This is a genomic window from Nocardia sp. NPDC004718 (assembly GCF_053601535.1).
The window spans coordinates 1-54,441 of the sequence record NZ_JBSGCA010000012.1 but is presented as its reverse complement, the minus strand read 5'-3'; the positions used below and the strand labels follow the sequence as shown (position 1 = coordinate 54,441).

Sequence of the window (54,441 nt, the reverse complement as noted above, 5' to 3'; positions counted from 1 at the left end):
CAGCTGCATCCCGGCCTGACCGCCGTCGTCGACGACGTCGTGCACTGGACCTGGGACGAGCAGGTCGGCATCGGCGGCGGGGCGTTCGCCTACCTGGCGCCGGGACAGCACGCGCGCTACCTCGCGGAAATCGGAGCCCCGCATCCGCATCCGGCGCCGCGGGTGTTCTTCGCCGGCGAGCATCTCTCGGTCGCGCACGCCTGGATCCAAGGCGCGCTGCAATCGGCGCTGGAGTCGGTGCGCCACGTGCTGGACCAGGTGAGCGTGCCGCGTGCGGCTTGATCGCGCGACCTGGGTGCTCGCCTCGGTGAGCACCGTGTGGGGCGCCAGCTACACGGTCACCGGCTGGGGTCTGCGCGAACTGGACGTGGTGACCTTCAACGCGATCCGCTTCGCCGCGGCCGCGCCACTGCTGCTGGTCCTCGCGTGCGCCGTGGAGGGCAGGCCCGCCATCGCGCGCCGGTGGTGGCCGCGGCTGGCGCTGTCGGCCGCGATCGGCATCGTGGCGTATCAGCTGGCCTTCAGCGCCGCGGTGGCGCTCACCACGGTCACCGAGTCCGCCATCCTGATCGCGTTGTCGCCGTTGTGGACCGCGCTGCTCGCGCGGCTGAGCGGTGAGCCCGTCCGCGCCGCCGTGCTGATCGGCGCGTGCGTGGCGATGGCAGGTGTGGTCCTGGTCGTCCTCGGCCGCGAGGCGGGCCACGCGGCGCCGAACCGCGCGCTCGGGAATCTGGCCGCTTTGGCCGCGTCCGCGCTGTGGGGCGCCTACCCGGTCGTCACCCGTCCCCTGCTGGTCGACCACAGCCCCCTGCGGGTGACGGCGTGGGCCTCGGTGATCGGCGCCGCGGTACTGCTACCCGCGGCATCCGCACTGGCACCGCCGCGGGACTTGCCGAGGCTTTCCGGAACCACCCTCGTCTCACTGGCCTTTTCCGTGCTGGCGGTGACCATTTACGGCCTCGTGGCGTGGTACTGGGGCGTGCGGCGGGTGGGGTCGGCGCAAACGATGGTCTTCATGTTCGCCGTGCCGGTGGTGGCGGCGGTGTTCGCCGTCGCGGCCGGTACAGAACGCGTCACCTGGCCGCAGGTCGCCGGTGCTGGGCTCGTACTCGCGGCATTGACCTGTAGCCAACGCAATCCGAAAGTCCTCGACACAGGAGTAGGAAATGACGGTCACCACGACCTCGATCACGCTGGAACGCGCGACGCTCATCGTTAGCGAGGCGCTGGCCTACGGCGCCGCGCACGGGTTCGACCCGCTCACGGTGGCGGTTCTGGATCCCGGCGGCCACCTCGTCGCGTTACAACGCCAGGACGGCTCCGGCATCCTGCGACCACAGATCGCGATCGCCAAGGCCTGGGGCGTGCTCGGCCTCGGCGTCTCCAACCGCGAGATCGCCCGCCGCGCGGCGGCCGCGCCGACCTTCTTCACGTCGGTGGCCACGCTCGCCGAAGGGCGCATCCTCGACGTCCCCGGCGGTGTCTTCATCCGGGACACGGCGGGCGGAATCCTCGGCGCGGTCGGTTCGACAGGGGCCGCGACCTCCTTGGAGGACGAACGCGCCGCCGTGGCGGGTATCGAGGCCGCCGGTCTATCCGCCGATACAGGAGAGGTGTAGACCGACGATGCCGCACCCGAAACCCGCGCAGCGTTGCACCTCCGCCGCGGCGGTACGAAGGGTACAGACCTCGACCGCCGCGGGCCGGGCCCCGATCGGCTGCCCGAGCAGCGACAATCAGCAAGCCGATCGAAAACGCCGTAGTCGCCCGCGATTTCGCTAGCACGGCGGCCGCGGCGGGCCGTACCCCGAGCAGTAGCCGCACACCGACCATCCGTATCCCGCACAGCCGACCGGCGTGGAGCGCAGTTGTGAGCGGGATAGGGCTTCCCCCACCGGGCCGGATCCGGTCGGCGCCAACCGTGCGCGCTCCCCCGCACGACCGCGCATGGCTTCGGCGGCGGTGACCAGTGCCCATTCCGGTGAGGTTGGTACCGTCGACGAACTCCCACCAACTCGCGCGGTTGGACTGCCGCCGGTATACGACAACACCTCGAACTGGTGGAGCACGGCTCCCGATCGCCGGGAGCCGCATGGGCGAGTTCAGTCGATGGTCTCATCGAGGTCGCCCGCCAGCCCCTGATCGGCCAGTTCGGCCTTGACCACCCGATACGCCGTGGACTGACCGTAGCCACGACGGGCGAGCATGCCGACGAGGCGGCGAATCATCTTGTCCCGGTCCAGATCTCGCGGCAGGGAGCGCAATTTGCGGCGGACCAGCTCGGCGGCGCGGGTTTCCTCGTCGTCGGTGGTGATGGCGTCGAGGGCGGCCACGGCATCCGATTGCGCGACGCCCTTGCGCCGAAGTTCTTGCGCGAGAGCCTGCTTGCCTTTACCGGAGAAGGTATGCCGGGAGTGCACCCATTGCTCGGCGAAGGCTGCGTCGTCGACGAGACCCACTTCGCCGAGGCGATCGAGCGCCCGTTCGCTCACTTCGGCCGTGTACCCCTTGGCGGCCAGACGCTGAGCCAGCTCGGCACGGCTGCGGGCGCGAACGGCGAGCAAGCGGAGACACGCCTCCTTCGCCTGTTCGACCGTTCCGGCTTCGGATCCGGCCGCTCCCGGATCGGCCGTTTCTCCTTCGGCAAGACCGGAGTCGGCCGAGGGCGAGCCGATACGCGCCCGCGCACCCTGGGGACCACGACGGGACCCAGCCGGGCGCGCCCGCTGCGGATCGGACGCGCCCGGCCGAGTTCCCATGGTGTCCGGCGCAACCGAACCACCTTCGGCCCTCCGGACGAGCTCGGCGTCCTGTCCGCGGGACCGGGCACCGTCTGGCGGACCGGAAACGGACAAGAGTTCTTCCAGCCGACGTCGCATCTCCTGCACCGCGTCGGCCCGTGGCCGCCCGGAATCGGCCGGAGTCGTTCCGGGCGAGCGACGGCTGTGCGTCGGCTCAGAAATCGGCGGGCACCTCCGCGGCCGCATCGGCCGTCACGTCGGCGCCGATGCCGAGCTTCTCCTTGATCTTCTTCTCGATCTCGTCGCGGACGTCGACGTTCTCCAGCAGGAACTTGCGGGCGTTCTCCTTGCCCTGGCCGAGTTGATCGCCCTCGTAGGTGTACCAGGAGCCGGACTTGCGGATGAAGCCATGCTCGACACCCATGTCGATGAGCGAGCCCTCCTTGGAGATGCCGTGCCCGTAGAGGATGTCGAACTCGGCCTGCTTGAACGGCGGGGAGACCTTGTTCTTCACGACCTTCACGCGGGTGCGGTTGCCCACCGCGTCGCTGCCGTCCTTGAGCGTCTCGATGCGGCGCACGTCCAGGCGCACCGACGCGTAGAACTTAAGCGCCTTGCCGCCGGTGGTGGTCTCCGGCGAGCCGAACATCACGCCGATCTTCTCGCGCAGCTGGTTGATGAAGATCGCGGTGGTGCCGGAATTGTTCAGCGCGCTGGTCATCTTGCGCAGCGCCTGGCTCATCAGGCGGGCCTGCAGACCGACGTGGCTGTCGCCCATCTCGCCCTCGATCTCGGCGCGCGGCACCAGCGCGGCCACCGAGTCGATGACGATGATGTCGATGGCGCCGGAGCGCACCAGCATGTCGGCGATCTCCAGCGCCTGCTCACCCGTGTCGGGCTGGGAGACCAGCAGCGCGTCGGTGTCGACGCCCAGCTTGCGGGCGTAGTCCGGATCGAGCGCGTGCTCGGCGTCGATGAACGCCGCCACGCCGCCCGCGGCCTGCGCGTTGGCCACCGCGTGCAGCGCCACGGTGGTCTTACCCGAGGATTCCGGGCCGTAGATCTCGACGATGCGGCCGCGCGGCAGGCCGCCGATGCCCAGCGCCACGTCGAGCGCGATCGAGCCGGTGGGGATCACCGAGATCGGCTGGCGCGCCTCCTCGCCGAGGCGCATGACGGCACCCTTGCCGAAGCTCTTCTCCACCTGGGCCAGCGCGAGTTCGAGCGCCTTGTCCCGGTCGTACGCCTGTGGTGCCATGGTCTTGATCCCCTTTTCGACGGGTAAGTCTCGTTCTGTGGTTGGCGCCTACAGTAGAGCGCGGCACCGACAAGTTCTGGCGACCAGCCTAGACGAACAGGTGTTCGAGTCAAGCGACGCGCCCGGCGCGCATCGCACCGCTCCCGCCCGCTCCGGCGAACGCCGCGCGATCAGCGCACCAGGGCGATCCGGTCGGTGTCCAGCAGCGTCTGCGCCTGTTTGAGCACGCGCAGGGAAGGCGTCACTTCCACATCGGTGATCCCGTCCAGCGCGCCGAGCCGCTCGGTCACGTAGCGGTAGAGATCCGCGGTGTCGCGGCAGATGATCGAAGCGAACACATTGGACGGCCCGGTGGTGGCGGCGACGAACACGATCTCCGGGTGCGTCGCCAGCGCGCGCCCCACCGCGTCCAGATCGGCGGGCCGCACGCGCAGCCAGAGCGCGCCGCGCACGCCGTAGCCCATCCGCTCGATGGCGAAATCGACGTCGAAGTACAGCACGCCCGCCGCGGTCAGCTCGGCCATGCGCCGCGCGACTCGCGGCGCTGTCCACCCGGTTTCGGCCGCGAGCTGGGCGTATGGAGCGCGCCCGTCCCGGCCGAGCAGCGTGAGCATCGCCTCGTCGGCCGCCGAAAGGTTCACCGGTGCGTCCGGTCCCGCGTCCGCGGTCCGGGGCCGGGCGGGGCCGAGTGCGTCGAGCTGGGCGGCGGTGAGCAGGTGCCGATAGCGCGGCCACTCCTCGTCGAGCGGAAAACGATGGATGACCTCGTACGCGGTCAGCGCCAGCACTTGCGGGGCGCGCGGCAGGATCTGCAACAGCAGCGCGTCGCGCCGCTCGATCGAGCGCGGCCTGCCCACGCAGGTCACCTCGGAGCCGGTGGACAGCAGGGTCACCCAGCTCAGATCCGGGAACCGGGACAGGGATTCGGCCAGCCGCAGCGCTTTGTCCGGTGTCGATTTCAAGCGCAGCACCCAGCGCGCGTGACCGAGCGGCGCCGCGTTCACCTGTCCGGCCACGTGCAGGATGCCGCACTGCCGCAGCGCGCGGTAACGCCGCGCCACCGTTTGCTCGGAGACGCCGAGAGCGCCGCCCAGCCGGGCGAATGGCATCCGGGCGTCGTGAACCAGCGCGTGCACGATCTGTTTGTCCAGGACATCCAGATCGGAAGATTCTCTCGGACCACCATCGCGCACAGGAGGAATCTAACGCAGTTGTCGCTGCGGCTAGGGGGATCCATCCGATTGCCGCACGCTTGGCGTCGAAATCATTCGAATCCGCCGTGGAGGCTCCCGTGAGGAAATGGCTCCCCTTGTTCGCCGCGTGCCTCGGCACGCTGATGCTGCTCATCGACGTCACCATCGTGAACGTCGCCCTGCCGGACATCGCCGCCGATCTGGACACCGGATTGTCCGGCTTGCAGTGGGTGGTGGACGGCTACGCCTTGGCGCTGGCGGCGCTGCTGCTGGTGCTCGGCTCGCTCGCCGACCGGGTCGGCGCGAAGCACGCGTACCTGGCCGGATTGGTCGTCTTCGCGATCGCGTCGCTCGGCTGCGGCGTCGCCGAGAACGCGGCGGCCCTCGTCGCGGCGCGGGCGCTGCAAGGCGTCGGCGGCGCGGCCATGTTCGCCACCACGCTGTCGCTGCTGCACGCCACCTACACCGGCCGTGACCGCGGCGTCGCCTTCGGCGTCTGGGGCGCGGTGTCCGGTGCGGCGGCGGGCATCGGAGTGGTGCTCGGCGGCGTGCTCACCGAGGCGCTGTCGTGGCGCTGGATCTTCTTCGTCAATCTGCCCATCGCCGTGCTGGCGATCGGGCTGACCGCCACCGTGTTCCCGCCCGTCCGGCGGCGCGTGGGCCGGGTGGTGGACGTGCCGGGCATGCTGGCCTTCGCGACCGCGGCGATGGCGGTCACCTACGGCGTCATCCGCGGCGGTGAGCACGGCTGGACGGACGCGGCCGCCGTGACGGCGTTCACGCTGGGCGCCGCCGCGACCGCGATCTTCGGCTGGGTCGAAGCGCGCGGCGCCGCACCGATGCTCCCCTTGGCACTGCTGCGCAACCGCGATTTCGGCGCGACCCTGTTCGGCGCGTCCGGACAGACGTTCGCCGCGTTCGCGAGCACTCCCCTGATCTCGCTGTGGCTGCAACAGCAACTGCGCATGTCGCCCCTGCACGCGGGTCTGGCGATGCTCCCGATGGCCGCGACCGCGTTCGTGGTGGCGGGCGCTTTCGGTCGGCTGCTGCACGATGTCGCGCCGAAATGGACCATCGGCGCGGGGTTGGTTGTGGTCGGCCTGGGCAGTTGGCTGCTGATGATCGTCGGCGCCGAGTCCTCCTGGGTCGCGCTGATCCCGGGATTCGTGGTGATCGGCATCGGGATCGGCGTCAACGCGCCCGCGCTGGTCTCGGTCGGCATGGGGGCGGTCGCCCCGGAGCAAGCGGGCACCGCCGCGGGTGCGGTGAACACTGCCCGGCAACTGGGCCTCGCGCTCGGCGTCGCGGTGCTCGGCACCGTCTTCCGCGGGGTGGCCGACGCCACGCAGCCGATGACGTTGCCGCACTTCGTCGCCGGGCTCGACGCGGCGTTCGGCATCGCGGCGGCGGTGGGCATCGGATTCGGACTGGTCGCGTTCGGACTGTTCCACCGGAAGCGCGCGGACGCCGGATCGCCCGAAGCCGAGCGGCAGGCCGTCGCCGCCTGATCGCGATTCGGCACGAAGAGACGGCGGCGTCCCGGACGGGCCCGCCGTTTCCCGTGCCCCTGCGGCCCTAACGCTGCGGCAGCACCGATTCGTCACCAGGCTCGCGTGGCCCGAAGATGCGCCGCTCGGATTCCCCGATCGGGACATCGTTGATGCTGGCCTCACGCCGGGACATCAGCCCGTCCGGTGCGAACTCCCATTGCTCGTTGCCGTAACTGCGGAACCACCGGCCGGACTCGTCGTGCCATTCGTACTGGAACCGCACGGCGATGCGGTTGCCGTGGAAGGCCCATAGATCCTTGCGCAGCGCGTAGCCGTTCTCGATGGACCACTTCCTGGTGAGGAAATCGACGATGGCGTCACGGCCGGTGAAGAACTCGTCGCGATTGCGCCACACCGAATCTTCGGTGTACGCGGCGGCGACCCGTTCGGGATCGCGCGTGTTCCAGGCGTTTTCGGCTGCCCGTACCTTGGCTTCGGCGGATTCCGCGTCGAACGGGGGAAGAGGAGGTCGCATGGGACAACTCCTTCTCTCGAAGTTTCAGGGATTCACGGGAGAAAGTTCGGCAGGGCCCCATCGCAGCGCTCCCGTGGATCGCTCGACCACCTCTTCGATGGTGAAATCGAGGGAGCACTGCGCGCCCGCCGTGAAGGTCTCGGGCGCCCAGACCAACTCGGCCGTGCCGGTGAGCTGCAACGTGGCGCCCGTGGACCAGTCCGGGATCAGGATCCCGCAGCGGGGGTTGACCGCGAGGTTGCCGAGCGTCATGAACATCGAATTGCCCCGATAGTCCGGCCAGCGCAGCCGCGTAGGCGAGAGCACTTGCAGGAAGCCGGGATTGCCGCCGCGGTGCGAGGCGTCGGCGTTGCCTTCCTCGTCCGCGGTCGCGACGAAGAACGTGTCGGCCGAGGCGATCGCGGACCGCTGCTCGGCATCCAATTCGGCACCGCGACGCACCCCGGACGTCGTAGCGCCGGGCGTGTAACTCGCGACGTCCCGCCGCGAGATGTACTTGGGACAATTCGAGTACACCTGATCTGTGACGATGCGCAAGCCCGCGTCCTCCGGCGCGGACCTCCCATTGACGCGCATCCGCCTGCGCCGCTGCGGTTGCAGGGCGATCATGCCGACGCGAGACCGGCGGGTCAGCGCTTCGTGCAGCGGGTCGGCGGCAGCGGGCATGGTGCCGATCGAAATGGTCCGGTCGTCCACCGCCCGGACGAATCCCGGCTGCCCGACCAGCTCACTCGCCCACAGCCTGCCCGCCGCGTCGGCGGCGGCGAGCACCACCATCCGCTGTTCGGCCAGGAAATCGGCCGCGACCGTAGGGATATCGGGGCGGATCATGCGACCGACCCGTCCGGCGATGTCCGCCTGCCCCATCCGGCGCTGCACGTCGACCTCCCCGCGGTGGAACGCCTCCATCGCGATACTCCCTTCGCTACGCGGCCGGATCAGAAGAAGCCGCAGGTCGGTGCCGCACCGCTGGGCGCGGGAGCGGATTCCGCGCCACTGGGCGCGTACACCTCCAGCCGGATCCCGTCGGGATCGGTGAAGAAGATCCCACCGGAGGCGACGCCCTCGCCGTGCGCCACCACGCCGTCGTGGGCGAAGGCGACCGAGAGCTCACGCAGCACCCGTTCCACCGCGCGCACCTCATCGATGCTGTCGACCTGGAACGAAAGATGATGCAGCCCCGGCGTTTCGGTGGAGAACGTACCGCCGCTCTGCTGCCACAGCGTGATGACCAGCTTGCCGTCGCGACCGAGGAAGGCCCAGCGGCGCTGCTCGTCGGCGCTCGCGGCGAGCTGTTCGAAACCAAGGGCCCGGCGGTAGAAGTCCACCGAGCGATCCAGATCCGAGACATTCAGGCCGATGTGCCCGGTGCTGAGCTGAGGTGCGGCGACCGCGGTCATGAGTTCCTCCTCGGAAGATTCAACCGCATTATGCGGTTTCACTGGTTAGAACGTACCGACCCGGGAACAATGGTGTCAACCGTCTAAATTATTTTCAGCGGTTAGAAGGAGGTGACGGCCGTGGACAACGGCGTCCACTCGGTACCCTCGGGCATGCCCGATCCACGCCCCCACCTCGGTGAACCCCTGGCGCTCGATCTGCTGAACACGAGATGGATCGAGCACGGACCACAGGACCTGCTCACCGATGTCACCGGCCTGCGCACCTGGCTGGCGTCGGCGGGCCTCACCGATCGCGCGACCGCCGACGAAGCCACCTTGAACGCGGTGCTGACCGCCCGGACCGCCATCTACGACGTGGTGGTGCACGCTTCCCCCGCCGGACTCAACGACGTGCTGGAACACGGCCGCGTCCGCCGCGCGCTCACCGCGTCCGGGCCAGCCGACCTGGTGGACGTCCCGGAGCGAGCTTGGTTGCCCGGCTGGCTGGCTGCCGACAATCTGCTGGAGCTGCTGCGCACCGCACCCGATCGGATCCGCCAATGCGCGCATCCGGAGTGCGTGCTGTTCTTCTACGACACCTCGAAGAACGGAACCCGCCGCTGGCACTCCATGGCCACCTGCGGCAACCGCACCAAAGCGGCGCGGCACTACGCGCGAAAGCCCTGAGGCTCAGAACAACTCGTCGAGCAGCCGGTAATACGTCAAGCGGCTCTCGTCCGGCTCGGCCAGTCCGTAGGCCGCGAAGAAGGCCGTCACCTCCGCTTCGCCGAAATCCGCGCGCAGGTCGCGGACGGCGAGCGCCAGATCGCGGTAACAGTCGGAAACACCGAGCCCGCCGACATCGAGGAGGACGCCGTTCGCCAGCACGTTCGGCGGGGTGAAATCACCGTGCGCCACCACCAGATCCTCACGCTCCGGCCGCTGTGCCAACAGCCGCTCGAGGATCTCCGCGGGGGTGGACCCGGCGTTGTCGTCGTCGAAATCGTCCGCGTCCACGAGACCTTCGACCACGTTGCGGCGCGCCCGCGCCAGCACGACGTCCAGGCGTCCGTCGAACGGGCACTCGGTGACCGGAATGCTGTGCAGCCGGCGCAACAGGGCGCCCAGCACGGGGCCGATCGAGGCCGCGTGGGCGCCGCCGGAGCCCGCCGACAAGCTGGGCGCGCCTACGTCCGCGAGCACCAGCACGTCGTCCTCGAACGCCGCCACCTCCGGCACGGCGATCCCGCGCTCACGCAGCCAGGTGAGCCGCTGATACTCGGCGACGGCCTTCGGACCGCGTTTGAGCCAGTAGGCGCCGTCGACGCGCACCACACCGCCGCTCATGCCCTCGTGCTCGTCCGACCAGCTCGGCGCCTCGCCCAACAGCGCCGCGACGGTGGGCGGCAACGGAATCGGCAGCTCGGCCAGCGTGTCCAGCGCGGTGCGGGTGGCTTCGATCTCCTCGGGATCGCCCTCGGCCACGCGCAGCCGCATCGCCTCGGCCAGCAGTTCGCGCGCCTCGGCCAGGTGGTTCCGTTCGGCGAGCGCCTTGCCCAGGTGCTGCACGGCGAACGAGAGCACCTCCGGCGCGGCTACCCGCGCGTGTTCCACGGCGCGGCGGTACAACGTCTCCGCGGTGCCCGCGTCGCCGCGATAGCGGTAGACGTCGCCCAAGTTGATCCACACGGTGATCCGGCGCCGCTCCGTGTCCACCAGTTCGAGCGCGCGATCGAGGTGGTCGAGCGCCTCGTCGTAGCGGCCGAGCAGCATCAACTCGATGCCGGTCTGCCGGTAGCTCGCGAAGTCGTCGGGGCGTGCCTGCGCCACCCGGACCGCCAACCGTTCCGGGTCGTGCGGGATCATCCGCTGCCGCTCGTCGAACCGGTACAGCGGCTCGTCGCGCTCCACCTGCCCGGGGACGCTCACCAGCGCGTCCTCGGCACGTCGAATTCGGCGCACAGGGCGCGCCAGACGTCGCGGGGATCGGTTCCGGCCTCGATGGCGGCGGCGCCGGTGCGCCCGCCCAACGCCGGGATCACGTGGTCGGACAGCAGGGCGTCGCCGCGGGCCACACCGAACTCGGTGTGCAACAGTTCCTGAAACTCGGTCAACCGCACCGTCCCGAACTTACTCCCGTCCCGCGCGTTCGCTGGTCAGGGGCACGCCCGGCACCCGCTCCGGTCAGGGGTGGACGGCGTAACAGACCTGGTGGCACAGGGCGACAGGGTCCGGGAAATCGCGCGTGGCGGCGGCCTCCCTCGCCGCTCGAGTGTAACGCGGGTCGGCGAGGATCGCACCGACCGCGGCACGGACGGCCTCGGGTGAAAGCGGCCGGACGACGATCGAACTACCTTGTCGCGCCACGCGATTGGCCAGCTCCCACTGGTCGCCGCCGCCGGGAACGGTGACGATCGGGACGCCGGCGGACAGCGTTTTGGCGAGCAGGCCGTGACCGCCGCCGCCGACGACGACGGAGGCGTGGGTCAGCAGTTCGTCTTGCCGCCCCAACCCCGCCGTGGCCCATGGCGGAAGATCGGCGGGCGGCGCGTCCAGCATCGAAATGGCCACGCGCACACCGGTTCCCTCCAACGCCCGCAGAACCGTCTCGGCCATGCCCGCCACACCGGTGTGCGCGGTCGAGGGGGCGACCACGACCAGCGGCGCGTCCCCGGGCGGCAGGTCCAGGATCGCGTCGGTCGGCTCCCACAGCAGTGGGCCGATCACGTGGGCGGATTCCGGCCAGTCGGGGCGGGGTACCTCGAGCGCGGGCAGGGTGGCGATCAGGCGCGCGGCGGGCCCGGGATCGACCGCGGGGAGGCCGACGCTCTCCCGCGCCCGCTCCCGCTGGCGACGCCCGTTCCGCAGGGCGCGTGCGGTCATGCCGCGCAGTACGCCGTCGCGCACCCGACCACGCAGACCCGAACCGGGCGCGAGCCCGCTCCCGATGGGCGGCAACCCTTTCGACGGCAGGTACAGCGGATGCGGGGACAGCTCCACCCATGGGACGCCGAGCCGTTCCGCGGCCATGCCGCCGCCCGCGGTCAGCACGTCGGAGATCACCAGTTCGGGCAGCATGGCGCTCAATTCGGGCAGGATCTCGGTAGAGATGTGCGCGGCCCGCTCGTGGATGCGCTGCCCGGCGTCGGCGTCGTCGTCCACCGGTCGCGGCGCCAGGCCTTTCAGTCTGCGCACCCCGATTCCGGCGGCGAGCGCGGCGTCGAACCACCGCGGACCGGTGAACAGGACCGGCTCGTCACCGGCCGCCAGGAATCTCGAGCACAGCGCGATAGCGGGGAACGCGTGACCGGGATCGGGCCCTGCGACGACGGCTACTCGCATCCGCCTAGCCTGCCACACCCCCTTCGGGGCCGATCACACCCGCATCGCGGCACTCGCCCGCTACAGCTTGCTCACCGTCGACTTGTCCGAGCCCGAGACCGCCTTGTACAGCAGGTACAGCCCGAACACGATGGCGCTGATCACCAGGATCGGGAACAGGCCTTTGATCAGCGCGCCGATGACGGCCAGCGCGATCCAGACGACCGCGACGATGCCAATGATCTTCCACAACATTTCGATGCCTCCAAGGAGTCGGTTTCCGCTTCGAGCATGGCACCTGAATCAGCGGAAATCACCAGGTGAGGAGGCATTTCGGGGTGTAAATCAGGGTTCCCCCTTAGGCCGGCGCCCCGCTTGTCGCGCGGCGATCGGGGTTTCGCCGCCGACCGAAGGTCTCCCGTCCCGAATACGCCACGATGGTGTGCGCGTCGCAGGACGCGCACACCATCGTCGAGGACGAGCCGATCAGCGGGGCTCGGCGTCCGGCAACTCGCCGGCCAGAGGATCGTCGTGCGGCATGCCATCCGGTTCCCGCATACCGAGATCGGCGGTGTCGACCGCGTAGGGGTCGACCATCGGATCCAGGCCCATGCGCGACCGATCGCCGGAAGCCGGCATCCGCAACGTCTCCTCGTCCGGACCCGGATTGTTCCGCATACGCGCCGTCGCGACGCCTCCCGGCTCCCCGGTCCGCCGCTCCGGCGGGCGGGTCATCGCGGGGCGGGTGCGCGGCGGCTGCGGCACCGGCTGCCTGCCGTAGACATCCCAGGCGGACTGATCCGGATCGATCTGGTAATGGTCGAACAGTTCCTGCTCGGCCTGTGGGCTGATCTGCCCGTTGTGGTCCAGCTGCGGCGAGGCCTTGACCGCATCCTTACCGACTCGCACCTGCAACACGGCCGCCTCGGGGCGATGCTCGGCGCCCGCCAGCGGGACCAACGCGTCGGCGCTGAACAGACCGGTGGATACCGCGATCCAGGTGGGCGATCCGGAATTGTTGTCGACGTAGACCCGTTTGACCTTGCCGATCTTCTCGCCTTCGGGGCCGTACACCGAGCTGCCGATGAGCGTTTCCAGCATTTCAGTCATGGGGTTCCTCCGCAGTTCGTCCGTGCGATGCGCAGCTCGACAGAACGCGGCTGTCCACCGCGCGTGCTGGGAAAAGCAGTTCAATCGCTGGTGGGTCGATCGGTGACGTCGGGGCTCGCGGCGACGCGCTGCGTTCTGCGCGACAGCCGCACCGGGTCCTCGGCGCTGTCACACGTCAGATACCGGCTGACGTCCAGCCGCTGCGTGTCCTGGTCGAGCAGCGATCGACGGTAGGAAACATCGAGCATGACGTGCTCCTGCCAGTAGTGCATGTGCCCGGCCCCAGACGAGACCGGAAATGATCAGCTACATGTTGGCAACTACCCGTGCATCCCTCGACCAAACCAGGCTCAGCATCCAATTCGCCGACACGCCGCGACAAAAGCGATGACACAGCTATCTGATAGCTATTCGTTATCCATTTCGCTGCGAGCTCCCCGCGCGCCCACGCTTGATCAGCATCAGCGCCGACGGTCCGCTGGTGAATCGGAAGTCCTTGCCGCGATGGTCGACCTCGCCATCGGTGGCCAGCGACACCGCCTCCTCGGCGACCCGCACATCCACGCGGGAAACCCTGCGGTGCCGATAAGTGGGCGAGTACCCCAGCGTGCCGGTGAACGTCGCGAACACCAGCCGCAGCCGCGAGAACGGGACATCGGCGCGCAGGTAGCGGACATCGAGGGTGCCGCCGCGCAACTCCGGACGCGACATGGGGATCTGGTCGGCCGGGTGGTAGGTGCCGTTGCCCACGAACAGCATCCACAGCGCGGTGTGGGCGCCATCGACGGTGACGTGCAGCGGCTGGGCGCGGAACAGCACGCGCACCATGGCGATTCCCGCCGCGGGCCATTTGCCGATCCGCCGTTCCCAGCGCTCGCGAACACGGACGAAATCGGGATAACCGCCGAGACTGGCGGTGTTCACGAAGGTGCGCTGCTCGGCGCCGTCCAAACAGACACCAGCCACGTCGACCCGCACCGCTTCGCCCGCTTCCAGCCCGGCGACGGTCACGTCGGTCCGCTCCACTCCGGCGTCCCTGGCGAAGTGGTTCAGCGTGCCACCCGCGAAGACCGCCAGCGGCAACCGGTGACGGACCGCATACTCCGCGACGGCCGACACCGTTCCGTCCCCGCCGACGACGCCGAGTGCGCGCAGATCGTCGCGCCGCACCAGTTCGTCGACCCGCTCCTCGAAATCGTCGCCGCCTAGTTCCAGCACCTCGGCGGCGGGCAGTCGCGCACGCAGGTCGGCGAGCGCGTCGTCGCCATCGCCCGATCCCGCGTGCGGATTGCCGATCAGCAGCAATCCGGCGCCCTTCGGCAGCGGGTCGATGTGTTCGACCGGACCGAGAGCGGCGGGTTCGTCGTCGCGCACCGCCCACCACCGCCGAGTGACCAGTGCGACGGCGCTACCGAACAGCGCGCCCGCGACCACATCGGAGGGCCAGTGCACGCCGATGTGCACACGCGAATATCCCACCGCGGCGGCGATCGGGGCCACCGCGACGGCCGCCGCGGGCGATTCCAGCGCCACGCCCGTCGCGAAGGCCGCGGCGGAGGCCGCGTGCCCGGAGGGGAACGACGACGAGACCGGCGGCGCGACCAGCCTGCGCACGAACGGAACGGATTCGTCCGGCGGACGGCGGCGCGGGAACAGCGGCTTGGCCACACCGTTGGCCACGCCGCTGGCGATGCTCAGCGCGAGCAGCCCGCGCACCGCGCCGCGCCGGGCCGGGCCGGGCGATCTCCGGCGACGAACAAGATCGCCCCGAGCCCCATCCACAAGCGACTCTTGTCGGCGGCGGTGCTCAACGCCTTCAACGCCCGGTCCGCCGGAGTCGCCCGCACGCGCGCACTGCGGCCGACCAGCCAGCGATCCAGGCTGCTCGTCATTCCGATCACCCCGCCGTCGCGTTCGCGAGTCGAGAGAAACCGCATCGCCGCAGCCTACCGATCGCTCGAGCGCCGCGCCCACACGACCACTCGGTGCGGACTCGAGCGCTCGGGCGTGCGCGGGGGATCCCCCGGCGCGGTCGAGACCGATGCGACTTCAGTGCACGGATGTACTCTGATCTTCAACGCCAAACGGCGCTGCGCGACACCAGGGAAGGGATGATCCAATGACGCAGACACCCCAATCAGCACACAGTCATGCACTGAATCTCCTCTGACGGCCGGGACCCCGATGGAACAGACGAACGAGCTGGCACAGGAACTCGCGGCCGCGGCCCGGCGGCACGGTTCGGCGATCGCGGGAATCGTCGGATCGGCCGCCCGCAAAGCGTCGTGGGAAGTGCTCGACCTCATGGCCGAAAGCCGCGAACTCGTCGGCGCGGCGTTTCGGGCCAGGGCCGAAGAACTTCGCCGCCGGGACCGGCCGAGCTGACCGGCCCGGATCAGATCGGTGGCCGCGGCGACGCGGGCACCGATTTGTCGGCCACCTCGATGAGGGCCTGCGCCCACCCGTCCAGCCGGTCGGAGGCGTGGCGCAGATCCGCCACGATGGTGTCGAAGTTGTGCCGCACCACGGTGGTCTCCGGCACCGCGAGAATCCGGCCCGCCGCGACCACCACCTGCTCGTACTCCGTGACGCCCGCGTCGAGCCTGGCCAGGATCAGCCGCAGGTTCTCGGTGAGCGCCACCGCCGCGGGCGAATTCGCGCTTCCGATGGCCCCGAGCCCCTGTTCCATCGCCGTGATGTCGGCAGCCAGCGCATGGAGCGCCGCCGCGCCCGAGGCGGCGGTCTCGAGCATGTCGGCCAGTTCGTCCGGAGGCAGCCGACGCGAGCGGGCGATCTGAACGCCCAAGCCGTGCAAGGCCTTCTCCGCGCGCACCAGACGCGCGATCGACGGCCGGGCGTTCGACCATACCGGTGGCTGCTTGCGCGGGAAGAACGCCGCATGTGGCAGCGGCGCTCCCCGCAGTCGCAGATAGCGACGAGTGCTCAGCGCCGCACCGGTGACCAGTGCCACCGCGCCGCCGCCGACCACGACCACGGCCCATACCGGCGCCGAAAGGGCGACGAGGCCAACGGTTCCCACTGTGGTGAGGCCGGACACCGTGCCCAGCTGGAAGCTGCGGCGGCGGGCCCTGCGGCGGCGGCGCAACTCCCGCTCCCGTGGATCGGCCCAGCGCCGCACGGCGACGAGCGCGTTCTCACCGACTTCGCGAAGATTGTCCGGCAGGCTGCCCGGCTGTGGCGCGAGCGCGGCTTGGGCCCGGATCATCGCCGTCCCGCGCAGGCGCCGCGTTTCGGGCCGACGCTCGCGAAATGCACTGCCGCTCATACCTTCTCTCCCACCGGTTGCACACATCGGACAGACCGGGACCCGACTCGGCCGACGGCCGGCCGGTCGGGTCCCCACGCCTTGTCCTCCAGTGAACCAGCCCCCACCGACACGTGTTCGCCGAACACCAGGAGGCGGCTACTGCTGCGCGGCCTGTCCCTTGTTCATCTGCGGCTGCGCCGAACCGGCCTGTGCCGGATTGATGGCGGGCTGGGCGCCACCGGCGGGCAGCTGGTCCCCGCGCATGGACGCGCGGATCTGCTCCAGTTTGCTGTGCCCGGCCATCTGGATGCTGGCCTGCTGCACCTCGAGCATGCGGCCCTGCACCGAATTCTGCGCGAGTTCCGCGGCGCCCAGCGCGTTGGCGTAGCGGCGCTCGATCTTCTCGCGCACCGCGTCCAGGCTCGGCGTGCTGCCGGGCGTCGACAGCGTCGAATCCATCTGCTGCAGCGAGGCGGAGACCTGTTCCTGCATCTTGGCCTGCTCCAGCTGGCTGAGCAGCTTGGTGCGCTCGGCGACCTTCTGCTGCAACAGCATCGCGTTCTGCTCCACGGCCTTCTTCGCCTGGGCGGCCGCCTGCAGCGACTGGTCGTGCAGGACCTTCAGGTCCTCGACGGACTGCTCGGCGGTGACCAGTTGCGCGGCGAACGCCTCGGCGGCGTTGGTGTACTGGATCGCCTTCTCGGTGTCGCCCGCAGCGGTGGCCTGATCGGCCAGCAGGACGGCCTGGCGTGCGTTGGCGTTGAGCTTCTCGACCTCGTCCAGCTGCCGGTTCAGCTTCATCTCCAGCTGACGCTGGTTGCCGATGACCGAGGCGGCCTGCTGCGAAAGGGCCTGGTGCTGCCGCTGGGCTTCCTCGATAGCCTGCTGAATCTGGACCTTCGGATCCGCGTGCTCCTCGATCTTCGCGTCGAAGAGGGCCATCAGGTATTTCCAGGCCTTGACGAACGGATTAGCCATCGATTGATCCCGCCTCCATCTGACATGCCGCGCTCCGGCGCGACTCCAGTGCGCGACCGTCACGCACCCGATATGTGCCTATCCTCCACCATGTGGCACCAGGGCCGGGCGAACCCGGCCCAACCGACGCCTACGGAGAATCTATCCGCTTTCCGCACCGGCCCGCAGCGTTGCCGCCGTGGCCGCATCTCGTCGCCGGTCACGCACCTTTCACCAGGACCAACATGTCCGATCGCGGAGCCGGGATGACGATCCGGGTGTCCTCCGCCAGCGGCAGCGGCCGCGCCGCGGCGTCGGCCGACATGGTTGCCGCCGCGGACGCGGACTCGGCTTGCGCGGCGGGCTCGGCCGCCGACCGCTCCGGCTCGGCCGCGGCGGCCGCGGCCTCGTCCGCGGGCGCGCCGGCCGTCGCCGCGTCGACACCGGCCATGATCGTGCTCACATCCCACAGCACCCGCGACAGCGGGACGTCCAAGGCTTCGCAGATGGCGGCAAGCAGTTCGCTGGAGGCCTCCTTGCGACCCCGCTCGACTTCGGAGAGATAGCCGAGACTCACTCGCGCCGATGTCGACACCTCGCGCAAGGTCCGGCTCTGGGCGAGACGCGCACGCCGCAGACTGTCCCCGATCGCCTCTCGCAGCAGCGTCATCTCGTTCTCCTTCGCTCCCGGTCGCGGGGCCGACGCGATCGCCGACCCCACGCATGCCGTTCTTTCTGGCACAACGTCGGAACCGGGGCGGATGGTTCCCGCCGGAAGCACCTCAGCCGCTCCGCCCGACGCGGTCGGCCGGATCCGTACCCGCCTCCCGCACACACCGCAGCAATTCCGCCACCGCCGTGCGCGTCGCACCGATTCTGATCGTCCACCGGTCGCCGGGGAGTTTCAACCGCATCACTTCGGTGTGCCCGGGACCGGCCAGTCCCAGGAAGACCGTGCCGACCGGGTGCCCGTCCTGGGAATCGGGGCCCGCCACGCCGGTCAGCCCCACACCCCAGTCCGCGCCGCAGCGCGTGCGCGCGCCAACGGCCAGCTGTTCGGCGGTGCTCGCCGCCACCGGGCCCTCGGCCGCGAGGACCTCCGCGTCGACGCCCGCGAGGCTGTGCTTGAGGTCAGTGGCGTAGACCACCAACCCGCCGCGCAGCACGGCACTGGCGCCCGGTACCCCGGCGATGGTCGCGGCGAGCAGACCCGCGGTCAGCGATTCCGCGGTGGCTACCGTTTGCCGCACAGTCACCAGCGCACGAACGAGATCGATGGCGGGCACGTCGGCGACCAGCGGATCGCTCATGCGCCGCGGTTCCGCCCCGGGCCGCCCGCGAACCACACCCGGGCCGCCTGACCGACGTAGTCGAGCCCGGTGGCCACGGTCAGCGCCACCGCCACATACATCAGCAGCATGCCGATACCGGCGACCCAGCCCGACAGCGGCAGCAGGAGCATGGCGATGGCCACCGACTGGACCAGTGTTTTGAGCTTTCCCCCGCGCCCTGCGGGAATGACCCCGCGCCGCACGACGATCAGACGCAGCAGTGTGACGCCGATCTCCCGGCCGCAGATCACCAAGGTGATCCACCAGGCCAGGTCGCCGAGCACGGACAAGCCGATCACCGCGGACCCGATCAGCGCCTTGTCCGCGATGGGATCGGCCAATTTGCCGAAATCGGTCACCAACCCGTATTTGCGAGCCAATTGCCCGTCGAACCGGTCGGTGATCGCGGCGAGGCCGAACAGCGCCGCGGCGGCGATCCGCCAACCGGTCTGGTGACCATCTCCGGCGAACAGCGCGACGACGAACAGCGGCACGATCGCGATGCGCAACATGGTGAGCACGTTCGCGATGTTCAGCAGCGGCGGGCCGCTCTCGGCCTGCGCGGGCGCGAAGCCGGGACGGATCGGGGCGGGCGCGCTCCAGGGGCGGTCCGTCTCGTCGGGTTGCACGCTCATGCCGTCGCCTCGCCGGCGATCGACTCGCTCACGGCCGCCTCGTCGGACCGCCGCGCCGCCCGGCGCGATGCGGTGAGTTGGACGGTTGGATCTGCGGCACACGTTCAGACTATCGGTAGCCGAGCCGACTACTGTGCACCCCATGACCTCTCGGGGACCACTAGGTGGTTCGACCAGCGACGCGTATCCGGGCGCGGCTTCGGCCGCGCAGAGCTCCCTCCCGGTCGTCCGACGCGCGCGAACCTCCGACGTGCCCGAGATCAAGCGCCTCGTCGACGTCTACGCCGGCCGCATCCTGCTGGAGAAGAACCTGGTCACCCTCTACGAGGCGGTACAGGAATTCTGGGTCGCCGAACTCGACGGCCGCGTGGTCGGCTGCGGCGCGCTGCACGTGCTGTGGGCCGATCTCGGGGAGGTGCGCACGGTCGCGGTGCATCCCGACGTCAAGGGCAGCGGTGTGGGCAAGCTCATCGTGCAACGTCTCGTCGCGGTGGCGCGCGAACTCGAGCTGGAACGGGTGTTCGTGCTGACCTTCGAGGTGGAGTTCTTCGGCAGGCACGGCTTCGTCGAGATCGACGGCACGCCGGTCACCGCCGAGGTGTACGCCGAGATGTGCCGCTCCTACGACACCGGTGTGGCCGAGTTCCTCGATTTGAGCTATGTGAAGCCGAACACTCTCGGCAATACTCGGATGCTGCTGACACTCTGAGCCCCTCCCCACAGGAAGCGATACCCGTGCCGATCTTCGCCGTCCACTACGCCTATTCCGAGGCCACCGCCGCAGACCGCGACGTCCACCGACCCGAGCACCGGGCCTGGCTGGCCGGTCTGCTCGAGTCGGGCACCCTGCTCAGCAGCGGTCCGTACCCGGACGGATCCGGAGCGCTGCTGCTCTTCCGGTCGCAGGACGCGGGACAGCTGAAGGACCTGCTCGCCCAGGACCCGTTCGCCCGGGCGAACCTCATCGACGACGTCCGCGCCGTCGAATGGGCCCCCGTCTTCGGCGCCTTCGCGCCCTGAGCGGCTACCGGTCCGCCCGGACCCGCGTGCGGAGCAGGCTGGCGACCGTCGCGACCACCAGGATGACCAGGATCACGCCCAGCGACACCGACGTGGAGATCTCCGGGACCGCGACGTGCTCGCCGCCGTTGACGAACGGCAGCGTGTTCTCGTGCAGGGCGTGCAGCACCAGCTTCATGCCGATGAACGCGAGGATCGCCGCCAGCCCGTAGGACAGGTACACCAGCCGGTCGAGCAATCCGCCGATCAGGAAGTACAGCTGCCGCAGGCCCATGAGCGCGAACGCGTTCGCGGTGAAGACCAGGTACGGCTGCTCGGTCAGTCCGTAGATGGCCGGGATGGAGTCCAGCGCGAAGAGCAGGTCGGCGAACCCGATGGCCAGTAGCGCCAGCAACAACGGCGTGACCACCCGGCGTCCGTCCACCCTGGTCACCAGCTTGTCGCCGTCGTACTCATCGGTGGTCGGCAGGACCCGCTTGGCCAGCGCGACAATCCGGCTGTCTCGTTTCTCCTCGACCTCGACCTCGTGGCCGCTCTCGCGCAACAGCTTGACCGCGGTGTAGACGAGGAACATGCCGAACAGGTAGAACACCCAGCTGAACGCGCCGATCGCGGCCGCGCCGACGGCGATGAACGCGCCGCGCATGGCCAGGGCGAGCACGATGCCGATCAGCAGCACCTTCTGCTGGTAGATCCGCGGCACCGCGAAGGTGGACATGATGATCAGGAAGACGAACAGATTGTCGACCGAGAGCGCTTTCTCGGTGACGAAACCCGCGTAGTACTCCCCGGCGTAGGTCGAGCCCCACTGCCAGGCGACCACGCCGCCGAACAGCAGCGCCAGCCCGATGTAGACCGCGGACCAGAAGCCGGATTCCCGGAACGTCGGCTCGTGCGGGGTGCGCACGTGGGCGTAGAAGTCGAAGACGAACAGGCCGAGGATCACCACGACGGTGATCCCCCATTCGAGTGCGGTTACGTGCATGCGGCGTGCCGATCGAAGAACATGATGTCCATAATGCCCGATTTGTCCGTTACTGCGCGATAGCGGGGTGATTGCCGCCCATAATTCCACATGCGTTCACCCGGCCGTTCGTGTCACCGTCGACGTTCGTGGCCGACGACTACCGCACCTCTTACTTCGAGACCGACGCCCGGTTCAGCCCGACCACCACGCACGAATGGAACCACGGTCTCGGCGAGGTCGTGACCGCGCTGCCGCGGCGGACCTCACACTGACCGGCCTGTTCGAACATCGCAGTGTTCCGTGGAACGCGCTGCCCGGCCTCACGACAACGGGCCGGGACGGTGAATGGCGGCTGACCCGGCACCCGGAAAGGCTACCGTTGAGCTATACCCTTCAGGCACGGAAGAACTGACCGGGTAGGGTCGTCGGCTAAGGAAAAGCGGTTCCCAACACCGACATCCGGTGTTACCTTCTGAGCCGGCGAAGATCAGACCACAGGAAGGCGAGACGATGACCGGGACGGCGGAGCGACAGCTGTCGCCGAGTGATGTCTCGCGCACCGGCACCGCGCTATCGGCTTGGTACGTCTCCTGGCGAGCCGCGCGGAGCCGCCCCTGAACGTGTCTTTCGCAGACCGTATCGAAAGGGGTCACTCCGCGGCGAATCGCCAGGAGCGACCCCTTTTTCGTGCGAACGGACGTAGCTCAGCCGGTAGAGCAGCGGGCTCCACAACCGCAGGCCGGGGGCTCGAATCCCTGCGTCCGTGCCCAATCCTTCAGGTCGGAACCCCGACCGATCCCTCGTAGCCCAATCGGTAGAGGCGCCGGACCTAGATTCCGGTAGATGCGAGTTCGAATCTCGCCGAGGGAACCAGCCGGATCACTCCGACTCGTCGGGGTCGCCGCCGTCCCCGCCGCCGCGGATCGACCACAGCAACCCTTCCAGTTCATCGGGTTTCACCAGCACGTCGCGCGCCTTGGACCCCTCGCTCGGGCCGACCACGCCGCGGGTCTCCATAAGGTCCATCAGCCGCCCCGCCTTGGCGAAGCCGACGCGCAGCTTGCGCTGGAGCATGGAGGTTGACCCGAATTGCGAGGTGACCACGAGTTCCACCGCCTGCAGGAAGACGTCGAGATCGTCGCCGATATCCGGGTCGACGTCCTTCTTCTCGCCGGCCTTCGCGGCGGTGACGCCTTCTTGGTATTCCGGCTCCGCCTGGTTCTTGGTGAACTCGACGACGCCGTGGATCTCCTCGTCGCTGATGAACGCACCCTGCAACCGGGTCGGCTTGCCCGCCCCCATCGGCAGGAACAAGCCGTCGCCCATGCCGATCAGCTTCTCCGCGCCGGGCTGGTCGAGGATGACGCGCGAGTCGGTCAGCGAGGAGGTCGCGAAGGCGAGCCGGGAGGGCACGTTGGTCTTGATCAGACCGGTCACCACGTCCACCGAGGGCCGCTGCGTGGCCAGCACGAGGTGGATGCCGGCCGCACGGGCCTTCTGCGTGATGCGGACGATGGCGTCCTCCACGTCGCGCGGAGCGGTCATCATGAGATCGGCCAGCTCGTCGACGATGGCGAGGATGTACGGGTAGGGCCGGTACACCCGTTCGCTGCCCAGCGGCGCGGTGATCGCCCCCGACTTCACCTTCTTGTTGAAGTCGTCGATGTGGCGCACCTTGTTGGCCTGCATGTCCTGGTAGCGCTGCTCCATCTCCTCGACCAGCCAGGCCAGGGCGGCCGCGGCCTTCTTCGGCTGGGTGATGATCGGCGTGATCAGGTGCGGAATGCCCTCATACGGCGTCAGTTCCACCATCTTCGGATCGATCAGGATCATCCGTACCTCGTCCGGCGTCGCCCGCTGCAGCAGCGACACCAGCATCGAGTTCACGAAGCTGGACTTACCCGAACCGGTGGAACCGGCGACCAGCAGGTGCGGCATCTTGGCCAGATTCGCCGAGACGAACTCGCCCTCGATGTTCTTGCCCAGACCGATCACCAGTGGATGGTGGTCGTTGCGCGTGGAGGGCGCCTTGAGCACGTCGGCCAGCCGGACCAGCTCGCGGTCGGCGTTGGGCACCTCGATGCCGACGGCGGACTTGCCGGGGATCGGCGCGAGCAGCCGGACGTTCTCCGTCGCGACGGCGTAGGCGATGTTGCGCGCGAGCGCGGTGATCTTCTCCACCTTCACGCCGGGCCCGAGTTCGACCTCGTAGCGTGTCACCGTCGGGCCGCGCACGAACCCGGTCACCGCGGCGTCGATCTTGAACTGCACCAGCACCTCGGTGATCGCCTCGATCATCGATTCGTTGGCGGCGCTGCGTTTCTTGGGCGGATCCCCGTCGGTCAGCAGCGACAACGGCGGCAACGTGTAGTCGCCTTCGACCTCACGGTCGGTGACGAACTCCAGCTGCTTCGGCGGCGGTGGCGTCTGATCCTCCACCACCGCGGCGGGGCGCTGCTTCTTCGGCTTCGGTTTCGGCGCGGGTTCCTCGGCCCCGATCTGCTTGGCGTCGCGCAGCGGGGGCTCGCCCAGAGACTCGGTGACCGCGTCGGGATCGCCGAACTCGTCGGGCGGATAGTTCTCCGCGGGCGTGCGACCGCGCCGCTTGGTGGTGGCGCGATGCACCGGGAATCCGTCGGCGTCGTAGTCGGCCGGGTCGTAGTCCCCGCGGTCGCCGTCGAATTCGCCGTATTCGTCGCCACCTGTCTCCGTGCCGAGGTAGCGGCGCAGCTTGGCGGGGACCTCGCGGACCGTCGTCCCGGTCACCAGCAACGCGCCGAAGACGATGGCCAGCAAAAGGATCGGGACCGAGAGCCAGGCGGTGAGGCCGTCGGTCAGCGGCCCGCCGGTCACGAAGCCGACGAAACCGGCTGCGCGGGAACGCCCGTGCGCGTCGGTGGGGGCGCCCGCGGCGATGTGCCACAGCCCGAGGACCGGCAGGCCGATCAGCAGGCCGCCGAGCACCAGCCGCGGCCGGATCTCGGGGCGCGGTTCGGTGCGCATCAGTACGACGGCGATCCCGGAGGCGACGAACGGCAGACCCGCGGAGGCCGATCCGGAAATCGCGCGGATCACGTCCTCGACCAGGTGGCCGATGGGACCGCCTGCCGACAACCAGACCGCCGCCGCTATCACGGCGCTCACCGCGATCAGCGCCAGCGCTACGCCGTCGCGCCGATGTCCGTGTTCGATCTCGCCCGCACGGCTCAGGGCGCGCGTGGTGGCGCCGAGACCGCGGGCCAGCATGGTCCAGCCGCTGCCGATACCCCGGGTGAGCACGGTCAGCGGAGCCGTGTCGGACGGACGGCGCGCCGGGCGACGGGCGGCGGTGGCGCGTCGGCGGGGCGTGGCGGTCGCCCTGGGCGTCGCCGTGCGGGGCGTGGCGGTGCGGGGCGTGGCCGCGCGAGACCGCGCCGCAGTGGTCCTCCCCCGCGCCGATCCCGCCCGCGCCCGACTGGTCGTGGTGCTGCGGGACTTACCTGCCATGGCCCCAGGCTAGCCGCAATCGCCCCATCCGGACCATCCGCAACACTGGTGCCGTTGCGCCTCTGGCGGCTTTTCGCCGGTCCCGGGTCCCGCGCGACGGGATGGCTGCGCGGAAATCAGAATGACCGGTCGGACTCGAGTACCGCCCGAACGGCCTCGGGAGCTCCGGCGGTATCCAGCCGCACCTCGTCCCGGCCGAAGGCATGCAATACCAGTTCCGACGGCTTGCCGGTCAACGTGACGACGTCCTCGGCGGCGGACCGCACCACCGTGCGCCTGCCGTCCGGCGTCGCCAGCTCCACCGTGACCGGCGCCTTGCGGTAGGCCATCCTGGCCATCTTGCGCAGCACCGACCACAGCTGATCCTCGTCGGCCGCGGGCAGTTCACGTGGCTGCCAACCGGGCTCGGCGCGGCGCACGTCCTCGTGATGAACGAACATCTCCGACAGATTGACCACGGCGTCGACCGGTCGCAGCGGCGACCACCACGGCGGGCCGGTACGCACCAGCTCCAGCAGTTCGGGGAACGGCTTGCCCGCCGCCTTCGCCTGCACGCGCTCGAGATACCCCGCGAGCGGCTTCAGCAGGATGCCCGGCGCGGCGTCGGGCCGCCGTTCCCGAACCACCAAGTGCGCGGCCAAGTCCCGCACCGTCCACGCACCGCAGAGCGTCCGCGCGTCCGGTCCCGCGGCCTCCATCGCCTCGACGATTCCCCGGCGTTCCCGCTGTGCCATAGTCACAGTCCCGAACATACCGACCGCTCGGCCATGCCGCCGCGCGGCACGACGCACCGCGATCACCGCAACCGCCGCGCCACCAGCCGATCCCGCACCGGCACCTCCCCGCAGCCCGCGGCCGACCGGAGGAACCGAGGCCCTGCCACACCTTGGGGTCATCCGGAACCGAGCCGCGATGATATTGCGGTTCAGGGGGTTTCACCGCACAGGAAGGCAGCGTGAGTCCCGCCTCCGAGTTGCGAGGCGGCTGACCGTGGGCCACACTTGGCGCCACGCCGATCGACGTGCATCCATAGCACGGCATTCGCGGCTCTCCCTGCCGGGAAATCTCCGGCTAGCGTAATGAGAATCGGCTCTGTACCTTGTCACTCGGTCCATCGGGTCGTGGGCCAATGACAAGAAGGGGCAAATCCTCGTGAAGAAGTTTGCTACCGGTGTGGCCGCGCTCGCGGCGGTAGGTGCCGCGCTGGCTGTCAGCGCGCCCGCCGCGAATGCCTACACCAACAACTACGGCGCGATCGCGCTGTCCACCTCCACCGGTCTGATCGGGTACTCCTACGACTACCCGAACTCGGCTGCCGCGGAGCAACGCGCGATCAACTCTTGTGGCGCAGGGGATTGCCAGTCGGTGGTCTGGTTCCGCAACGGCTGCGGCGCCGTGGCGTACTCCAGCGGCACCGGCACCTGGAGCTGGGGGTACGCGTCGTCGCGGCGCAGCGCGCAGGGACAGGCCCTGGCGCACAACGATTCCGATGCCTACATCGTGCACTGGAACTGCACGTCCAACCACGGCTGACGCCCGGAATTCGAGAAGGAAACAACGTGAAGCACCGCACTTTCCGGACCACCGTGGCCGTCGTCCTCACCGCACTGGCGTGCTCGTTGACCGCCTGCGCCTCCAACGACGACTCCTCGTCCCCGAGCACCAGCGCCGCTCCCGGGCACCCCGCGGGTGAATTGGAGGGCGGCTCGGGCAAGGGCGACAAGGAGGCAGGCTCCGCGCCGACCACGCCGTCCTCGCCCGTATTGCCGAAGCCCACCACGCAGCAGCTCAACGAGCGGCTGCAGAAGGCGTTCGACCCGAACGTGCCGAACACCGAGAAGATCAGCTGGATCCAGGCCGCCGAGCAGGATCCCTATCTGGTCGCCAACCTCGTCGACGCCGCGAAGAAGCAGAAGGTCACCGTCGAGGTCACCAACGTGGGCGACCCGAAGGACGGCAAGCTCAAGGCCGACGCCAAGGTCACCATCGACGGCACCCCGGTGGACAGCGCGTTCATCCAATTCGTGTCCGAGGGCGGCCAGTGGAAGGTCGACCACACCTTCGCCTGCAACATCGTCAAGAGCGCGAAGATCGAGTCCGCGGCCTGCCAGGAGTAAGCCGCTACCGCGTGGGAAGCGCCGGGCAGCTGGGCTGCCCGGCGCTTTTCGCTGTGCGGAAGGTCAGACGCCGATCACGGTCGGCACGATCATCGGACGACGACGGTAGGTATCGGCCACCCAACGGCCCACCACGCGGCGCACGCCCTGCGCGATGCGGTGGGTGTCGGTGACGCCCTCGCCCGCCAGCCGCAGCAGTTCGGCTTCCACCAGTTCGGCCGCATCGAGCAGTGCGGTGGGATCGTCGGAGAAGCCGCGTCCGCTCAGCTCCGGCGTGCTCACCGCCTTGCCGGTGGTCTCATCGATGGCGACGGTGATGGCGATGAAACCGCCCTCGCCGAGCACCAGCCGGTCCGACAACGTCGATTCCCCGACGTCGCCCACCGAAAGCCCGTCGACGTAGACGTGTCCCACCGGCACCCGGCCGACGACCGAGGCTATGCCGTCGACCAGGTCGACCACCACGCCGTCCTCGGCGAGCACCACCCGCTCCTGCGGCACTCCGGTCGCCACCGCCAGCGCCGCGTTCGCACGCAGGTGGCGCCACTCGCCGTGCACCGGCATCGCGTTGGTCGGACGCACCGCGTTGTACAGGTACAGCAGCTCGCCCGCCGAGGCGTGCCCGGAGACGTGCACCTTGGCGTTCTGCTGGGTGATCACCGTGGCTCCGAGCCGAGCCAGGCCGTTGACCACCGCGAACACCGAGTTCTCGTTCCCCGGGATGAGCGAGGAGGCCAGCACCACCAGGTCGTCCGGGCGGATGTTGATCTGCCGGTGGTCGCCGCGCGCCATCCGCGACAGCGCCGACAGCGGCTCGCCCTGCGAACCCGTCGAGATCAGCACCAAGCGATGACCGGGCAAGGTGGCGGCGACGTCGAGGTCGACGACCACGCCCTCCGGCACGGTGAGATAGCCCAGATCCTGGGCGATCTGCATATTGCGGACCATCGAGCGGCCGACGAAGCACACCCGCCGCCCGTACTTCTGGGCCACGTCGACGACCTGCTGGATGCGGTGCACGTGACTGGCGAAGGACGCGACGATGACCCGGCCGCGTGCCTTGCCGATCACCGAGTCCAGCACGCCGCCGATCTCCCGCTCCGGCGTGACGAAACCGGGGACCTCGGCGTTGGTGGAGTCCACCAGGAACAAATCGACGCCCTCGTCACCGAGCCGGGAGAATCCGGCCAGGTCGGTGAGCCGCCCGTCCAGCGGAAGCTGGTCGAGCTTGATGTCACCGGTGTGCAGGGCGACGCCGGCCGGCGTGCGGATGGCGACGGCGAGCGCGTCGGGAATGGAGTGGTTGACGGCGAAGTACTCGCAGCGGAACGGGCCGTGCGCGCTGTGCTGCCCCTCGGTCACTTCGATGAGCTTCGGGTGCAGGCGGTGTTCCCGGCACTTCGCGGCGACCAGCGCCAGGGTGAACTTCGAGCCGACGACCGGGATGTCTGGCCGCAGCCGCAGCAGGAACGGCACCGCGCCGATGTGGTCCTCGTGTCCGTGCGTGAGCACGACCGCCACGACGTCGTCGATCCGGTCCTCGATGGGGCGGAAGTCCGGCAGGATCAGGTCGACACCCGGCTGCTGATCCTCCGGGAACAGCACGCCGCAGTCGACGATCAGCAGTTCGCCGCCGTACTCGAAAACCGTCATATTGCGGCCGATTTCGCCGATGCCGCCGAGGGCGACCACGCGCAGGCCGTTCTCGGGGAGAGCGGGCGGAGCGCCGAGCCGGTCGTGCGCGGCGATCGGATCCGCCTGCGCCGGAGGCTCTTCGACCCGCCGTGCACCCGACTGTCCCCGTCCGCGGCCCGCTCGCCGGGATCCCGCATCCTGCGTCCTGGTCTGTCGACGCGCCTGCACGGGCGCGGGCTGCTCGGCTGGAACGGCGGGCACCGTCGTCTCGTCGAGGGCCGGTTCGGGCAGCGCGACGGTTTCCGACGGCGTCTGCTCGGCCGGTGCGGCGGGGGCGGGGGCGGGCGCTCCCGCGGGACGGGACGCGCCGCGACGGCGGCGACGGGGTAGGGACTCGCTCACGAAAGCACTCCGACCGCTCGCAGGTCCGCGGCGAGCACTTCCAGCTGCTCGCCGGTCGGCATCAGTTGCGGCAGTCGCGGTTCGCCGACCTCCACGCCGAGCAGCCGCAAACCACCCTTACTCATCGCGACGCCGCCCAGCCTGGCCATCGCGGCGTGCAGCGGCAGCAGCGTGGTGTTGATCGCGCGGGCGCGCACGACCTCGCCCGCCGTGTACGCCTCCAGCAGCGCGCGCAGCCGTTCGGGCACGAGATGTCCGATGACGCTGATGAATCCGGCCGCGCCGACCGACAGCCAGGGCAGGTTGAGCGCGTCGTCGCCGGAGTAGAACGCCAGACCGGTGCTCGCGATGAGCTCGGCGCCCATGTTCAGGTCGCCCTTGGCGTCCTTGACCGCGACGATGCGCGGGTGTTCGGCGAGCTTGCGGATGGTGTCGCTGGCGATCGGCACCACCGACCGTCCGGGAATGTCGTACAGGGTGACCGGCAGATCGGTGGCATCCGCGACGGCGGTGAAATGAGCGATCAGCCCCTCCTGGGAGGGCCGGGAATAGTACGGCGTCACCACGAGCAAACCGTGCGCACCCGCCCGCTGCGCGTTGCGCGAGAGTTCGATCGAATGGGCGGTGTCGTAGGTGCCCGTCCCCGCGATCACGGTCGCCCGCTCGCCGACGGCGTCGACGACAGCGCGCAGCAGATCGGCCTTCTCCGATTCGGTGGTGGTCGGCGATTCACCGGTGGTTCCCGAGATCGCGAGCAGGTCGACGCCGCGGTCGACCAGGCGGGCCGCCAGCGCGACCCCGGCATCGACGTCGAGCTTGCCGTCGGCGCTGAAGGGGGTCACCATCGCGACACCTACCGTGCCGGACGCACGCAGCTCCGTTGGCGTCGATTCACCGTTCTTCATGGTCAGAAAGGCTACCCGGTCGGGGACACGCCCTCGACACCGTCGTCGGCGATCAGGCCGCAACAAGGACGCGAATCCATATCGACGACGGTCCGATGATGTCATTTCGCCGCTTGCCCGATGTCATCGATGACGTCACACTGACATCATGGATTTGAACAAGTACACCGGCCAACTGCGCGAGAACCTGATCGCCGCCGCGGCGCTGGGCGACGAGAAGACGCAGGCCACGGCGGCCGCACTGGCCGCGGCGACGGAAGGCCCGGCCCGCTTGGTGCTGCTCGCCGCGCTGTCGGACCTCGCCGCCGAGGTCAGCGCCGCGCTCGGCGACCGCACGGTGCACGTCTCGGTCGACGGCACCGACGCATCCATCGATGTGCGCAAGAGCACGGTGGGCGAGCAGAGCCCCTCCTTCGAGGAGATGACCGGGGACATCAGCAGGGTCACGCTGCGGCTGGTGGAACAGATGAAGGCGCGCGCGGAAGAGGCTGCCGCACAGAGTGGTCAGTCCCTGAACTCGTGGCTGTCGAGCGCCGTGCACGGAGCATTGCGCGATCAGATGCGCGGGTACGGGCCCAAACGAGACATCTGACCCGAACGCGCTACAGCAAGGCGGCGAGATTGCCGCGATCGCCTGTCGCGACCTCGTCCAGTTCGAGCCAGTCGGCCAGCTCGCGCAGCGCGCTGCCGAGGGCCTGCGCGGTGGCCGGAGTGTCGTAGCCGGGCTCGGCGAACGCGGCGGGCACCCACAACCGGCCGTTCGCGCGTTCCGCCCGCAGATCGACGCGGCCCACGAGTTCGCCGTCGAGCAGGAACGGGAAGACGTAGTACCCGTGCACCCGTTTGTGTTCCGGGGTGTAGATCTCGATGCGGTAGTGGAAGTCGAAGATCCGCTCCGTGCGGGCGCGGAAGAAGATGAGCGGGTCGAACGGGCACAGCAGCGCCGCGCCTTCGATGCGACGCGGCGTGGGAGTGCCCGCCCGCAGATAAGCCGGTTTCCCCCGCCCTCCACCTCCACCGGGATCAGCTCGCCCGCGTCCAGCAGATCGGCGATGGCGGGTTCGGTCTGGGTGCGCTGGAGGCGGTAGTAGTCCCGCAGGTCCGCTTCGGTGCCGATGCCGTGCGCGGTGGCGGCACGCAGCACGAGTTCACGAACGGCGTCCTGCTCGGTGACGTCGCGTGCCAGCACCTCCGCGGGCAGCACCCGCTCGGTCAGGTCGTAGTGCCTGGTGAACCCCACACGCGTGGCTACAGACAGCGCGCCCGCCGCGAAGAGTTGCTCGCAGATCATCTTCGTATCGCTGAGATTCCACCAGGAGCCCTTCGGCCGCGGCTTGTCCAGCTCCAGGTGGCGCTCCACCTCACCCGCGGTGGCCGGGCCCACCGCGGTGATCACGTCCAGGATGTCCTTGCCCAAGGTCGGATTGCGCTCGACCACCTTGCGCATGCCGGACCAGCGCCCGTGCTCGTATCGCCGCATCCGCCAGCGCAGCAGCGGCCAGTCCTCGACCGGGATGAGCGCGGCCTCGTGCGCCCAATACTCGACGAGCGACCGTGGCCGCCGCGAGCCGTTGCTCCACGCGGCCTGATCCAGGAGCGTGCGGTCGTAGGGCCCGATCCGGCTGAACACCGGCGCGTAATGCGCCCGCACCACCGCCGACACCGAATCCAGCTGCAGCAGCTGCGTCCGGTCCAGCACGCCGAGCACCGTCCGCCGCGTGATCCGGCCGGGCTTGCGCGCCCCGAAGCCCTGCGCCGCCAACGCCGTTCGCCGCGCCGCCGCCGCACCCATCTTCCGCATAACCGACAACGATGCCATGGGGCACCGACAGGTCAGGTGGATACCGTGACCGCGCCCGTGGCGTCGATCTCGGTGCGGCGGTCGCGGTCCGACGCGGTGGCCAGGACGGTCGCCAGGATGCGGCGGCCGGTCGGGAGGATGCGGACGGTGACCGAACCGTCGTTGGCGGCGTCCAGTTCCCTGGTGGCGGCGTCGATCACCTGCTGGCGCACCCGATGCGGGACGCCGGTGAAACCGCCGTCGTCGAGCAGGATCACCTCGACACCGCGGGAGCGGGCTCCGCGGGCGGCGCTGCTGAGTTGGTCGGTGGCCAGCTGCGGGGCCCGAAGCCCGTCGCGGAGTTCGGCTTCCAGGAGCCTGCACTGTTCCCGCTCGGCGGCGCTGAGTTCGTCGCCGTCGGCGATGCGTTCCAGGATCGGGCGCGCCACCGCGTCCAACCGAGCCAGCTGACGGGTGCGTTCGGAGTTCTCCGCGGCCATCGCGGCTTCGGCGGCGGCGCGCATGGCCGCTTCGTCGCGCAGCAGCCGCAGCGACCGCTGGGTGGGCCGCATGATCGCCGCGAACAGGGAAACCCCGGCGACCGTGGCGACCGGCACGATCGAACCGACGACGACGCCCTCCCGCAGCCCCGCCACCACACCGACCACGGCGATCACCACGCCGATGCCGGCGACACCGAGCCAGGCCGCGGCCGATCGTCCGCGCAGCACCAGCACGGCCAGCACATAGGACGCGGCGAACGCCGTCCACACCTGCTTCGACCAACCGTGCTCGACATCGAACGAGGTCAGGGTGGTGGCCAGCGGTCCGGAGGCCGCGACGAACACGGTCGCGGGCCAAGGCAGCGGGTCGGTCGGCGCCGCCATCACCACGACACCGGCCAGCGCCAGCACGACCAGCGCCGCGACCGCCGCGGCCACCGGCGATTCCGAGAAGTTCCGGACCATGTACAGCACGATGGTCGCTTCGAGCACCACCAGGAACAACCAGGCCGCGCGGTCGCGGAGCCCGAGCAGATCGCGCAACCCGAATTCGGCTTCCGTCTCAGCCATTTCCGCCCCATACCAACGTCACGGTCGTTCCCTCGCCCGGCTCGGATTCCACGAACCCGGCGCCGCCGGACAGTCGACGCATGCGGCCCAGGATGCTCACCGAGATGCCGAGCCGATCGACGGGCACCGCGCTCAGGTCGAAACCCGCTCCGTCGTCGCGGAACACCACGCGAATCCCGCCGGCGCTGATCGTCACAGTGACGGTCCGGCGCACCTCTCGCCCGACGACGGTGGCGTGTCGCAGGCTGTTGCGCACGGCCTCGGCCAGCGCGGCCGCGATCGTGCTCGCGGCGTCCACCGGCAGGTGCAGATCGTCGAATCCGGCCCAGCGCCGCGTGGTGAACCGGATACCGGGGTTCACCTCGTGCACGGCCGAGCGCAGGAACCCGATCGCGGATTGCGCGTCCAGGCGGTCGGGTTCGATCTCGGCGCCCCGGCACTCGTCGAGTTGTTCCAGGGTCCGTTCAGCCTGGCGGCGCAGCACCGGAGATTCGGTCCCGGCGCGGGAGGCATCCAGCAGAGTGGACAGCACGGCGTCGTGGATCAGCGCGGCGAATCGCGCTCGTTCCCGTTCCCGGGCCGCCGTGCCCGCGACCGCCGCCGCGCGGCTGCTCTCGATCGCCGACTCACGATCCACTCGGGCCGCCGCCGCCCTGGCATAGATCACGCACCACAGGAACAGCGCGCTCAGGCCCGCCGCCCTGGCGAAATCGCCCAGCAGCGCGAGCGCGGTGGTCTCCCGCAGCACGACCAGATTGGCCAGCGCGCTGAACGCCGCACCCACCACCAGGTAGGCCACGGCCAGCGGCGGACGCCAGGCGAGCACGGCCGCGAGCACGCCGAGGGCCAACACCCGATACAGCCACACCGAAGCCGCTTCGGCATTCGGCGTCGCGTACGCCACCGGAACCACCGCCATGGCCCCGAGGAAACTCACCGCTGCCGCGCCGGCCACCCGCTGGATCACGCGCGGGCCCATGCCGACCGAAACGACCGCGAGCACCGGGAACAGTCCGAACGCCAGCACCACCTCGACGATCGTCCACTGAACAGGAACGAAACGGCTCTGATCGGCGATCTCGGGCAGCTCCACGATCGCGGCGATCACGCCGGCGATGCCGATGGCGAAACCGAACCGGCGCAGGATGCGATCGGCGGCGCCCTCGGAGGCCTTCTCCCTGGACAGCGCGACGACTCCGCGACGCCAACGGCTCGCACGCGGCCGGTCGAGCGGGCGGGAACGGGGGTGCGACGGAGTGTCCAGCATGCTGGACGCGGTCATCCGCGCGGCTGCCGCTCGGGAACCGGCAACCACCCGTCCTCCACCGCCCGCTTGTAGAGGTCGGTCTTGGTGGGCGCCGGACGACCGGCGTCGGCGTACTTCTGCCGGATGCGGCCGAGATAGTCGTTGACCGTCTGCTCGGACAGACCGGTCAACCGCGCGACCCGGGATGCCTTCTCCCCGGACGCGTACAACGTGAGCACTTCCTCCTGGCGCGGGCTCAGGCCCACGTCGGACAGCTGCGGATCGCCGTCGATGGCGGCCGCCCAGTCGGTGGTGACCACCTGTTCGCCGCTGGCCGCACGGCGCACGGCGGCGACGACCGTCGGCACGTCCTCGGACTTGCGCACCACACCGAGCACCCCGGCGCGCGCGGCGGACCGCACCAGGAAGGCGTTGTCCGCGCCGGTGAAGACCAGCACCTCGATGCCGCGGTCACGCAGGGCGCGCACGTTGTCCTCGGGCGAGGACCCGTCGGCCAGCCGCAGGTCCAGCACCACCAGATCCAGCTTCGGCGCGCCGTCGGCGGCGGACAGCAGTTCCGGCACGGTGCCCGCGGTCAGCACCAGATCGAGATCCGTTTCCCGCGCGAGCATCGCGGCGAGACCGATCGCGACCGATTCGTGGTCCTCGACCAATCCGATTCGGCGCGGGGCGTTCTCGCTCCCTTCGGCCCAGGTCACCTGGCTCTCCCATCCCGAGATACTCGTCCACATCCCCACCGCGACAACATCGCAGACAGTATGCCGGGCAATGGTGCGCCATGGTCAGACACCAGAATTCGGGGGATCAGGGCATGAGCCCGGCCGCGAGCGTGGCGCCCAGCTCCCAGCACCGCTGCAAATCCTCCTTGGCGGGCGGACCGGAGACCACGACCGCGGCGGAGGCCTGCTCCCAGCCCAGTCCGGTGGTGATGCTCGCCACCCCGCGCTCGGCGCCCTCGGTGCCTTCGTTGCCGTGCAGATACAAGCCGTACGGGCGCCCGCGCGTGGAGTCCAGGCACGGATAGTAGAACGTGTCGAACGCGTGCTTGAGCGCACCGCTCATGTATCCCAGGTTCGCCGGACTGCCCAGCAGATATCCGTCGGCGGCCAGAACGTCGGACGCGGTGACGGCCAGCGCGGCTCGGCGCACCACCTCCACGTTTTCGATCTCGGGGTCCGTGGCCCCGGAGACGACGGCCTCGAACATCGCCTGCATGTGCGGGGACGGCGTGTGATGGATGATCAGCAACCGGGCCACCCTGCGATGGTATCGGCCCGCGCGATCGTCAGTCGGTGCCGCGCTCGTGCCGTTCCAGGGCGACCGCGCGGCGCATGGTCTCGCGGGCCCTGGTGCGGTCGCCGGCGTAGTCGTAGGCGCGCGCGAGGCGGTAGGAGACGCGCCAGTTGTCCGGGTCGGCCTCCCACTCCGCCTTGACCGTCGCGAAAAGCTCGTCGGCGGCCGCGCGTTCGATGCGGCCGGACGGCAGGCGCGGCAACGCGGAAGTGTCGAGTTCCAGGCCCTCGTCGTGGATGCGCCGCGCCAGATGCTGATGCGCCAGGGCCGCGCGCACCGTGGCCACGACGATCCAGACGCCCAGCAGCGGCAGGATCAGCACGCCGACGCCGATCACGATCGCCGCCACCTCGCCCGAACCGATCAGGCTGAACGCGATCCGGCCGAGCAGCAGGAAATAGAACACGAGCACCAAGATGAGCGCCGCGATCGGGGCGACCACCTTGACGATTTCCCCGCTGCCCTTACGCTCGGCAGGCTCCGAGCCGCTCACGGTCGCGCTCCACGCCGCGGCGCTCGCCACCGGCTCACAGGTCCAGGAAGGGGTCGAGTCCGACGGTGAGACCGGGGCGGTTCGCGATCTCACGCACGCCGAGCAGCACACCGGGGGCGAACGACGAGCGGTCGATCGAGTCGTGCCGGATCGTGAGCGTCTCCCCCTGCGTGCCGAACAGCACCTCTTGGTGGGCGACCAGACCGGCGAGCCGCACCGAGTGCACCCGCACCCCGTCCACGTCGGCGCCGCGCGCACCCTCCAGCTCGGTTGTCGTCGCGTCGGGACTGCGGTTCAGGCCCGCTTTGTCCCGGGCGGCGGCGATCAAGCCCGCGGTGCGGTAGGCGGTGCCGGACGGCGCGTCCGCTTTGTTGGGGTGGTGCAACTCGATGACCTCCACCGATTCGAAGAACCGGGCGGCCTGCTCGGCGAAACGCATGGACAGCACCGCGCCGATGGCGAAGTTCGGCGCGATCAGCACGCCTACTTCGGGGCGACCCGACAGCCAGCTCCGCACCTCCGCCAAGCGAGCCTCATCGAAACCGGTGGTGCCGACCACCGCGTGGATGCCGTGCTCCACCAGGAACTTCAGATTCCCCATCACCACGTCGGGGTGGGTGAAGTCGACGACCACCTGGGTATCCGCCGCGGCGAACCCGTCGAGCGAATCGTCCTTGTCGACGGCGGCGACCAGTTCCAGATCGTCCGCCGCCGTCACCGCCGCGCAGATCGCCTGTCCGACTTTGCCGCGCGCTCCGAGCACTCCGACCCGAATGGCCACCGCACCTCCTCGTTCCGTTTCCGGTCGGGATCAGCCTAGTGGGCCGGCCCGACCGCGAGCCCGCCGCCCGACAGTGCCCGGCGAAAGAGCGGCAACCAGAACTCCGCGCTGCCCTGCGCCGAGCCGAGCGGAGGCGAAGACGGCCGCTCGACGAACGCCGCCGGACGAAGTCCGCCCTCGGATTCGCGCCGGGCCGAGCGAAGGCGAGGAAGCCACCGATCACGTCGGGCGCGGTTCACCGGCCTCCGAGTTCGTCGCGCCTCCGAGGTTGACGACCATCCGTCGCAGGATCCGCAGGGTTCCGGCGAACCGCTCATCGCTGATTCTCTCCGCCAATTGCCTTCTGCGACGGGCGATCCGGACGAAGGCCTCGTCGTGAGTGACACGACCCTCCTCGGTCGGCGACAGCGCGCCCCCGTCGTCGGAGACCAGCCCGTCGGCGACGCGCCCGGCCAGTTCGGTCGGCCATTCGGAGTCGTCGGCACAGAACGTGTCGCGATGAATGGCCATCATTCCTCCTGTGCATGTTTTGCGACAATTAGATGTATTCACATATGAATTCCGGGGATGACAGAGTGAGGGAATGGACGAGGACGATGCGATCACCGTCGCCGTCGAAGCGGCGATGGTTCGGATCCGGCGCAGGCAGACACGCGGTGCGCTGAGCGACGGCGCGATTCCCGTCGCGGTGTTCCGCGCGCTGGACGCCGTGGCCGACGGCGCGGCCGACACGGTCGGCGCGCTCGCTCCCGCGCTCGGCGTGGATCAGCCGAGGGCCAGCCGCCTCGCAGCCCAGGCGGTGTCCTCCGGCCTGCTGGAACGCGTCGCCGATCAGCGCGACGGACGGCGTTCGGTCCTGCGCCTGACCGCCGCCGGGAACCAGGCGGTGGCCGAGGCCAGAGCGGGCAGGCGGGCCGCCATGGCCGCCGCCATGGCCGACTGGACCCCCGCCGAGCGCGCCGAGTTCGCCCGCCTGCTGGAGCGATTCATCGACCGGATGGACCGGCCCACCGGTTGAGCGACGCGCGCCCCCGGTCGAGCGGGCTCCGGCGGCGCACCGGATCAGTCGAAGACGATGACCTGCCGCAAGGCGTGGCCCGCGGCGAGTTCGTCCATGGCGCGGTTGATTTCATCGAGCCCGACGTGCGCCGAGACGAGCCGCTCCACCGGTAGACGTCCCGCCCGCCACATGCGGACGTACTCGGGGATGTCCCGCGACGGCACCGCGGAACCGAGGTAACTGCCGACGATGGAGCGCCCCTGGGCGACCAGCGCCAACGGCGAGATACCGGCACGAGCGTCAGGAGCGGGCAGTCCGACCGTCACGGTCGTGCCGCCCGGAGCGGTCGCGGCGACGGCGGTCTCGAAGGCACGGACGTTGCCCGCCGCCTCGACCACCACCTCGGCCTGCACACCGAGCTCGGCGACCTCGGCCGGGGTGTACGCCGCGTTTACGCCCAATTCCCGGGCGAGCGCCAGCTTCTCCGGCACGGTGTCGACCGCGATCACCTCGTGTCCCTCGGCGGCGAGCGACACCGCGACCAGCACCGCCGCCATCCCGACGCCGCCCAGGCCGACGACCATCACCCGGTCACCGGCGCCAGGTCGCGCCGAGTTCAGCAGAGCGCCACCGCCGGTCAGCACGGCGCAACCGAGAACGGCGGCGACCTCGGCGGGCACGTCGTCCTCGACCGGCACGACCGACCTGCGATCCACCACCGCGTGGGTGGCGAAAGCGGACACACCCAGGTGGTGGTGCACCTCGGCGCCGTCACGGGACAACCGCCTGCCGCCGTTGAGCAATTCGCCCGCGTTGTTGGCGACGCTGCCGGGCACGCAAGGCGTGCGACCGTCGGTCGCGCACCCCGCGCACTCACCGCACCGCGGCAGGAACGTCATGACCACGCGCTGCCCGGCCGCGATATCACCGTCACCGGGACCGACCGCTTCCACCCGGCCCGCGGCCTCGTGGCCCAGCAGCATGGGCACCGGACGGACCCGGTTGCCGTCCACCACGGACAGGTCCGAATGGCAGATCCCCGCCGCCTCGATCCGGACCAGCAGTTCTCCCGGCCCCGGCTCGCGCAGCTCCAGATCGCACACGGTGATGGGCGCCGACTCGGCGAAGGGCGCCGGCGCCGCGATCTGCTCCAGGACCGCTCCACGAATCTTCATGCCGCCGACGCTACCGCGCCCTGCGGTCCGGGCACATGGGACGGTCGCCGCTCCCCGCCACGTGGGGAGCCGCCTGCGTACGATGCCGCGCATGGGTGTGGATCTGGTGGCTGCGGTCGAGCGGTTGCACGCCGACCTGGCGACGTGGCTCGGGTCGCAAGCGCAGGCGGAGGTGTTCGAGCGGTTCGCCGCGGCGCAGCACGAACGGTTCAGTATGGTGACGACCGGTGGCGAATTGCTCGGGCGTGGCGCGTTGCTCGCGGGTATCCGCGGCGCGCGAAATGCTCTGCCCGGATTGGTGATCGAAGTGTCCGAAGTCGAGGAACTCCTGCGCTCCGGCGACATCGCGGTGGTGCGGTTCCTGGAGACACATCGGACGGCCGGGAGCGTCACCAACCGCCGCGTGACCGCCGTGCTGACGACCGATGACCCCGGCGCGGTTCGCTGGCTGTCGGTGCACGAGACCGAGTCCGCACCGACCTGACCCTTCCCAGCATCGGGATGCGCGCGATGCGTTCGCGTCCCGCCTGCCCGACAATTTCGGCCTCGTTCCCGGACCCGATTCGACGGTCGGGAACAAGGTGGACTCGAGGAGGTCGGTGCCGGTGGACCGGTGGGAATGCGACGGGATGCGCTCCGCCAACAGCGGAATCCGCAACCAGGTGGACCACATCCTGGATGCGCTCGCCGAGCAGCGCACCCACCTGTCGGAGGTGCGCGACCAGCTGGCCGCCCTGCGGTGCACGGCCGCGTCGGCGGACAAGTCGGTGGAGGTGACCGTGGATGCGGCGGGCATCCTCGTCGACGTGCGGTTCGCGCCGACCGCGCTGCGCAGCACACCGGAACAGCTGGGCCGTTCGGTCACCGAAGCGGGCAAACAGGCGGCTCGGCTGGCCCGTGAACAGCACGCGGCGATCATCGCTCCGATCGTCGCCGAGGCAGGCTCGATCCCCGACCTGCCGGATCTGGTCCCCGGCGCCCCCAGCTTGCGCGCGGTGTGGGAACCCGCGCGCGACGAACCGGCGGGCTGATGCGCTCGGGATCTCCGGGGTGGTGATTCCTCACCGGACGGGACGACCCGGGCGATCCGGGTCGACTCGACCGGCGAGGAATCACGGCCACCCCGAGCCCCGTTGCGGTGTAGGCGACTCGGGGTGGCTCGATAGTGCGGTTGTCGAATGTCGGCACATGGCATCTACCTCCGTTCTGGCGGGCAGCGCACCGGCTGCCGGTGGATGGGCGCGAGGATCAGGCGTACAGCTTCGCCAGGAACGTGTCCAGGTGGTCGCGCACCCGCTCGATCTTCTCTTCTGGCGTGAGATCCTCGCGGTATCGGCTCCCGAGCGCGGGGCGCTTCTTGTTGCGCGCGTAGAGCGAGCAAGCGAGATCGGTGCACATGTAGGTGCCGACCGAGTTGCCCCTACGGCCGGATTCGCCCGCCTTGTGCGCGGTCATCAGCGAGACTCCGCCGCCGGTATGGGTGGTCAGGCAGATCGTGCACAGCTGCGCCCGGCCGGTGCCGCCGGTGGCATAGCGCAGTGCCACGCCCACCAAGCGGTCGTCGCGCGGGGCGACCAGGTACCCGCGCCCGGGCAGCGACGGATCGCTCCAGCCGAGGAAGTCCAGATCCGCCCAGGGCCGTTCGTCCAGGTCCTTGGGTACCGGCAGCCGTTTGGCGTCGCCTTTCGAACAGTTGACGAACGACGACCTGATGTCGCGTTCGGTGACGGGTTCCACGATGGGTCTCCTTAGTCGATCGGTGGACAAACTCGAGCGAGGTTACGGTTCCGTGGTACGGGGAACAACGGATTTTCCACCCTCCGCGCACCGTGCCCAGTACCCGCCGAGTGAGCAGAAATCATCGAACATCGCTGCCTGCGAATCTGTTTCGGAGCCCACCTGCCGGGTATCCGCCGCAAGCGGGAGGTGAGGCGGGTGGCGCAGGGATTGCAGAAAAGGTTTACGACGCGACGCCGGCTGCGCGGGCCGGCGGATCTGCCGTGGCGGTCGTGGTGGGGCGCGGTCGAGCGGTCGGTCGGCGAGTTCCAAAGAGACAATCTCACCGACTGGGCCGCGGCGTTGACGTACTACAGCGTGCTGTCGCTGTTTCCAGGGTTGATCGTGTTGACCGCAGGGCTGGGCATGCTGGGACGCGACGACACCAAGGCGCTGATCGACACCATGCGCGAGATCGCGCCGGGCAGCGGTACCGATCTGCTCGTCGACGCGGTGAACAACATAGAGCAAGCGCAAGCACCGGCAGGACCGCTGGCGTTGCTCGGGTTGGCGTCGGCGCTGTGGACCGCGTCCGCTTACATCGGCGCGTTCATGCGCGCGACCAACGCCATCTACGACATCGCGGAGGGACGCCCGGTCTGGAAGACCGTGCCGGTGCGGGTCGCCCTGACCGCCGCAGTGGTGGTCCTGCTGGGCGCCTGCACCGTCGGCGTCGTCGTCAGCGGTTCGCTGGCCGAGCAGATCGGCCGGTGGCTCGGCCTCGGGCACGCCACGATCACGGTGTGGGGCGTCGTCAAGTGGCCGGTGATGATGGCACTGATCGGCCTGGTCTTCGCCCTGCTGTACTGGGCGGCGCCGAACGTGCGGCAGCCCGGATTCCGCTGGCTGACGCCCGGTAGCGCCATAGCCGTCCTGCTCTGGGCGGGCGCGTCCTGGGGATTCGCGTTCTACGTCGGCCACTTCGGCTCCTACAACCGGGTCTACGGTTCCCTCGGTGGCGTGGTCGTCTTCCTCGTCTGGCTGTGGATCTCGAACATCGCGATCCTGCTGGGGGCGGAACTCGATGCCGAACTCGCGCGTGCGCGCAGCATCGCAGGCGGCCACCCCGAGGAGGCCGAGCCATACTTGCCGCCGCGCGACGAGCCCGACGAATGAGCAACAACCGCAGGGGTTTCGCGCGGAAGCGCCGGCGCATCGGTGACGCAGCCACACCGCACAAGGCGTTTGAACCCGGCTGACCGAGGTAAGCCGAAGCCCGTCTGGATCGGCATTTTCGAGAGGATTCGCATGGCTCAGCGCACTGAAAACCCATTCGCCGGAAAGCCCGCGACCATGCCGTCGGACATCAAGGGGAAGCTGTCGGTGTTCGACCGCTTCGCGACAGCGGCCAGCGCACTGGCCTCCAAAGCGGGATTCTTCGTCTTCTGTGTGATCCTGGTCCTGGTATGGGCTCCGACGATCTTCCTCCTGCCGAGCGTCGACACCTGGCAACTGGTCATCAACACCGCGACGACGATCATCACGTTCCTGCTCGTCGCGTTGCTGCAGAACACCCAGAGCCGCTCCGACGCCGCCATCCAGCAGAAGCTCAACGCCATCGCCGACGGGCTGGCCGATCTGATGCGCGAGCTGAGTCCCGAGCACCCCGAACTCCTGCGTCACCGCCGCGAACTCACCGACGCCGTGGGACTCGAGAACCGGGAGAGCGCGGGATGATCGGCGCGCAGGCCGACAGCAGCCGGCCTGCGCGTCCGCCGATCCGTCACCGCTGCTCGGTGTCGCCGCTCTTGTCGGCTTCCCGGATCGCTTCGGCGAGTTCGCGGCGCAGGCGCTCGGCATTCGCCTCGTCGCCCGCGTCCGAGGCGGTGGTGATGTCCTGGCGCAATTGCGCGATCGTGTCCTGCGAAACCATAGGACCTCCTCGTCTCTCGGGACGGCGTTGTAGAAGGACGCCACCGCGCCCCTCGTGGTGAGGGTGGCCGCTGAGGTGCGGACGAAACACGTCGATGCCCACGCCACGCGCGCATCCCGTCCCAGGTGCCCGGTGCGAACGCCGCGCGGCGGGTAGAGTGGGAGTCGCCCGACGGTTGAAACGCAGCCGAAGCGGGTATTCACCTCATCTCGGTGCGTGCGGGATCGGAGCCTCGTCGCACTGTGTGGTACCAACCGCGCGTGCCTACCTGCCTGAATCGACCACGGTTGTGACCAGTCCGTACGTCGAAGCAGAGTAGCTCGACAAACCTTTACGACGTGCTGGGCGGGATGCCGTATTCGAAACAGCAGGAGTGTCGCAGCAATGGAGTCATTGGCCTTCCACAGCGACAGTTTGGGCGACACAGAGGAATTCCTCAATTCCAACTACACCAGGATGCGGATCGGCAACAGCACAGGTGTGGCGGTGCGCACGGACATCACCCGGAAAATGCTCGGTCCGGTGAGCCTGGATGATCTCGACCTGAGCTTCGACATGAAGTACGACGCTCAGCCGCTGGGCAAGATCTGCCTGTGCGAGGTGGACTCGGGGTCGATCGAAGAGAACTACGCCGACGGCACCGACTTCTTCCAGCCCGGCGAGCTCGGACTGCTCACGCCACCGGACCTGCCATATTCCGGGGTGATCCACCACGCCAGCTACCGCATCACGATGTTCGATCCCGCGCTGCTGACCCGGGTGGCAGCCTCGATCCCGGGGCACGACCTGGAGCCGGTGCGCCTGACGGGCCATCGCCCGATCTCCGCGGCCGCAGGGAAACACCTGTCCGACGTACTCGGGCATATGCGCGGTCTCGCCGCGGATCCTGTGGCCAGCAAGGCGCCGCTGATCGCGTCCACCGCCGTGCAGTATCTGGCCGCCACCGTGCTGCACGCCCTGCCGAGCACCGCACACCAGGATCCGACGGCGAGCGACCGCAACGATGCCCATCCCGACACCGTGCGGCGCGCAGTGGCGTACCTCGAGGCACACGTGTGCGACGACATCAGCGTGACCGACATCGCCGCCGCCTCCTATGTCAGCGCCCGTGCGCTGCAACTGGCGTTCCGCCGCCATCTCGACACCACGCCCATGGCGTATCTGCGGCGGCTTCGCTTGCGCGGGGCGCACGAACAACTGCGCGACTTCTCGCCCGACGACGGACACACGGTGACCTCCATCGCCGCGACATGGGGCTTCGCTCACCCGGGACGATTCGCGACCGCCTACCGCGGCGCGTACGGCCGAGCACCGCTCACGACCCTCAGCGCGTGACGCTGGGGCATTCGGCCCGGGACGAGTCCGGATGACCTCGGTCAGTCCCGCATGGCGCGCTCGCGCAGCTCGGCGAGCGTCCGTGCCAGAACGCGGGAGATGTGCATCTGCGAGACGCCGAGCACCGCGGCGATCTGCGCTTGCGTGCGCGATTCGAAAAAGCGCATGTGCAGCACGCACCGCTCACGCTCGGGCAGTTCGGCGAGCAGCGGAGCGATCGCCAGGGCCTCGTCGGTCAGCTCGTAGGACGGATCCTCCTCGCCGAAGGTCTCCGCTACCCGGACCGAGGTGCTGCCGGTCTCGTCGTCCTCGACGACGGCGTCGATCGAGTTCGTGGAATAGGCGTTGCCTGCCAGCAGCGCTTGCGTGACTTCCGTCAGGTCGAGATTCAACTCCACGGCGATCTCCAGAGCGGTCGGCATCCGTTCCAGGCGCTGGGAGAGCCGCTCCACGGCGGGGCCGATGGTCAACTGGATCTCCTTGATCCGGCGTGGCACTCGGACCGCCCAGCTGTGGTCGCGGAAGTGGCGGCGCACCTCGCCCATGATCGTCGGAACCGCGAACGACAGGAACGACGGTCCCCGCGCCGGGTCGAACCGATCGACCGCGAGCACCAACCCTACAGCCGCGATCTGGTACAGATCGTCGTAGTTCTCGCCGCGACCGACGAAGCGACGGGCGATGTGCTCGGCGAGCGGCAGGCACCGTCGCAGAATCGATTCCCGCAATCCTGGGCGTTCGGGATCGTTCTCGTCCATCGCGGACAATTTCTCCAGCCACGGTTCGATGCCGTCGTAGCTGTCGGTTCCGCGCCGCGTCCGGCGGGGTGTGGCGGTCCTGTGGTTCGTGGTCGCCAATGACATGAGCTTCCTCGATTCCCGTTTTGCAGCTATCGACGCGCTCACCGGCTGGTTAACGAGGCGATGATCGGGGGGTACCGCCCGGCGGCTGCCTCAAGCGCTCGTGGGCGGTCTTGTTCGTAAATCGGACGGCCGACAGCGTGGATCTGCGTTCTCGGGACCGCGCGTCAGCGCCGGACGCCGCCGGAGCGGAACTCCGGACGCACGGCACTCGCGCGGGTCGTGGGCGCCGCCGTGTACCGCGGGCGCCGGGCACGCGACGACCGGCACGCTCCGTCCCAGTCCGAGGACGTCCACGATGCGCCGCACGGGGCCGTCGTCGGGCACGGTCGTGCCGACCGAGATGCCTTCTCGCGCACCCCATCTCGCCAGCCGCAGCACCATACCGACGCCCGCGCAGGAAAGGAAACGCAGGCCGCAGAGGTCGATCACGACCGAAGTGGGATTCGGCGTTGTGTCGCAGTGGTTTTCGACGACATCGACGATCGCGGTGAAGCACTCGTCGGCGTTCGCCGCGTCCAGTTCACCGTACGTCACCACGAGCAGACCGTTCGCGGTCCGGATGCCTTTCACGCCGTACTGACAGCTCATGCGCACCTCCCGCGGCCGGTGTCGGCACGAGACCGCATGCTCCAGCCTGACAGCCATCGACGGTGCATGTCAGCGCGATAGACGAAGTCCCACGGAACATCGGTCCGAAAAACGAAATGCCCGCACCGCCGGGGGCCGCCTCTCGCAGGATCAGTCGGGCGGTATCCGGTGATGGACGGTGAGCAGGATGTGGTCGAACGCGGCGACCAGGTCCGCAGGTGGCGGCGGGACGAGCGGAAGTTCGGCGATCAGTTGCTGGGCGAGCGCTCGCAATTTGGTGTTGGTCTCCTGAGAACGCCAGCGCAGCACTTGGAACGCCTGATCTGCGCTGATCTGATAGATGCGCATGAGCACCCCTTTGGCCTGCTCGATCACCGCGCGATTCTCGTAGAGTCCGGGCAGGGTCGCGGCGAGTATGGCTTGGTGCGCTTCGGCGATGGTGTCGGAGAGGTCGACGTAGAAACCGGAGGTGCCGACGGCGGTGCCGGTGTCGTCCAGGATCCGGTCGGCGACGACGAGCACGGTGTGTTCCTGACCGGACAGGTCGATGAACCGGTGCCTGCTCGAGAAGGTCTCCCCGCGATCGATGGCGCGCTCGATGATCTCGGCGACGTGCGTGCGGTCGTCCGGGTGCTTGTGCGCCAGCAACAACTCCGTAGTGGGCTCGATCTCACCGGGCCGGTACCCGTGCATGCGATACACCTCGGCCGACCATTCCCAGCGACGGGTGGCGAACCAGAACCGGAAGCTTCCCACCGCGGGCTGGTCCGACGGTGTGGAGCTATCTGCGAGCACATCGGACATGTGGGGTTGCACGTGTTGAGTCATGAATGCAATGCCTCTCCGAGGTACAGGGGCTTGCGGCCGCGACGCCACGGCACCGCCGCCATCCCTTCGACGGGATCGCGCGGACACGGGCGCGCTCGGCCGAGAATCCGCTGTTGACTCAACGGCCGGCGCGCGCACATCGTGACGGCAGCCGGTGACCTGCAACCCCAGTATGTCATCCGCGTCGGGCTCGGGCACGAGGAGGCTCGGTTACCGCCGGAAAAGCGAGGCAGGATCAGGTTTCCGGACTTCGGGGTGATCGCCTGGCACACAAGGGTTTCGAAGCCGGCGGATCAGGTCCACAGCCGGTCCCAGGCGACGGAGACTTCGGAAACCGTGGCTGGTTCCGTCTCCGAGAACGCGGCGGCGGCGCCCGACCCGACGAACTCGGCTGCCGCGAGCACCGCACGGCGCACCGCGCTCTCCGGTCCACGCCCCTCGGCCAAGCGGGCTGCCGCGGCAACGGCGAAGCTGTCCCCCGCACCGCAGGTGTCGGTGGCATCCGGTGCCCTGGCCACGGACGGAAGCGGGATGCGCAGGCGTTTGCCCGACGCGCGCAGGCAGACGAGGGCCCCTTCCGTTCCGAGGGTCACCGCGATCGCCCCGACAGCCCACCCTTTGGCGAGCCTCCACAGGTCCGGTCCGTCGTCGAGCCGCCCGGACAGCAGGGTGAGCGCTTCCGCGTGATTCGGGGTGACCAGGGCCGCGCCCGGGATCGGTAAGGGTCCGCGGGGATGGGGGTCCCAGACGATCGGAACGTGGTCGGCGTGGGCGCGCAGCAGCCCACGGATCTGCGGGTGGGCCGCGGCGCCACGACCGTAATCCGAGACCAGGACCGCGCGCGCCGCCGCCAGCACGGCGACCGCCTCTTCGGGGAGCACGTCGGCGCGGACCCGTCCGGCCCCGGAGTCGATTCTGGCGATCAGGTTGGGCCGCCGGGACTGTCTGGCACGGGCGTGGCCGTTCGGGACGGCGCAGGGGCCGATCGCCCGCACTCGCTGCTTGCAGACCGTCGAACCGCGCTGGGGAAGGGCGATGACCCGCACGTGCGAGTCCAGCAGCCCGCGCAGCCGGGCAGCCGCCTCGTCTGCCGCGAAGCCCGCGATCAGCACGACTTCGCGCTCCTGCGCCGCGGCGAGCCGGGCCGCTAATCCCGCGCCACCGGGCCGGAACGTCCGGTGCGCGACGTCGACGACGGGAGCGGCAGTATCCGGGCTGCATCGGTCGGCGCGGCCCTCGACATCGATGTCGAGCAGCGCGTCGCCGATCACGACGAGCGGGCCGCCCGCTGCCATCACGGCCGCTCCGAATGGAAAGGCCCGGTCGAGTCGGCCGACAGGTGCCGGGCTTCGGCGGCACTCCCGCCACGGCCGTCGACACCGGATCCGGCCGCCGGGCCCGCGTGCTCGGACACCGTGGCGATCTGCACTGCTGCCTCCGTTCGCCGAGGACGATTGGATGGAACGCGCAGTTACCGATCCGGGCCTCACGGCGAAGCCCGCACGTGCGGACATGCCCGGACCGACCGTGCCGAAACATTCTGATACACGTTTCACGCCGGTTGGCCGGTACCGCGCCACCGGACAGCAGGTCCACCGGGGGATGACAAGTGACCATCGACTGAATGTGATCGCGGGAACCCGGCGGAGCGGCCGGGTGAGTTCGTGGAGCGGATGACGGGATTCGAACCCGCGACCCTCACCTTGGCAAGGTGATGCGCTACCAGCTGCGCTACATCCGCATTCGCATCACGATGACCGCGATGCGACACAGAACATTAGCGGACACTCGTGGCAAAAAGCCAATCGCCGCTATGCCCGTACGACCCCGGACCGGTCGCGGCGCAGGCCGAGACCGGCCGCGATCAGGCAGGCGACGGCGACGACACCGACGAACCACGGGAACACGGTGCTCAGACCCCAGGTGGTTGCCGCCCAACCGGCCACGATGGTGGGCAGCGCCATGGCCGAATAGGCGAGCAAGTAGTACGCCGACATGGTCTCGCCGCGCTTGTGCTGCGGCACGACATCCGACAGGTGGCGCAGCGATCCGCCGAAACCGAGTCCGAAGGTCGCGCCCAGCGCGACGCCCGCGGCGAGCACCACCATCCAGTTGTGTGTGGCCAGCGCGGGCACCGTCAGCACCAGCGCCAGCGCCATGCCGGTGTCGCCGAGGATCGCGGCCCGCCGAGCGGGCACGCCGGTCGCGAACAGTTGCGCGGTGGCGCCGGAGAGGGCGGTCGAGGCGACGACGGCGCCGCCGAAGACCAAGTTGTGGATGCCGGTCTGCTGCGTGGCCAGCGAGGGGTACAGCGACAGCAGCACGCCCAGCACCGACCAGGCCGCCATCACGCCGATGGCCGAGAACCAGAAGTCGGCCCGAATCTCCGGCGGCACGGCGGGTTTCGCGATCCGGATGCGCCCGGCCACCCGGGCCGAATGCGGTTCGCGCAGCGCGAGCACGCCGACGCCGATCGCGAGGCAGACGACGGTGATCACGACGTACGGCGTCCGCAACGGATGCGGCGCGTACTGGGCCAGCAGCGCCGAGCCCAGGATCGCCACCGCCATTCCCACGTTGAACGCGACACCGCTGAGTTGCCCGGACCGCGCGCCGCGGTGCGGACGCAGATCCAGCAGCGCGGCCGCGCCCGCGACCACGGTCGAGCCGACCGCGACGCCGTGCAGCGCACGGGCCAGCAGCAGCATGGGCACGCTGTCGGCGAGCACGAACACCAGCAATCCGGCGACCATCGTGGCGAAGGCGCCGAGCAGCACCGGTTTCCGGCCGACCACATCGGAGATCCGCCCGGATACCAGCACCGCGCCCAGGGCGGCCACCGCGTAGACCGCGAACACGATGGTCGTGGTGAGCGGCGAGAGATGCCACTGTTTCTGATAGATGCCGTAGAGCGGCGCGGGAACGCCCGAAACCCCCAGCGCCACGCCGCTGGCCGCCAGCACCAGGGCGTAAGCCCAGCGCTGTGAGGCCTGCTCGTCGACGGCCACCGCCATCGTCGCTGCCATCGGAACTCCGATCAGGTAGGTTTGATGATGATCGAACAGCAGTCGACGATACATCCGGTACGACGATCATCAAACCCGAGAGTGAGCCAGATCATGGTCGATGTCCGAGACGCGGACCAGCAGGCGCCCCCGGTGGCCACGCTGCCCGCGGTGCTGAGCGCGCTGCAGGACCCGGTGCGCCTGGAAATGGTGCGCCGGCTCAGCAACGCGGGAACGGCGGTCCGCTGCGGCGCGCTCTACGAGGTGATCAACAAGTCGACTGCCACCCACCACTTCAAGATCCTGCGCGACGCGGGCGTGATCGAGCGCCTGGTCATCGACGGCCAGACCTGCCAGCGTCTGCGCACCGACGACCTCGAGTCCGCTCTGCCCGGACTGGTGCCGACGATCGTGGCGGCCGCCAACCGCGCCCGCCCGGAATGACCCGGCCGAGCGGGTCTGCGGTCAGCAGTTGTCGAAGCGCCACTGCCCGTCGACGAATGTCCAGGTCTTCGGCTTCGAATCGTCCTGGGCGGCGCGGGCGTCGAAATTCTTGACCGTGACCGTCCCGGTCGATCCGGAGGTGGTGACGGTGATCTCCGACGGCTTCGACTTCAGGTCCCTGCCGTCGTACAGCTGCGCCATGGACGCCACGTAGTCGTCCTCGTTGAGCGTGAGCCTGCAACGCGCGGAACGGAATCGGTACGCGGCGGCGTAGTCGTGACTCGCCAGCGCCTCGGTCATCTTCGTGGCTTCCGTGCGCAGTGCGGCCTCCGTCGGCTCACCCGGCTTGCCCGCGTCCGCGTCCGTTCCGCCGCACCCGGCCAGAACGACGACGGGCAGCGAAACCGCGCCGAGCACGCGAAGGGCACGACTTGTTCGGTTCATCTCGACTCCTTGCCAGAGATCGCCGGATCCGACACCCGGACAATCGAGTTCAGCGCCCTCCGGCGAAGAACCGACGGCCGGGCGGCCGAAACAGTATCGCGGCAGGGGATGCTCCGCCAAGCGGCAACCCCGCGCCCGTGTGCCGATCAGCTCGGCACCAGCCGCCGGACGGCAGCGGGCAGATCACGGGTGCGCTTGTACGGTCCGGCGACCGACGCGGCGAGCGGCCGCGCCAGCAGGGTCCGCGCGACGGCCGACACTTCCTCGGTCGTGACGGCGTCGATGCGGGCCAAGGTCTCCGACACGGTGCGGTGGTTGCCGTAGCTGAGTTCGCTGCGCCCCAACCGGTTCATACGCGAGGCCGAATCCTCCAGACCGAGCACCAGCCCGCCGCGCAACGAGCCCTTGGCGCGGGCGCACTCGGCGTCGCTGATGCCGTCGGCGGCGACTTCCTCCAGCACACCGCGGGCCAGTGCCGCCACCTGACCGAGGTTCTCCGGCTGGCAGCCGATGTAGACCGAGAACGCTCCGGTGTCGGCGAAGGTGTCCACGCTGGAATACACCGAATAGGCCAGTCCGCGCTCCTCCCGGATGCGCTGGAACAGACGGGAACTCAACCCGCCGCCGACCACGGTGTTCAACACCGAAAGCGGCCAGCGCCGGTCCCCTTCGTGCCGCCCGAAGGCGCGCACGCCGAACGCCAGATGAGCCTGCTCGCTGTCGCGATGGCTCCAGTGCAGCTGCGGGTCGCCGTGTGGGCGGAACCGGCCCTCGCGCCGCGGGGCGGGCGCCGCCGCCGGGTCGAGCCGGTTCTCGAAGGCACGATGCACCAATTCCACGGTGTGGTCGTGTTCCACGTTGCCCGCGACCGCGACCACCATCCGGTCCGGCCGGTAACGCCGCAGGTGGAACGACCGCAGCTGCGCGGCCCGCATCCCCTCGATGGATTCGATCGAGCCGATCACCGGACGCCCGATCGGATGATCGCCGAACAACGCCGCCAGAAAGGAGTCGCCGACCAGGTCTTCGGGGTCGTCGTCGCGCATGGCGATCTCCTCGAGCACCACCTGTCGCTCCACGTCCACGTCCGAAGCCCGGCACAAGCCGTTGAGCACCACGTCGGAGACCATGTCGACCGCCAAGGGCAGGTCGTCGTCCAGGACATGCGCGTAGTAGCAGGTCTGCTCCTTCGCGGTGAACGCGTTCAGCTCGCCGCCGACCGCGTCCATCGCCTCGGCGATGTCCAGGGCCGACCGCGTCGGCGTCGCCTTGAACAGCAGGTGCTCCAGGAAGTGGGCGGCTCCCGCGACGGTCGGGCCCTCGTCCCGCGACCCGACACCGACCCAAACACCCACGGACGCCGAGCGCACCCCGGGCAGATGCTCTGTGACCACCCGCAATCCGCCGGGCAGTACGGTACGCCGCACGCCGCTGTCCGAGTCCGCCCGCAACTCGAGTGACGAACCCCCCCGCCCGGTGCTGAGCAGAGGGGTTGTCGTCTTCTTCTTCGTCACAGAGACAAGTACTACTCGGTCCCGGCCGAACCCGCATCGGCCGCGTCGTCGCCGGTCTCCTCGGCGTTCTCCTCGACCGGCACGAGCGAGATCTTGCCGCGGTTGTCGATGTCGGCGATCTCCACCCGCAGCTTGTCGCCGACGTTCACCACGTCCTCGACCTTCGCCACGCGCTTGCCGTTGCCCAGCTTGGAGATGTGCACCAGACCGTCGCGGCCCGGCAGCAGCGAGACGAACGCGCCGAAGGCGGTGGTCTTGACGACCGTGCCCAGGAATCGCTCGCCGACCTTCGGCAGCTGCGGGTTGGCGATGGCGTTGATGGCGTCGATCGCGGCCTGCGCGGACGGGCCGTCGGTCGCGCCGACGAACACGGTGCCGTCGTCCTCGATGGAGATGTTGGCGCCGGTGTCCTCGGTGATCTGGTTGATCACCTTGCCCTTGGGGCCGATCACCTCGCCGATCTTGTCGACCGGGATCTTGATCGCGGTGACGCGCGGCGCGTACGGGCTCATCTCGTCCGGGGTGGTGATGGCCTCGGCCATCACGTCCAGGATCGTGGTGCGCGCGTCGTGGGCCTGGCTCAGCGCGCCGGCCAGCACCTGCGACGGGATGCCGTCCAGCTTGGTGTCCAGCTGCAACGCGGTGACGAACTGGCGGGTGCCCGCGACCTTGAAGTCCATGTCGCCGAAGGCGTCCTCGGCGCCGAGGATGTCGGTCAGCGCGACGTAGCGGACCTCTTCCTCTCCCTGGTCGTTGGTGATGGTGTCCGACACCAGACCCATCGCGATGCCGGCGACCGGAGCCTTCAGCGGCACACCGGCGTTGAGCAGCGAGAGGGTGGAGGCGCACACCGAGCCCATCGAGGTGGAGCCGTTGGATCCCAGCGCCTCCGACACCTGACGGATGGCGTAAGGGAACTCCTCCTGGCTGGGCAGCACGGGAATGAGCGCCCGCTCGGCCAGCGCGCCGTGGCCGATCTCGCGGCGCTTGGGCGAACCCACCCGGCCGGTCTCGCCGGTGGAGAACGGCGGGAAGTTGTAGTGGTGCATGTAGCGCTTGCTGGTCTCCGGGCCGAGCGAGTCGACCTGCTGGGCCATCTTGACCATGTCCAGCGTGGTGACGCCCAGGATCTGGGTCTCGCCACGCTCGAACAGCGCCGAGCCGTGTGCCCGGGGCACCACAGCGACCTCGGCGGACAGCGCGCGGATATCGGCCAGCCCGCGGCCGTCGATGCGGAAGCCGTCGGACAGGATCCGCTGGCGGACCAGCTTCTTGGTGACGGCGCGGAACGCCGCGCCCAGCTCCTTCTCCCGCCCGGCGTAGTCGTCGGCCAGGCGGTTGAGCACGGCGAGCTTGATCTCGTCGATCTTCGCCTCGCGCTCCTGCTTGTCGGAGATGCTCAGCGCCTCGCCCAGCTCACGCTTCGCGGTGCCCTCGACGGCCTCGTACACGTCCTGGCCGTACGGCGGGAAGAGCGGGAACTCCTCGGTGGGCTTGGCGGCCAGTTCGGCCAGGTCCTGCTGCGCGCGGCAGAGGCGGGCGATGAACGGCTTGGCGGCCTCGAGCCCCTCGGCGACGACGGTCTCGGTCGGCGCCTGCGCACCGCCATCGACCAGCGCGATGACGTTCTCGGTCGCCTCCGCCTCGACCATCATGATCGCGACGTCACCGGACTCGACCACGCGGCCCGCGACGACCATGTCGAATACCGCGCCCTCGAGCTGCTCGGTGGTCGGGAAGGCCACCCACTGGCCCTCGATCAGCGCGACGCGCACGCCGCCGACCGGGCCGGAGAACGGCAGGCCCGCGATCTGGGTGGACGCGGACGCGGCGTTGATGGCCACCACGTCGTAGAGGTCCTTGGGGTCCAGGCTCAGCACGGTGACCACGACCTGGATCTCGTTGCGCAGGCCGTCGACGAACGACGGACGCAGCGGACGGTCGATCAGGCGGCAGGTCAGGATCGCGTCGGTGGAAGGGCGGCCCTCACGGCGGAAGAACGACCCGGGGATGCGGCCCGCGGCGTACATCCGCTCCTCGACGTCGACCGTCAGCGGGAAGAAGTCGAACTGGTCCTTGGGCTGCTTGCCCGCGGTGGTGGCCGACAGGAGCATGGTCTCGTCGTCCAGGTAGGCGACGACCGAACCGGCGGCCTGCCTGGCGAGGCGTCCGGTCTCGAACCGGATGGTGCGGGTGCCGTAGCTGCCGTTGTCGATCAGCGCTACGGATTCGAACACGCCCGGCTCGACCTCGACGGCCGAGCTCTTGCGTTCAGTTGTTTCGGTCATTCTTCTCTCTCAACCTCTCGTCTTCGCCGGCTCCAGCGCACGCTGGCGCGATCCGGCTGTCGTCAGCCGTACCGGGTACGGACGCGCGGCAACCCTCCTGGCTGCGGCGCGCACACCCGGCCGAATCCCCTTGGACACGGCGACGCGGAGGCGGTCATCGATCGAAGCCCGACGGCGCCAACTCGCTGCCGATAGGCCACTACCGAAGACCGACGCCACGCGACGGGTGCATACGGCTGTGCAATGTTGTCGTGCGACGGGGGCGATACGCACCCCTATACACATATAGCCAACGGTGCGATTGTACGTCTCCCCATTGGCCGAACCAGCGACCGCCTCGGACACCCCGTGTCGAGCAGCCGCCTACCACTCCGTCCCCCGGCGAACCGGACGCCGGTGGACGTGTTCGGAAACCGCGCATGTCACTTTTGAACCGCGACGTCCGCGAACACCCCGGACATGGCACGCGCCGGGCCCACCCGATCCACGTCGAGTCGGACGTGAACCACAGTTCACGACGAAATCGCCGTCGAGATCGCGTAGATGTGCACCGCCGTGGAAAAACGGCGAAAACGCTACGAGTGACAGTTCACAGCGACCCGAACGTCCAGGGCAGGATCTACCCACCGACGAGGGTTCACCCGACGGCGAACAACATGCTGAACAATGCGGCCTCGCTGGAGCGAATACTCAGCGGGACAACGCGACCCCGTCACGTCAGGCATACATCCATACCCGCCTTCACCGCCCCGCGCGCTCAGCTCACCTCGACCACGTCTTCCGGGCGAAGCGAGACCGAGCATCCGCCGTTCGCGGCCCGGCTCGCGTCCGAGCGGCCGCCGCGTCCGCGACGAAGTCGCCAGCGGTG

The 54,441-nt window shown here is 69.4% G+C and carries 61 protein-coding genes, 3 tRNA genes and 1 pseudogene (1 of these 65 only partly in view); 21 read left to right on the top strand and 44 right to left on the bottom strand.

Features of this window, described 5'->3' with window-relative positions; translation table 11 throughout:
* The 3 genes in view from ACWEH3_RS11620 to ACWEH3_RS11610 are tightly spaced (each overlapping or abutting the next) and all read left to right on the top strand, a layout consistent with a single transcriptional unit that may run on beyond the window.
* Window positions 1–282 carry the 3' portion of a flavin monoamine oxidase family protein gene (locus ACWEH3_RS11620; RefSeq protein WP_450016559.1) on the top strand. Its footprint begins 1,239 nt before the window's first position, so the window shows 282 of its 1,521 coding nt (coding positions 1,240–1,521); its start codon lies beyond the left edge, outside the window; the stop codon is at window positions 280–282.
* Entirely contained in the window at window positions 272–1,219 is a 948-nt protein-coding gene (locus ACWEH3_RS11615) for a DMT family transporter (protein ID WP_450016557.1), read from the top strand. Before ACWEH3_RS11620 ends, ACWEH3_RS11615 begins: the two co-directional genes overlap by 11 nt.
* A complete protein-coding gene (locus ACWEH3_RS11610) occupies window positions 1,167–1,619 on the top strand; it encodes a GlcG/HbpS family heme-binding protein (protein WP_450016555.1) in 453 nt (150 codons plus the stop codon). Before ACWEH3_RS11615 ends, ACWEH3_RS11610 begins: the two co-directional genes overlap by 53 nt.
* 483 nt (window positions 1,620–2,102) lie before the next feature.
* On the opposite strand, the gene recX is transcribed toward ACWEH3_RS11610, so the two are convergent.
* From recX to ACWEH3_RS11595, 3 genes are all read right to left on the bottom strand, one after another.
* Window positions 2,103–2,759 (bottom strand): recombination regulator RecX, encoded by a 657-nt coding sequence (gene recX / locus ACWEH3_RS11605; protein ID WP_450016553.1) that lies wholly within the window; start codon window positions 2,757–2,759, stop codon window positions 2,103–2,105.
* A gap of 196 nt (window positions 2,760–2,955) precedes the next feature.
* The gene (gene recA / locus ACWEH3_RS11600; RefSeq protein ID WP_450016551.1) at window positions 2,956–3,999 is read right to left on the bottom strand and encodes a recombinase RecA; all 1,044 of its coding nucleotides are present in this window, start codon (window positions 3,997–3,999) and stop codon (window positions 2,956–2,958) included.
* A 170-nt stretch (window positions 4,000–4,169) separates the two neighbouring features.
* Window positions 4,170–5,192, bottom strand: a complete 1,023-nt coding sequence (locus ACWEH3_RS11595) for an Lrp/AsnC family transcriptional regulator (protein ID WP_450016549.1) — start codon at window positions 5,190–5,192, stop codon at window positions 4,170–4,172.
* Window positions 5,193–5,290: 98 nt separating this feature from the next.
* On the opposite strand from ACWEH3_RS11595, the gene ACWEH3_RS11590 reads away from it, so the two are divergent.
* The gene (locus ACWEH3_RS11590) at window positions 5,291–6,700 is read left to right on the top strand and encodes an MFS transporter (RefSeq protein ID WP_450016547.1); all 1,410 of its coding nucleotides are present in this window, start codon (window positions 5,291–5,293) and stop codon (window positions 6,698–6,700) included.
* A gap of 67 nt (window positions 6,701–6,767) precedes the next feature.
* Here the strand turns inward: ACWEH3_RS11590 and ACWEH3_RS11585 are convergent, their stop codons facing one another.
* Genes ACWEH3_RS11585 through ACWEH3_RS11575 form a run of 3 tightly spaced genes read right to left on the bottom strand, consistent with a single transcriptional unit; the run spans window position 6,768 to window position 8,617 of the window.
* A complete protein-coding gene (locus tag ACWEH3_RS11585; protein WP_450016545.1) occupies window positions 6,768–7,217 on the bottom strand; it encodes a nuclear transport factor 2 family protein in 450 nt (149 codons plus the stop codon).
* Window positions 7,218–7,241: 24 nt separating this feature from the next.
* The gene (locus ACWEH3_RS11580; RefSeq protein WP_450016543.1) at window positions 7,242–8,126 is read right to left on the bottom strand and encodes a pyridoxamine 5'-phosphate oxidase family protein; all 885 of its coding nucleotides are present in this window, start codon (window positions 8,124–8,126) and stop codon (window positions 7,242–7,244) included.
* 29 nt (window positions 8,127–8,155) lie between these two features.
* On the bottom strand, window positions 8,156–8,617 hold the full coding sequence (locus tag ACWEH3_RS11575) for a VOC family protein (protein ID WP_450016541.1): 462 nt from the start codon (window positions 8,615–8,617) through the stop codon (window positions 8,156–8,158).
* 153 nt (window positions 8,618–8,770) lie between these two features.
* On the opposite strand from ACWEH3_RS11575, the gene ACWEH3_RS11570 reads away from it, so the two are divergent.
* A complete protein-coding gene (locus ACWEH3_RS11570) occupies window positions 8,771–9,286 on the top strand; it encodes a CGNR zinc finger domain-containing protein (protein WP_450016727.1) in 516 nt (171 codons plus the stop codon).
* Window positions 9,287–9,289: 3 nt separating this feature from the next.
* On the opposite strand, the gene ACWEH3_RS11565 is transcribed toward ACWEH3_RS11570, so the two are convergent.
* The 8 genes from ACWEH3_RS11565 to ACWEH3_RS11530 form a co-directional block, all read right to left on the bottom strand.
* The gene (locus ACWEH3_RS11565; RefSeq protein ID WP_450016539.1) at window positions 9,290–10,528 is read right to left on the bottom strand and encodes a phosphotransferase; all 1,239 of its coding nucleotides are present in this window, start codon (window positions 10,526–10,528) and stop codon (window positions 9,290–9,292) included.
* On the bottom strand, window positions 10,525–10,719 hold the full coding sequence (locus tag ACWEH3_RS11560) for a DUF3046 domain-containing protein (RefSeq protein ID WP_450016537.1): 195 nt from the start codon (window positions 10,717–10,719) through the stop codon (window positions 10,525–10,527). Before ACWEH3_RS11560 ends, ACWEH3_RS11565 begins: the two co-directional genes overlap by 4 nt.
* Before the next feature lie 64 nt (window positions 10,720–10,783).
* Window positions 10,784–11,941, bottom strand: coding sequence for a glycosyltransferase (locus ACWEH3_RS11555; RefSeq protein ID WP_450016535.1), 1,158 nt, complete (start codon window positions 11,939–11,941; stop codon window positions 10,784–10,786).
* Window positions 11,942–12,001: 60 nt separating this feature from the next.
* Window positions 12,002–12,175: a hypothetical protein gene (locus ACWEH3_RS11550; protein ID WP_355070211.1), complete on the bottom strand. Its 174-nt coding sequence runs from the start codon at window positions 12,173–12,175 to the stop codon at window positions 12,002–12,004.
* Between the two features lie 231 nt (window positions 12,176–12,406).
* Window positions 12,407–13,030: a PRC-barrel domain-containing protein gene (locus ACWEH3_RS11545; RefSeq protein WP_450016532.1), complete on the bottom strand. Its 624-nt coding sequence runs from the start codon at window positions 13,028–13,030 to the stop codon at window positions 12,407–12,409.
* A gap of 80 nt (window positions 13,031–13,110) precedes the next feature.
* Complete coding sequence (locus ACWEH3_RS11540; RefSeq protein ID WP_450016530.1) at window positions 13,111–13,278, bottom strand: hypothetical protein; 168 nt, start codon at window positions 13,276–13,278, stop codon at window positions 13,111–13,113.
* A gap of 166 nt (window positions 13,279–13,444) precedes the next feature.
* Window positions 13,445–14,746 (bottom strand): phosphatase PAP2 family protein, encoded by a 1,302-nt coding sequence (locus ACWEH3_RS11535; protein WP_450016528.1) that lies wholly within the window; start codon window positions 14,744–14,746, stop codon window positions 13,445–13,447.
* The gene (locus ACWEH3_RS11530; RefSeq protein WP_450016526.1) at window positions 14,725–14,967 is read right to left on the bottom strand and encodes a hypothetical protein; all 243 of its coding nucleotides are present in this window, start codon (window positions 14,965–14,967) and stop codon (window positions 14,725–14,727) included. Before ACWEH3_RS11530 ends, ACWEH3_RS11535 begins: the two co-directional genes overlap by 22 nt.
* Window positions 14,968–15,214: 247 nt before the next feature.
* Between ACWEH3_RS11530 and ACWEH3_RS11525 the strand changes: the two genes are divergently transcribed.
* Complete coding sequence (locus ACWEH3_RS11525; protein WP_067809022.1) at window positions 15,215–15,415, top strand: hypothetical protein; 201 nt, start codon at window positions 15,215–15,217, stop codon at window positions 15,413–15,415.
* A 10-nt stretch (window positions 15,416–15,425) separates the two neighbouring features.
* Here ACWEH3_RS11525 and pspM read toward each other — a convergent pair whose 3' ends face one another.
* The 5 genes from pspM to pgsA form a co-directional block, all read right to left on the bottom strand.
* A complete protein-coding gene (pspM, locus tag ACWEH3_RS11520; RefSeq protein WP_450016524.1) occupies window positions 15,426–16,316 on the bottom strand; it encodes a phage shock envelope stress response protein PspM in 891 nt (296 codons plus the stop codon).
* A gap of 138 nt (window positions 16,317–16,454) precedes the next feature.
* Window positions 16,455–17,276, bottom strand: a complete 822-nt coding sequence (locus tag ACWEH3_RS11515; RefSeq protein ID WP_450016522.1) for a PspA/IM30 family protein — start codon at window positions 17,274–17,276, stop codon at window positions 16,455–16,457.
* 199 nt (window positions 17,277–17,475) lie between these two features.
* Window positions 17,476–17,925 (bottom strand): helix-turn-helix domain-containing protein, encoded by a 450-nt coding sequence (locus ACWEH3_RS11510; RefSeq protein WP_450016520.1) that lies wholly within the window; start codon window positions 17,923–17,925, stop codon window positions 17,476–17,478.
* Between the two features lie 112 nt (window positions 17,926–18,037).
* Window positions 18,038–18,565, bottom strand: a complete 528-nt coding sequence (locus ACWEH3_RS11505; RefSeq protein WP_356961469.1) for a CinA family protein — start codon at window positions 18,563–18,565, stop codon at window positions 18,038–18,040.
* Complete coding sequence (gene pgsA, locus ACWEH3_RS11500; RefSeq protein WP_364426864.1) at window positions 18,562–19,221, bottom strand: CDP-diacylglycerol--glycerol-3-phosphate 3-phosphatidyltransferase; 660 nt, start codon at window positions 19,219–19,221, stop codon at window positions 18,562–18,564. Before pgsA ends, ACWEH3_RS11505 begins: the two co-directional genes overlap by 4 nt.
* 142 nt (window positions 19,222–19,363) lie before the next feature.
* On the opposite strand from pgsA, the gene ACWEH3_RS11495 reads away from it, so the two are divergent.
* Together ACWEH3_RS11495 and ACWEH3_RS11490 are read left to right on the top strand one after the other, a co-directional pair.
* Window positions 19,364–19,930 (top strand): amino-acid N-acetyltransferase, encoded by a 567-nt coding sequence (locus tag ACWEH3_RS11495; RefSeq protein WP_450016517.1) that lies wholly within the window; start codon window positions 19,364–19,366, stop codon window positions 19,928–19,930.
* A gap of 26 nt (window positions 19,931–19,956) precedes the next feature.
* On the top strand, window positions 19,957–20,241 hold the full coding sequence (locus ACWEH3_RS11490; RefSeq protein WP_450016515.1) for a YciI family protein: 285 nt from the start codon (window positions 19,957–19,959) through the stop codon (window positions 20,239–20,241).
* 4 nt (window positions 20,242–20,245) lie between these two features.
* Here ACWEH3_RS11490 and ACWEH3_RS11485 read toward each other — a convergent pair whose 3' ends face one another.
* Window positions 20,246–21,226 (bottom strand): TerC family protein, encoded by a 981-nt coding sequence (locus ACWEH3_RS11485; protein WP_450016513.1) that lies wholly within the window; start codon window positions 21,224–21,226, stop codon window positions 20,246–20,248.
* Window positions 21,227–21,354: 128 nt separating this feature from the next.
* On the opposite strand from ACWEH3_RS11485, the gene ACWEH3_RS11480 reads away from it, so the two are divergent.
* From ACWEH3_RS11480 to ACWEH3_RS11470, 3 genes are all read left to right on the top strand, one after another.
* Window positions 21,355–21,480: a hypothetical protein gene (locus tag ACWEH3_RS11480; protein WP_452358310.1), complete on the top strand. Its 126-nt coding sequence runs from the start codon at window positions 21,355–21,357 to the stop codon at window positions 21,478–21,480.
* Between the two features lie 421 nt (window positions 21,481–21,901).
* Window positions 21,902–21,974: transfer RNA gene (locus ACWEH3_RS11475), tRNA-Trp, on the top strand.
* A gap of 30 nt (window positions 21,975–22,004) precedes the next feature.
* Window positions 22,005–22,081, top strand: a tRNA-Leu gene (locus ACWEH3_RS11470).
* Between the two features lie 6 nt (window positions 22,082–22,087).
* Here ACWEH3_RS11470 and ACWEH3_RS11465 read toward each other — a convergent pair.
* Complete coding sequence (locus tag ACWEH3_RS11465; protein WP_452358309.1) at window positions 22,088–24,694, bottom strand: DNA translocase FtsK; 2,607 nt, start codon at window positions 24,692–24,694, stop codon at window positions 22,088–22,090.
* A gap of 116 nt (window positions 24,695–24,810) precedes the next feature.
* Window positions 24,811–25,434: a TIGR03085 family metal-binding protein gene (locus ACWEH3_RS11460; RefSeq protein ID WP_450024314.1), complete on the bottom strand. Its 624-nt coding sequence runs from the start codon at window positions 25,432–25,434 to the stop codon at window positions 24,811–24,813.
* Window positions 25,435–25,846: 412 nt separating this feature from the next.
* Between ACWEH3_RS11460 and ACWEH3_RS11455 the strand changes: the two genes are divergently transcribed.
* Both ACWEH3_RS11455 and ACWEH3_RS11450 read left to right on the top strand, forming a co-directional pair.
* Entirely contained in the window at window positions 25,847–26,227 is a 381-nt protein-coding gene (locus ACWEH3_RS11455) for a DUF4189 domain-containing protein (RefSeq protein ID WP_355070184.1), read from the top strand.
* 26 nt (window positions 26,228–26,253) lie between these two features.
* Window positions 26,254–26,811 (top strand): hypothetical protein, encoded by a 558-nt coding sequence (locus ACWEH3_RS11450; RefSeq protein WP_355070182.1) that lies wholly within the window; start codon window positions 26,254–26,256, stop codon window positions 26,809–26,811.
* 63 nt (window positions 26,812–26,874) lie between these two features.
* Here the strand turns inward: ACWEH3_RS11450 and ACWEH3_RS11445 are convergent, their stop codons facing one another.
* Entirely contained in the window at window positions 26,875–28,848 is a 1,974-nt protein-coding gene (locus tag ACWEH3_RS11445) for a ribonuclease J (RefSeq protein WP_450024311.1), read from the bottom strand.
* Window positions 28,845–29,753, bottom strand: a complete 909-nt coding sequence (gene dapA / locus ACWEH3_RS11440; RefSeq protein ID WP_450024309.1) for a 4-hydroxy-tetrahydrodipicolinate synthase — start codon at window positions 29,751–29,753, stop codon at window positions 28,845–28,847. The genes ACWEH3_RS11445 and dapA overlap by 4 nt, the downstream gene beginning before the upstream one ends.
* Before the next feature lie 148 nt (window positions 29,754–29,901).
* Here dapA and ACWEH3_RS11435 point away from each other — a divergent pair, with 148 nt between their 5' ends.
* Window positions 29,902–30,345: a hypothetical protein gene (locus ACWEH3_RS11435; protein ID WP_450024307.1), complete on the top strand. Its 444-nt coding sequence runs from the start codon at window positions 29,902–29,904 to the stop codon at window positions 30,343–30,345.
* A gap of 10 nt (window positions 30,346–30,355) precedes the next feature.
* Here the strand turns inward: ACWEH3_RS11435 and ACWEH3_RS11430 are convergent.
* From ACWEH3_RS11430 to ACWEH3_RS11395, 8 genes and pseudogenes are all read right to left on the bottom strand, one after another.
* Window positions 30,356–31,554, bottom strand: a pseudogene (locus ACWEH3_RS11430) (winged helix-turn-helix domain-containing protein).
* Window positions 31,555–31,586: 32 nt separating this feature from the next.
* Window positions 31,587–32,606 carry a hypothetical protein gene (locus ACWEH3_RS11425; protein WP_450024305.1) on the bottom strand — a complete coding sequence of 340 codons (1,020 nt, stop codon included), beginning with the start codon at window positions 32,604–32,606 and terminating at the stop codon, window positions 31,587–31,589.
* Window positions 32,599–33,921 (bottom strand): sensor histidine kinase, encoded by a 1,323-nt coding sequence (locus tag ACWEH3_RS11420; RefSeq protein WP_450024303.1) that lies wholly within the window; start codon window positions 33,919–33,921, stop codon window positions 32,599–32,601. The genes ACWEH3_RS11425 and ACWEH3_RS11420 overlap by 8 nt, the downstream gene beginning before the upstream one ends.
* The gene (locus ACWEH3_RS11415; RefSeq protein ID WP_450024320.1) at window positions 33,885–34,604 is read right to left on the bottom strand and encodes a response regulator transcription factor; all 720 of its coding nucleotides are present in this window, start codon (window positions 34,602–34,604) and stop codon (window positions 33,885–33,887) included. Before ACWEH3_RS11415 ends, ACWEH3_RS11420 begins: the two co-directional genes overlap by 37 nt.
* A gap of 73 nt (window positions 34,605–34,677) precedes the next feature.
* Complete coding sequence (locus ACWEH3_RS11410; RefSeq protein WP_450024301.1) at window positions 34,678–35,130, bottom strand: flavodoxin family protein; 453 nt, start codon at window positions 35,128–35,130, stop codon at window positions 34,678–34,680.
* Between the two features lie 28 nt (window positions 35,131–35,158).
* Window positions 35,159–35,659, bottom strand: a complete 501-nt coding sequence (locus tag ACWEH3_RS11405) for a hypothetical protein (RefSeq protein WP_450024299.1) — start codon at window positions 35,657–35,659, stop codon at window positions 35,159–35,161.
* Window positions 35,660–35,693: 34 nt separating this feature from the next.
* The gene (gene dapB / locus ACWEH3_RS11400; RefSeq protein ID WP_450024297.1) at window positions 35,694–36,440 is read right to left on the bottom strand and encodes a 4-hydroxy-tetrahydrodipicolinate reductase; all 747 of its coding nucleotides are present in this window, start codon (window positions 36,438–36,440) and stop codon (window positions 35,694–35,696) included.
* 219 nt (window positions 36,441–36,659) lie between these two features.
* Window positions 36,660–36,950, bottom strand: coding sequence for a hypothetical protein (locus ACWEH3_RS11395; RefSeq protein WP_450024295.1), 291 nt, complete (start codon window positions 36,948–36,950; stop codon window positions 36,660–36,662).
* A 73-nt stretch (window positions 36,951–37,023) separates the two neighbouring features.
* On the opposite strand from ACWEH3_RS11395, the gene ACWEH3_RS11390 reads away from it, so the two are divergent.
* Complete coding sequence (locus ACWEH3_RS11390) at window positions 37,024–37,458, top strand: MarR family winged helix-turn-helix transcriptional regulator (protein WP_450024293.1); 435 nt, start codon at window positions 37,024–37,026, stop codon at window positions 37,456–37,458.
* A gap of 44 nt (window positions 37,459–37,502) precedes the next feature.
* On the opposite strand, the gene ACWEH3_RS11385 is transcribed toward ACWEH3_RS11390, so the two are convergent.
* The gene (locus tag ACWEH3_RS11385; protein WP_450024291.1) at window positions 37,503–38,615 is read right to left on the bottom strand and encodes an alcohol dehydrogenase catalytic domain-containing protein; all 1,113 of its coding nucleotides are present in this window, start codon (window positions 38,613–38,615) and stop codon (window positions 37,503–37,505) included.
* Window positions 38,616–38,706: 91 nt separating this feature from the next.
* Between ACWEH3_RS11385 and ACWEH3_RS11380 the strand changes: the two genes are divergently transcribed.
* Window positions 38,707–39,099 carry a hypothetical protein gene (locus ACWEH3_RS11380; protein WP_450024289.1) on the top strand — a complete coding sequence of 131 codons (393 nt, stop codon included), beginning with the start codon at window positions 38,707–38,709 and terminating at the stop codon, window positions 39,097–39,099.
* Between the two features lie 115 nt (window positions 39,100–39,214).
* Window positions 39,215–39,646 carry a YbaB/EbfC family nucleoid-associated protein gene (locus ACWEH3_RS11375; protein WP_450024287.1) on the top strand — a complete coding sequence of 144 codons (432 nt, stop codon included), beginning with the start codon at window positions 39,215–39,217 and terminating at the stop codon, window positions 39,644–39,646.
* Between the two features lie 217 nt (window positions 39,647–39,863).
* On the opposite strand, the gene ACWEH3_RS11370 is transcribed toward ACWEH3_RS11375, so the two are convergent.
* On the bottom strand, window positions 39,864–40,352 hold the full coding sequence (locus ACWEH3_RS11370; protein WP_450024285.1) for an FBP domain-containing protein: 489 nt from the start codon (window positions 40,350–40,352) through the stop codon (window positions 39,864–39,866).
* Between the two features lie 198 nt (window positions 40,353–40,550).
* Between ACWEH3_RS11370 and ACWEH3_RS11365 the strand changes: the two genes are divergently transcribed.
* Together ACWEH3_RS11365 and ACWEH3_RS11360 are read left to right on the top strand one after the other, a co-directional pair.
* A complete protein-coding gene (locus tag ACWEH3_RS11365; protein ID WP_450024283.1) occupies window positions 40,551–41,507 on the top strand; it encodes a YihY/virulence factor BrkB family protein in 957 nt (318 codons plus the stop codon).
* 132 nt (window positions 41,508–41,639) lie between these two features.
* A complete protein-coding gene (locus ACWEH3_RS11360; RefSeq protein ID WP_450024281.1) occupies window positions 41,640–42,068 on the top strand; it encodes a low affinity iron permease family protein in 429 nt (142 codons plus the stop codon).
* A 46-nt stretch (window positions 42,069–42,114) separates the two neighbouring features.
* On the opposite strand, the gene ACWEH3_RS11355 is transcribed toward ACWEH3_RS11360, so the two are convergent.
* A complete protein-coding gene (locus tag ACWEH3_RS11355; protein WP_450024279.1) occupies window positions 42,115–42,264 on the bottom strand; it encodes a hypothetical protein in 150 nt (49 codons plus the stop codon).
* 384 nt (window positions 42,265–42,648) lie between these two features.
* Between ACWEH3_RS11355 and ACWEH3_RS11350 the strand changes: the two genes are divergently transcribed.
* A complete protein-coding gene (locus ACWEH3_RS11350) occupies window positions 42,649–43,599 on the top strand; it encodes a helix-turn-helix transcriptional regulator (protein WP_450024277.1) in 951 nt (316 codons plus the stop codon).
* 41 nt (window positions 43,600–43,640) lie between these two features.
* Here the strand turns inward: ACWEH3_RS11350 and ACWEH3_RS11345 are convergent, their stop codons facing one another.
* The 6 genes from ACWEH3_RS11345 to ACWEH3_RS11320 form a co-directional block, all read right to left on the bottom strand.
* Window positions 43,641–44,462, bottom strand: a complete 822-nt coding sequence (locus tag ACWEH3_RS11345; RefSeq protein ID WP_450024275.1) for an RNA polymerase sigma factor SigF — start codon at window positions 44,460–44,462, stop codon at window positions 43,641–43,643.
* A gap of 90 nt (window positions 44,463–44,552) precedes the next feature.
* The gene (locus ACWEH3_RS11340) at window positions 44,553–45,050 is read right to left on the bottom strand and encodes an STAS domain-containing protein (protein ID WP_450024273.1); all 498 of its coding nucleotides are present in this window, start codon (window positions 45,048–45,050) and stop codon (window positions 44,553–44,555) included.
* Between the two features lie 150 nt (window positions 45,051–45,200).
* Window positions 45,201–45,878, bottom strand: a complete 678-nt coding sequence (locus tag ACWEH3_RS11335) for a PAS and ANTAR domain-containing protein (protein WP_450024271.1) — start codon at window positions 45,876–45,878, stop codon at window positions 45,201–45,203.
* Window positions 45,879–46,171: 293 nt separating this feature from the next.
* Entirely contained in the window at window positions 46,172–47,173 is a 1,002-nt protein-coding gene (locus ACWEH3_RS11330) for a PfkB family carbohydrate kinase (RefSeq protein WP_450024318.1), read from the bottom strand.
* 370 nt (window positions 47,174–47,543) lie between these two features.
* Window positions 47,544–47,619: transfer RNA gene (locus ACWEH3_RS11325), tRNA-Gly, on the bottom strand.
* A 70-nt stretch (window positions 47,620–47,689) separates the two neighbouring features.
* Window positions 47,690–48,904 (bottom strand): MFS transporter, encoded by a 1,215-nt coding sequence (locus ACWEH3_RS11320; RefSeq protein WP_450024269.1) that lies wholly within the window; start codon window positions 48,902–48,904, stop codon window positions 47,690–47,692.
* Between the two features lie 93 nt (window positions 48,905–48,997).
* Between ACWEH3_RS11320 and ACWEH3_RS11315 the strand changes: the two genes are divergently transcribed.
* Window positions 48,998–49,327: an ArsR/SmtB family transcription factor gene (locus ACWEH3_RS11315; protein WP_355070134.1), complete on the top strand. Its 330-nt coding sequence runs from the start codon at window positions 48,998–49,000 to the stop codon at window positions 49,325–49,327.
* A 21-nt stretch (window positions 49,328–49,348) separates the two neighbouring features.
* On the opposite strand, the gene ACWEH3_RS11310 is transcribed toward ACWEH3_RS11315, so the two are convergent.
* The 3 genes from ACWEH3_RS11310 to ACWEH3_RS11300 all read right to left on the bottom strand — a co-directional run bounded on the left by ACWEH3_RS11310 (window position 49,349) and on the right by ACWEH3_RS11300 (window position 53,573).
* Window positions 49,349–49,771: a hypothetical protein gene (locus ACWEH3_RS11310; protein WP_397076555.1), complete on the bottom strand. Its 423-nt coding sequence runs from the start codon at window positions 49,769–49,771 to the stop codon at window positions 49,349–49,351.
* 146 nt (window positions 49,772–49,917) lie between these two features.
* Window positions 49,918–51,258 (bottom strand): M16 family metallopeptidase, encoded by a 1,341-nt coding sequence (locus ACWEH3_RS11305; RefSeq protein ID WP_450024316.1) that lies wholly within the window; start codon window positions 51,256–51,258, stop codon window positions 49,918–49,920.
* Window positions 51,259–51,296: 38 nt separating this feature from the next.
* A complete protein-coding gene (locus tag ACWEH3_RS11300) occupies window positions 51,297–53,573 on the bottom strand; it encodes a polyribonucleotide nucleotidyltransferase (protein ID WP_450024266.1) in 2,277 nt (758 codons plus the stop codon).
* Window positions 53,574–54,441 lie beyond the last annotated feature (868 nt).

Coding starts and splice junctions, on each gene's coding strand:
- ACWEH3_RS11545 (WP_450016532.1), bottom strand. CDS start 13,030: ATGACTGAAATGCTGGAAACGCTCATCGGCAGCTCGGTGTACGGCCCC.
- ACWEH3_RS11465 (WP_452358309.1), bottom strand. CDS start 24,694: ATGGCAGGTAAGTCCCGCAGCACCACGACCAGTCGGGCGCGGGCGGGA.
- ACWEH3_RS11345 (WP_450024275.1), bottom strand. CDS start 44,462: ATGTCATTGGCGACCACGAACCACAGGACCGCCACACCCCGCCGGACG.
- ACWEH3_RS11610 (WP_450016555.1), top strand. CDS start 1,167: ATGACGGTCACCACGACCTCGATCACGCTGGAACGCGCGACGCTCATC.
- ACWEH3_RS11435 (WP_450024307.1), top strand. CDS start 29,902: ATGGATTTGAACAAGTACACCGGCCAACTGCGCGAGAACCTGATCGCC.
- ACWEH3_RS11555 (WP_450016535.1), bottom strand. CDS start 11,941: ATGCGAGTAGCCGTCGTCGCAGGGCCCGATCCCGGTCACGCGTTCCCC.
- ACWEH3_RS11510 (WP_450016520.1), bottom strand. CDS start 17,925: ATGACGCTGCTGCGAGAGGCGATCGGGGACAGTCTGCGGCGTGCGCGT.
- ACWEH3_RS11390 (WP_450024293.1), top strand. CDS start 37,024: ATGGACGAGGACGATGCGATCACCGTCGCCGTCGAAGCGGCGATGGTT.
- pgsA (WP_364426864.1), bottom strand. CDS start 19,221: ATGAGCGTGCAACCCGACGAGACGGACCGCCCCTGGAGCGCGCCCGCC.
- ACWEH3_RS11315 (WP_355070134.1), top strand. CDS start 48,998: ATGGTCGATGTCCGAGACGCGGACCAGCAGGCGCCCCCGGTGGCCACG.
- ACWEH3_RS11380 (WP_450024289.1), top strand. CDS start 38,707: ATGGGTGTGGATCTGGTGGCTGCGGTCGAGCGGTTGCACGCCGACCTG.
- ACWEH3_RS11350 (WP_450024277.1), top strand. CDS start 42,649: ATGGAGTCATTGGCCTTCCACAGCGACAGTTTGGGCGACACAGAGGAA.
- ACWEH3_RS11335 (WP_450024271.1), bottom strand. CDS start 45,878: ATGACTCAACACGTGCAACCCCACATGTCCGATGTGCTCGCAGATAGC.
- ACWEH3_RS11570 (WP_450016727.1), top strand. CDS start 8,771: ATGCCCGATCCACGCCCCCACCTCGGTGAACCCCTGGCGCTCGATCTG.
- dapA (WP_450024309.1), bottom strand. CDS start 29,753: ATGAAGAACGGTGAATCGACGCCAACGGAGCTGCGTGCGTCCGGCACG.
- ACWEH3_RS11340 (WP_450024273.1), bottom strand. CDS start 45,050: ATGAGCTGTCAGTACGGCGTGAAAGGCATCCGGACCGCGAACGGTCTG.
- ACWEH3_RS11310 (WP_397076555.1), bottom strand. CDS start 49,771: ATGAACCGAACAAGTCGTGCCCTTCGCGTGCTCGGCGCGGTTTCGCTG.
- ACWEH3_RS11300 (WP_450024266.1), bottom strand. CDS start 53,573: ATGACCGAAACAACTGAACGCAAGAGCTCGGCCGTCGAGGTCGAGCCG.
- ACWEH3_RS11360 (WP_450024281.1), top strand. CDS start 41,640: ATGGCTCAGCGCACTGAAAACCCATTCGCCGGAAAGCCCGCGACCATG.
- ACWEH3_RS11515 (WP_450016522.1), bottom strand. CDS start 17,276: ATGGCTAATCCGTTCGTCAAGGCCTGGAAATACCTGATGGCCCTCTTC.
- ACWEH3_RS11550 (WP_355070211.1), bottom strand. CDS start 12,175: ATGTTGTGGAAGATCATTGGCATCGTCGCGGTCGTCTGGATCGCGCTG.
- ACWEH3_RS11425 (WP_450024305.1), bottom strand. CDS start 32,606: ATGGCTGAGACGGAAGCCGAATTCGGGTTGCGCGATCTGCTCGGGCTC.
- ACWEH3_RS11575 (WP_450016541.1), bottom strand. CDS start 8,617: ATGACCGCGGTCGCCGCACCTCAGCTCAGCACCGGGCACATCGGCCTG.
- ACWEH3_RS11525 (WP_067809022.1), top strand. CDS start 15,215: ATGGAACAGACGAACGAGCTGGCACAGGAACTCGCGGCCGCGGCCCGG.
- ACWEH3_RS11505 (WP_356961469.1), bottom strand. CDS start 18,565: ATGAGCGATCCGCTGGTCGCCGACGTGCCCGCCATCGATCTCGTTCGT.
- ACWEH3_RS11580 (WP_450016543.1), bottom strand. CDS start 8,126: ATGGAGGCGTTCCACCGCGGGGAGGTCGACGTGCAGCGCCGGATGGGG.
- ACWEH3_RS11585 (WP_450016545.1), bottom strand. CDS start 7,217: ATGCGACCTCCTCTTCCCCCGTTCGACGCGGAATCCGCCGAAGCCAAG.
- ACWEH3_RS11320 (WP_450024269.1), bottom strand. CDS start 48,904: ATGGCAGCGACGATGGCGGTGGCCGTCGACGAGCAGGCCTCACAGCGC.
- ACWEH3_RS11415 (WP_450024320.1), bottom strand. CDS start 34,604: ATGTGGACGAGTATCTCGGGATGGGAGAGCCAGGTGACCTGGGCCGAA.
- ACWEH3_RS11485 (WP_450016513.1), bottom strand. CDS start 21,226: ATGCACGTAACCGCACTCGAATGGGGGATCACCGTCGTGGTGATCCTC.
- ACWEH3_RS11495 (WP_450016517.1), top strand. CDS start 19,364: ATGACCTCTCGGGGACCACTAGGTGGTTCGACCAGCGACGCGTATCCG.
- recA (WP_450016551.1), bottom strand. CDS start 3,999: ATGGCACCACAGGCGTACGACCGGGACAAGGCGCTCGAACTCGCGCTG.
- ACWEH3_RS11330 (WP_450024318.1), bottom strand. CDS start 47,173: ATGGCAGCGGGCGGCCCGCTCGTCGTGATCGGCGACGCGCTGCTCGAC.
- ACWEH3_RS11355 (WP_450024279.1), bottom strand. CDS start 42,264: ATGGTTTCGCAGGACACGATCGCGCAATTGCGCCAGGACATCACCACC.
- recX (WP_450016553.1), bottom strand. CDS start 2,759: ATGGGAACTCGGCCGGGCGCGTCCGATCCGCAGCGGGCGCGCCCGGCT.
- ACWEH3_RS11530 (WP_450016526.1), bottom strand. CDS start 14,967: ATGCGGTTTCTCTCGACTCGCGAACGCGACGGCGGGGTGATCGGAATG.
- ACWEH3_RS11540 (WP_450016530.1), bottom strand. CDS start 13,278: ATGCTCGATGTTTCCTACCGTCGATCGCTGCTCGACCAGGACACGCAG.
- ACWEH3_RS11395 (WP_450024295.1), bottom strand. CDS start 36,950: ATGGCCATTCATCGCGACACGTTCTGTGCCGACGACTCCGAATGGCCG.
- ACWEH3_RS11385 (WP_450024291.1), bottom strand. CDS start 38,615: ATGAAGATTCGTGGAGCGGTCCTGGAGCAGATCGCGGCGCCGGCGCCC.
- pspM (WP_450016524.1), bottom strand. CDS start 16,316: ATGAGCGGCAGTGCATTTCGCGAGCGTCGGCCCGAAACGCGGCGCCTG.